The sequence below is a fragment of the Achromobacter sp. Root83 genome (genome assembly GCF_001428845.1).
Taxonomy (GTDB): domain Bacteria; phylum Pseudomonadota; class Gammaproteobacteria; order Burkholderiales; family Burkholderiaceae_B; genus Achromobacter.
Genome location: NZ_LMIU01000025.1, coordinates 1 through 55,340, shown reverse-complemented (window position 1 = coordinate 55,340; position 55,340 = coordinate 1). Strand labels below are relative to the sequence as shown.

Sequence of the window (55,340 nt, the reverse complement as noted above, 5' to 3'; positions counted from 1 at the left end):
CTACGTCAATGACTTCCTGCACGAAGGCGCGGTGCAGCGCGTGTTCATCCAGGCCGAGGCGCAGCAGCGCATGCTGCCGCAGGACATCGCCGCCTTGCAGTTGCCCAACAACCGCGGCGAGATGGTGCCGTTCTCCGCGTTTTCGCGCATGCGCTGGATAGACGGGCCGCAGCAGCTCGAACGCTACAACGGCTTTCCGTCGATCACCATATCGGGCGAGGCCGCCGCGGGGCGCTCCAGCGGGGTGGCGCTTGCTGAAATGGAGGCCATCGCCGAGCGCGTGCTGCCGCAGGGGATCACGTTCGAATGGACCGGCACGGCATTCGAAGAGCAGCAGGCGGGGAACCAGGTCGCCCTGCTTCTCGGCCTGTCGCTGGTCGTGGTGTTCCTGCTGCTGTCCGCGCTTTACGAGAGCTGGTCCGTGCCCGTGTCCGTGCTGCTGATCCTGCCTTTCGGGGTATTGGGCGCGGCCGCGTTCACGCTGGGCCGCGGCATGTCCGCGGACATCTACTTCAACATCGGGCTGGTCACCATCATCGGGCTGGCCGCCAAGAACGGCATCCTGATCGTCGAGTTCGCGCTGAAGGAAGAGCTGGAGGGCAGGGACAGAAAAGAGGCCGTGGTCGACGCCGCCCGGCAACGGCTGCGCCCCATCGTCATGACGAGCGTCACCTTCGTGCTGGGCATGCTGCCGCTGGTGTTCGCCACGGGCGCCGGCGCGGCCAGCCGCCAGGCGGTCGGGACCAGCGTGATGGGCAGCATGCTCACCGCGACACTGTTTGGCGTGTTTTTCACGCCGCTGTTCTACATGGTCGCCAGACGCTGGTCCGGGAAACGTCCGGATGCCGCCAAGGCGCAGGCCAAGGCGCAAGAACAGGGGGACAACCCATGAAGCGGGCCCGAGTCGTCGTTGTGGCCGCTCTGGGCTGGAGCCTTGCCGCCTGCAATCTGGCGCCGGATTACCGCACGCCTGAAGTGGCGTCGCCCGCGTACTTTCCCGGCGAAGTCCCCGTGGACGCGCTGGCCGCGCAGCAGGTTTCGTGGCAGGAGTTCTTTGGGGACGCCCAGCTCAAGCTGCTGATCGCCAAGTCGCTGGAACTGAACCAGGACCTTGCCGCCGCCACGGCCCGGATCGAACAGGCGCGCGCCTTTTACCGAATCGAGCGCGCCAACCTGCTCCCGCATCTGGACGCGGGCGCCGCCGCGTCTCGCAATCAGTCGCCGCTGTCGTCCCTGGACCCGGCCCTGGCGGACAGCCGGCAAACCGTGCAGTTCAACCAGTTCAGCGCGCAGTTGATGGTCTCGTCCTTCGAGCTCGACTTCTGGGGCCGGGTGCGCAACATGACCGAGTCGGCCCTGCAACAGTTCCTGGCGACGGTCGAAGGGCAGCGGGCGTTTCGCCTGTCCTTGATCGCCAACGTGGCCTCCACCTATTACGACGCGCGGGCGGGCGAGGAGGGCATCGCGCTGGCGCGGCGCACCGTGGAGACGCGCAGCTACGCGATGAGCGTGGCCAAGGATAGGCTGGACGCGGGGGCCACGTCGCTGGTCGATTATGAACAGTCGGCCATTCTTCTGACGCAGGCGCAGACCCAGCTTGCCGAATGGCAGCGCACCACGGCCGCGCACTGGAACCGGCTGTGGGTGCTGGTCGGCGAGAACCGCGAAGGCGATGTGCCGGGAATCCTGCCGATCGAGGCGGCGGGGCAGTTCGACGCGCTGAGTCCGGGCTTGCCGTCGTCCCTGCTGACGGTCAGGCCCGACATCCGGCAGGCGGAGAACCGGCTGCGCAGCGCCAACGCGAACATCGGCGCCGCCCGCGCCGCGCTGTTTCCGCGCATCGCGCTGACGGGATCGCTCGGCTACGCATCCACCGAGCTGTCCGACCTGTTCTCGTCACCGAGCAAGATCTGGAGCTTTGGCGGCGGAATAGGACTGCCGATCTTCGACTTCGGGCAGCGGCGCGCGGCCGTGAATCTGGCGCTGGCGCAGCGCGACGAGCTGGTCGCCAATTACAGGAAGACCGTGCAGACCGCGTTCAGCGAGGTGGCGACGGCGCTGGAGAGCCGCAAGCGGTTCCAGGAACAGGTCGCGGCCCAGGAGATGGCCATCCAGGCCCAGCGGCGGCTCGCCGAAACCGCGGACCTGCGGTATCAGAACGGCATATCCATCTATCTGGAGGTCGTGGATGCCCGGCGCGGACTCTTCACCGCGGAACAGCAGATGTTATCGCTACGGGCCGCGCAGCTTCAGAATGGCGTGTCGCTCTACGTGGCGCTGGGCGGGGGCGACGAACAGGACGTCGTGGCCGTGACCGAGGTCTTGTCGGCGGCGGGCGAGGGGGGCGCGCAGTGAACAGAGAAAAGACGGCCGGATCCGCGCCCAGCGTGTCGTGGCGGCGTCTGAAGAAGGCGGCCGTGATTCTGGCCGTGGGCGTGGTGTTGATCGCCGGCACCCTGATGGGTGTCAGGCTCTACGACATCCAGCAAGGCCCGCCGCTGGCGGCCTGGCACACCTATGTGCCGGAGGACATGGATGCGGATCGGCTGGACCGGAGCTCCTGGCAGGATTACCTCGCGCACGAGGAAAAGCTCTTTGCGCTGGTGCGGCAGAACGTGGGCGACACGCTGCAGCCGGAAGACAAGGTGGACAGCAACCGGTATTTTTCGGGCGCGAAAGTGTATCCAGAGCATTTCGCGCATGACTGGAACCGATCGTTCGTGCTGCTGCCGGCCGGCGAGCCCGTGGGCGTGGCCGTGCTGTTGCACGGGCTCACCGATTCTCCTTACAGCCTGAGGCACATCGCCGCGCATTACCAGTCCGTGGGCTACGTGGCCATCGCCATCCGGATGCCGGGCCATGGCACGGTGCCCGGCGGCCTGACGGAGGCCCATTGGGAAGACTGGGCGGCGGCCACGCGGCTTGCCGTGCGCGAAGCCCGCCGCCGCGTGCCCGCCCCCCTGCCGTTGCACCTGGTGGGGTTTTCAAACGGCGGCGCGCTGGCCCTGATGCACGCGCTGGATGCGCTTGATGACCCCAAGCTGGGCGCGCCCGACCGGCTGGTGCTGATCTCGCCGATGGTCGGCATCACGGCCTTCGCGCGCTTCGCGGGGCTGGCCGGCCTGCCCGCCGTGCTGCCGGCCTTCGCCAAGGCCGCCTGGCTGAGCATCGTTCCCGAGTTCAACCCATTCAAGTACAACTCCTTCCCCGTCCACGCGGCCCGCCAGTCGTTCGAGCTGACGCAGACGCTGCAGGACAGGATCGCCGCGCAGCAGCGGTCGGGCAATCTGGAGCGCCTGCCGCCCGTCATCACCTTCCATTCGGTCCTGGACTTCACGGTCAGCACGCGCGCGCTCATCAATGCCCTGTACGCGCGCCTGCCCGCCAATGGCAGCGACCTGGTGCTGTTCGACCTGAACCGCGCCACGAAGCTCGGGCCGCTGTTTCGCCGGGGCGTGGCCTGGTCCCTGGCGGGCACGCTTCCCGGCGAAAAGCGCAACTACCGGCTGACCATCGTGACTAACGCCACCGAGGCGTCCAGCGCGATGGTCGCGCGTGTGATCGAGGCCAACTCCACCGAGATCGTGGAACGCCCCATCGGCTTGGATTATCCGCGCGAGGTCTATTCCTTATCGCACGTGGCGCTGCCCTTTCCGACCAATGACGCCCTGTACGGAATGCACCCGGACAACATCGAGGAGTTTGGAATCAGCCTGGGCGCGATGTCGATGCGGGGCGAGGTAGGCGCCTTCGTCATCGGCATGGACACGCTGACCCGGCTGACCTCGAATCCCTTCTATGCCTATCTGATCAACCGTGTTGACGGGGTGATACCAAGATGACGTCCTTCGCATTGTCCGGAATCTGCGCCATCTTGATACTGGGCCTGCTGTACCTGGCCAGCCCGGTCTTCGTGCCCTTGACGTTCGCGTTGTTCCTGATCTGCCTGGTGGCGCCGTTGCGGCAGTCCCTGGGCCGCAAGATGCCCGCGCCGCTGGCGGCCATCGCGGTCCTGCTGGTCACGCTGGCCGTCTCGCTCGTGTTCCTGTCACTGGCGGGCTGGGGCTTCAGCCTGGTGGCTCAGTGGGTCATGGCCAATGCAGGGCGCTTCCAGCGCCTGTTCACGCTGGAGACCGAGACCCTGCACCCGCATGGGGCGCTGGTGATCCGCATGTTCCAGGACAGCTTCAATGTTTCCTGGCTGGTCCGGGCCATCCAGGAGATCGCTGTACGGATCAACAGCATGCTGGGGCTGATATTCCTGTCCTTCGTCTTCATCGCCCTGGGCCTGTTCGAACTGGACGAAGCCCCCGACCGGATGAACCGCCTGCTGGGCGAGGAGCGTGCCAGGCGATGGATGGAAATCGCCCGCCAGGTGGCCAGCAAGCTGCGCCGGTACATGGTGATCCGCACCGTGGCCAGCGTGTTGACCGGCGTGACGGTCTGGCTGTTCGCGATCTATGCGGGACTTGAATTGGCGACCGCCTGGGGCGGGCTGGCGTTCCTGCTGAACTACATCCCCTTCCTGGGCCCCCTGGTCGCGACGGTCTTCCCCGCGTTCTTTGCCTTTGTCCAGTACGGATCCCTTCAGACCAGCATCGCGGTGCTCGTGGTCCTGAACTGCATACAGATTGTTTACGGCTGCTATCTGGAACCCAGGCTGGCTGGCAGCGCTTTCTCCTTATCGCCGCTGATGGTGATGGTTGCGGTGTTTTTCTGGGGACTGGTGTGGGGCATCCCCGGCACTTTCATCGGCGTGCCGCTGCTTATCACCATGACGACGGTGTATACCGCCACCGCCAATTTCAACCGAGAGGCTTCAAAAAGCTGATTTGCTCAATTTTGGAGGTGCATGATGGAAAGCAGTACTCCCAAGAAGCTAGGATTGCTTGCCTTGACCGGCATGGTGGTGGGTTCGATGATCGGCGCCGGGATCTTCTCCCTGCCCAGAACCTTTGGCGGCGCGACCGGCGTGGTTGGCGCCGTGATCGCGTGGATCATTGCCGGCGCGGGCATGTACACGCTGGCGCGGGTATTCCAGTCGCTGGCCGAACGCAAGCCCGAACTTGACGCGGGCGTGTTCGCCTACGCCAAGGCGGGCTTCGGCGATTATCTGGGCTTTCTGTCGGCGTTCGGCTACTGGATCGGAAGCTGCATCGGCAACGTGTCGTACTGGGTGCTGATCAAGTCCACGCTGGGCGCCTTCTTTCCGATCTTCGGAGACGGCAACACGGTGATCGCGATCGCGACGGCCTCGGTGGGGATCTGGCTGTTCCACTTCATGATCCTGCGCGGCGTGCAGCAGGCGGCGTTCATCAACGCCGTGGTGACGGTGGCCAAGATCATCCCGATCGTGGTCTTCATCATCGTGCTGGCCATCGCCTTCAAGCTCGATCTGTTTCGCGTCAACTTCTGGGGCGACCGCAGCGGCTACAGCCTCTTCGAGCAGGTGCGGCTGACCATGCTGGTGACCGTCTTCGTCTTTCTCGGCATCGAGGGCGCCAGCGTCTATTCCCGGTTCGCCACCAAGCGATCGCACGTGGGGGTGGCCACGCTGATCGGGTTTGTCACCGCGCTGTGCCTGATGGTGCTGGTCACGCTGCTGCCCTACGCGGTCATGGAACAGGGAGACATCGCCGGGCTGCGCCAGCCGTCCATGGCCGGGGTGCTGGAATCGGTGGTGGGGCCCTGGGGCGCCGTGTTCGTCAGCGCGGGGCTCATCATTTCGGTGCTGGGCGCCTATCTGGCCTGGTCGCTGATCTGCGCCGAGGTGATGCATGCGGCCTCGAAGAACGAAGACATGCCGCGCGCGTTCGCCCGCGAGAACAAGAACGGCGTGCCCGTCGTGGCGCTGTGGGTGACCAACATCATCGTGCAGCTCTTCGTCATCAGCACGTATTGGTCGCGCGACGCGTTCGCCCTGATGCTCAGCCTGACCAGCGCGATGTCGCTGATTCCGTACTTCCTGGTCGCCGCGTTCGGATTCATGCTGGCCAAGCGCGGAGAGACCTATATCGACGGCAAGGACCGCAACCGCGATCTGATACTGGCCGCCATCGCGGCCCTGTACACCGCCTTCATGATCTTCGCCGGAGGCCTGAAGTTCGTATTGCTGTCGGCACTGTTGTACGCGCCTGGGACGGTCCTGTATTTCTGGGCTCGGCGCGAGCAAGGCAGATCGCTCTTCAAAGGGTGGGAGTTGATCGTTTTCATCGTGGCGTGCATCGGATGCCTGGCCGCTATCGTCGGCCTGGTCTACGGCTGGATCGCCATTTAACGTCTGGGAGCTAGTCATGGCTGATACCGAAGAATTTGGAGTCCATTCAGAAGTCGGGCAACTGCGCACCGTGATGGTATGCGCGCCGGGCCGGGCCCACGAGAGATTGACCCCATCCAATTGCGACGCGCTGCTGTTTGACGACGTCATGTGGGTGGACAACGCCAAGCGGGACCATTTCGACTTCATCACCAAGATGCGCGACCGCGGCGTCGACGTCATCGAAATGCATAACCTTCTGGCCGAAACGGTCGAGATTCCTGAAGCGCGGAAGTGGATTCTCGACAACCAGGTCGTGGCCAACCAGGTGGGCCTGGGGTTGATCGACGAGATCCGCAGCTACCTGGACGGGCTGCCGGCGCGCAAGCTGGCGGAAACGCTGATCGGGGGACTGTCCACCGAGGAGTTCCCGGAATCCATCGGCGGCGAACAGCTGATGCTCATCAAGGAAGCGGCCGGCGTTACCGAATACCTGCTGCCGCCCGTTCCCAACACGCTGTACACGCGCGACACCACTTGCTGGATCTACGGCGGCGTCACGCTCAATCCGTTGTACTGGCCCGCGCGTCATGAAGAGACGATTCTGACTTCGTCGATCTACAAGTTCCATCCGCGTTTTGCCGGCAAGGTGAACGTGTGGTGGGGCGACCCGACGGCCGACCACGGGCTGGCCACGCTTGAAGGCGGCGACGTCATGCCGATCGGTAACCGCACGGTGATGATAGGCATGAGCGAACGCACCTCGCGCCAGGCCATCAGCCAGCTCGCGGCCGCCCTGTTCGCGAAGAACGCGGTGGACCGGGTGATCGTCGCGGCCATGCCCAAGCTGCGCGCCGCCATGCATCTGGACACGGTGCTGACGTTCGCGGACCGCGACTGCGTGCTGATGTACCCGGACATCGTCAACAACATCCAGGCCTTTTCCTACCGTCCGGGCAAAGGTCCGGGCCAATTGGAGCTGCACAAGGACAAGGGGTCGCTGGTGGAGGTGATCGGCGAGGCCCTGGGGGTCAAGAAGATGCGCGTCGTCGAGACCGGCGGCAATGCCTACCTGCGGGAGCGTACGCAGTGGGATAGCGGCGCCAACCTGGTTGCGATTTCGCCGGGGGTCGTGCTTGCCTATGACCGCAACGTGTACACGAACACGCTGCTGCGCAAGGCGGGCATCGAGGTCATCACCTTCGTCGGCGCGGAACTGGGGCGCGGCCGGGGCGGCGGCCACTGCATGACCTGCCCCATTTCCCGGGACCCCGCCTAGGGCGGACAGGCGTGCCGCGGGCGGAACCCGGCGGGCGGGTTCCCGCTCCGGCCGAAGCATGGGTAAGCGGAGATTGCTCAGGAGGCGATCGTGAGCGTGGAAACTGCCAAACTTTCTCGCATGGCGCTGGCCGCCATGGTGGTGGGTTCGATGGTGGGGGCGGGGATATTCTCCCTGCCCAGCATCTTCGCGCGCAATACCGGGCCCATCGGCGGACTGGTCGCCTGGACCATCGCCGGCACCGGCATGCTGACGCTGGCGATGGTCTTCCAATTCCTGTCGCGCCGGCGTCCTGATCTGGACGCCGGCATTTTCGCCTATGCCAAGGCCGGCTTCGGACGCTACATCGGGTTTCTGGCAGCCCTGGGTTATTGGACGGCCGCCTGCCTGGGAAATGTCAGCTATTTCGTTGTGTTCAAGGCGACGCTGGGCGCCGTGTTTCCCTTCTTTGGCGATGGCGACACGGTTCCGGCCGTGCTGGTGTCGTCCGTCTTGCTATGGTCCACGCATTTCGCGATCTTGCGCGGAATACGCCAGGCCACCGGCATGAACACGGTGGTGACGATCGCCAAGATCGTCCCCATCGTCATTTTCATCATCGTCGCGGGCCTTGCCGTGGACCTGGACGTGCTGCGCCAGAACATCCTGGAAGGGCAGAACGCGCAGGGCATGGGAACGCTGGCGGAGCAGGTCCGCAACACCATGCTGGTCACCGTGTTTGTGTTCCTGGGCGTGGAGGGCGCGAGCGTGTATTCGCGCTATGCCAAGCGCAGGGATGACGTCGCGGTCGCCACGGTGCTCGGCTTTCTGCTGGTGCTGACCTTGCTGGTGCTGGTGACGATGCTCTCCTATGGGGTCCTGCCGCGCGCGGAACTGGCGGCGCTGCGCAACCCGTCGCTGTCCGGCGTGCTGAGATCGATCGTCGGCCCGTGGGGCGGCATACTGGTCAGCGTGGGGCTGATGGTGTCGGTGGCGGGCGCCTACCTGGCCTGGATCCTGCTGGCCGCCGAAGTCTTGCGGGCAGCGGCGCATGCGGCCATCATGCCCGCGTTCCTGGGCCGCGAGAATCGCCACGGCGTGCCGGCGGCCGCCTTGTGGCTCAGCAACGGCATCGTGCAGGGGTTCCTGATCGTCACGCTTTTCACTGAAGATACCTTCGTGCTGATCAAAAACATGGCCAGCTCGATGAGCCTGATTCCGTATTTCTTCGTGGCGGGGTTCGGCCTGATGGTGGCGGTGCGCGGAGACGCCTACAACGGCTGGAGCCGGCGACGGAGCTTCGAACTGGGGCTGGCCGTCGTGGCGACCGTCTATGCGGCCGGACTGGTGTATGCGGGAGGTTTCCGGTACTTCGTGCTCTCGGCGCTGATCTACGCGCCGGGCACGATACTGTTCCTGATTGCGCGGCGCGAACAGCGAGGCAACATCTTCGCGCCGTTCGAATGGCCGATATTGCTGGTCGTGCTGGCGACCAGCGGCGTCGGCGTCTGGGCCGTCAGCACTGGCAACACGGCGTTCTAGGGCGCGGCCATGGTCCCGGGGAATCCGCCACCATGAGCAGCGATCTCGCGATTGTGCTGGCCATTCTGGTCGTGGCCATCGTGCTCTTCGTCGTCGGCCGTCCCCGGTCGGACGCGGTCGCGCTGCTGGTCATGCTGCTGCTGCCCCTGAGCGGCACGATTTCGTACCGCGAGGCGTTGGACGGGTTCTCCAATCCCAACATCATATTGATCGCATGCCTCTTCGTGGTGGGAGAGGGGCTGGTCCGCACCGGCGTCGCGCAGGCCGTGGGCGATCTGCTGCTGCGTCATGGCGGCAAGAGCGAAAACTGGCTGGTCCTGCTGGTGATGGGCGCGGTCGGCCTGATGGGCGCCGTGATGAGCTCCACCGCGGTGGTCGCCATCTTCATACCCATCGTGCTGCGGATCGCCCGGAAGTCCGGCATGGCCAGCCGAAGAATCCTCATGCCCATGGGCGTGGCCGCTTCCATCAGCGGCATGCTGACCCTGGTCGCGACCACGCCCAACCTGGTGCTGAACAGCGCGCTGGGGTACGCCGGCTACACGGGATTCCGGTTCTTCGACTTCACGCCGATAGGCGCGGTCGTGCTGGCCGGCGGCGTCGCCTACATGCTGTTCGCGCGGCGGTTCATCGACGCCGGCCGCAGCCAGACCCGGACCCGCCGGCCCAGCCTGGGAGACTGGGCCGCGAAATACTCGCTGCAAAACAGGGCCTATCGCCTGCGCATCGCCGAACAATCCGACCTGGTCGGGCGCCAGCTTGGAACCTGCGGCGCCGAACTCGGCAAGGCGGCCTGCGTGATTGCGATCGAGCGCAGTTCGCGCTTTGCCCGGGCGGTGATGCGCGCGACCGCGGACGACGTGCTCGAGGCCGGCGACATCCTGCTGCTCGACATGGATGACGAGAGCTTCGACATCGACGATTTCTGCGGCCGGCATCGGCTCAAGCGGCTGCCGGTGGCGGGCCTGTATTTCGCCGATCAGGCCCGGGACGTGGGCATGGTTGAAGTGATCGTTCCGTCGGAATCCCGGCTGGTCGGGGCCAGCGCCCGCGAATCGGTGGTGCTGGAACGGCACGGGCTGTTCGTCGTGGGGCTCTGGCGCGGCAAGAAGGCCGTGCGCAACCTGCCCGAAGCCCGGCTCAGGGTGGGCGACACGCTGCTCGTGGTGGGACCCTGGGCGGGCATTTTTTCGCTGCAGGCGGAGGAGCATGATCTGGTGAGCCTGGCGATGCCGGTCGAGGCCGATTCCCTGGTGCCCGTGCCCAACCGCGCCCTGCATGCGCTGCTGTCCCTGTTCACGGTGATCTTCCTGATGCTGACGGACTGGGTGCCCAATGTGATGGCGGGCCTGATCGGGTGCCTGATGATGGGCCTGTTCGGCTGCGTCACCCTGGATGTGGCGTATCGCTCCATCAACTGGCGCGCCCTGATACTCATTGTGGGGATGCTGCCCTTCGCGCTGGCGCTCGAGCGCAGCGGCGGGGTGGACCTGGCCGCGCAGTTCCTGCTGCATTACTCGGGCGGCTGGGGCATCTATGGCCAGCTCGCGCTGGTGTTCCTGGCCACGGTGAGCCTGGGCATTGTCGTGTCGGGAACGGCCACCGCCGTGCTGATGGGGCCCGTGGCGATCAGCATCGCCGAGAACCTGCATGCCTCGCCGTATGCGTTCGCGATGACGGTCGCCATCGCCTCGTCCGCGGCGTTCATGTCGCCGGTTTCCACGCCGTCGAACGCGCTGGTCAGCGTGGCGGGCGGCTTCGGTTTTTCCGATTACCTGAAACTGGGAACGCCGCTGACCGTCTTTTCCCTGCTTGTCAGCGTGACGCTGATCCCGATTCTGTTTCCGTCCTGAAGCCAGGGCGGGATTTCAACGAAAGGAATGTCCATGTCCATCAGGCCCGGTATCGCATTCGGCGCATGCGCGCTGCTTTTCAGCGCTGCGGCAGCGCTGTCCCATGAACTGCCGGCGGCAGGGCAGGATCCACTTGCCGCGCAGGCCAAGGCCGATCAGGCCAAGGCTGCCGCGGCGTCCAGAATCCTGTTCGAAGACGTGCGCATATTCGACGGCGTGTCGTCAGAGCTGAGTCCGCCGAGCAGCGTGCTCGTGCAGGGCAATATCATCCGCAAAGTCTCGCGCGACAAGATTCCCGCCGACGGCGCAAGAGTCATCAACGGGGGCGGCCGCACCTTGATGCCCGGCCTGATCGACATGCATTGGCACAGCATGTTCGTGGGCGTGCCCGTGGCGGCGGCAATGACCCAGGACGTGGGCTATCTGAACATCGTCGCCGGCACCGAGGCGCGCAAGACGCTGATGCGCGGATTCACCACGGTGCGCGATCTGGGCGGCGCGGTGTTCAGCCTGAAACAGGCGGTGGACCAGGGCGTGATCCCGGGGCCGCGCATCTATCCTTCCGGGGCCATGATCAGCGTGACCAGCGGACATGGCGATTTCCGTTCCATGCAGGACCTGCCTCGCGCGCAGGGCGTGCCGGCATCCAGGCACGATATCGCGGGCGACAGCGCCATCGCCGACAGTCCCGACGAGGTGCGCCTGCGCACACGGGAGCAGCTCATGCATGGCGCCACGCAGATCAAGCTGACCGCGGGCGGGGGCGTGTCGTCGCCCCACAGCCCGCTGGACGTCGTGACCTTCACCGAGCCCGAGGTCAGGGCGGCCGTGGAAGCGGCGACGAACTGGGGCACCTACGTGGCGGTTCACGCCTACACGCCGGCCGCGATCCAGCAGGCGATCAAGGCCGGCGTCCTGTGCATCGAGCACGGTAGCTTGATGGACGAGGAAACCGCGCAGATGATGGGCAAGGCGGGCATCTGGCTCAGCACGCAGCCTTTCCCCGACGCGCTCGCGGATGCATTTCCGAAGGGTTCCGACCAATGGGAGAAAGCCCAGGAGGTCTTCGCCGGCACCGACAGGACATACCAGCTTGCGATCAAATACAAGCTGAAGACCGCGTTCGGCACCGACATCCTGTTTTCGAGCGCGCTGGCCGAACAGCAGGGCAAGATCCTGGCGAGCCTGACCCGGTGGTACACCCCGGCGCAAACGCTGATCATGGCGACCGGCACGAACGCGCAGCTTCTGAAACTGTCCGGCCTGCGCAATCCGTATCGCGGGGAACTGGGCGTGCTGCGGGAAGGCGCGCTTGCCGATCTGCTTCTGGTCGACGGCGATCCGCTGCAGGACATCTCGCTGATTGGCGATCCGGACAAGAACTTCCTGCTGATCATGAAGGACGGGGTCATTTTCAAGGACAAGGCGGCGGCCCCCTGAGGCGCGCCGCGCCCAGCCGTGGCCGGGCGCATCATGTCCTAGTCGTTAACCCGGATCATGGCCCTGTTCGGACGGGACAAGCTGCCGCACCATGGAGGCCGTGAATCAAGCTTATCAAGGAAGCCACATGAACAAGCGTCTCGACTACGCCAAGGCCGCACCTGAAGGATACAAGGCCTTCGGCGGCGTCTACCTGTACCTGAAAAAGTGCAGCCTGCCCGAAGAACTCATCAATCTGGTCTACCTGCGGGTCTCGCAGATCAATGGCTGCGCGTACTGCATCGACATGCACTCGCGCGACCTGCTCAAGCAGGGCTTGACCGTGGACAAGCTCGTCCTTGTGCCCGTCTGGCGCGAAGCGGGGCCGGTATTCGGCGCCCGGGAACGCGCCGCGCTGGCGTGGGCGGAAACGGTCACGCGCGTGGCCGAGACCGGCGTCCCGCAGGACGACTATGCGGCGGCATCGTCCGAATTCAACGAGCTGGAACTCGCCGACCTGACCTACGCGATCGGATTGATGAATGCATTCAATCGCCTGGGCGTCGCGTTCCGTGCGGCGCCCGCCGCGGCGGCGGCGGCCGGGCGGGCGTAATCCGGCAGGCTGCAACGCGGGGGCGTACCGGTCATTTCCCGGGCTCCCGCGCGGGGTCGTCCTGGGCAATACCCGGCACGCCCCGCCTGATGTTGCGCGAGTACTGCGCGCGTTCGTAGGTGGCAAGCGCCCTGTCCGTGTAGCGGCCCAGCCGGCGATATTGTTCCGCGCTGCCCGCGCCCCGCAATGCGTCCAGCTTGTAAAGGTACTCGGGCAGGTAGCCCGACAACAACTGACGGTAATCCAGCGGCAGCCCGGGCACGATGCGCCGCGCCATCTGGAACACGATGGTGGTGCAGTTGGCGGTCAGCGTGTGATAGAAGCGTGGCGCGGCGAGCAGCCGGTTCGCCGTGTCGACATAGGCAAGAAAAAGTTCGCGCGCCGCGCCGGGAGGCATGTGCACGCGATACAGATAGCCGTCTTCTCCGCGTACGTTCGTGCGCACCCGCAGGCTGTCCTCTTCGGTCGAGGCGATCACGCTCAGCTCGTACTGCTTGAAGAAGCCGCCGATCTCCGAAAACCGGTCGCCTTGCTTGCGCCGGATTTCGACCGAGAACACGACGTGGCCGCCGCCGGCGAACCCAAAGGAGACCAGGGCATGCGCGATCGCGGCCCGGCCCCAGTACGAAAGGGCGACATCCACGGAGCGCAGGCCGTCCAGGGCATAGCGGCGGGTTTCCCAGCAAGGCGTGAAGTCGGTGCGGGAGCGCCAATCGAAATTGCGCACATTGTGCAGCGTGACCTCATCGCCGGCGACCTCGCCATGGGTCTGGCGCGAGACCTCGGCGATCCACGGGCGATCGTTCGATGGCCGCACCCGCAGCCACCACGTCACCAGCGCGGCAAGCGCCGCGCCGTGGAGGTACAGGCCCGGCCGCCAGGAATGCCAGACCAGTCCGGCAAGGGCGGCCAACGCGGACAACACCCACGCCAGCACCACCGCGAACTTCCATCCGCGCCCAAGCGGCGCGCGTATCCACAGGGCCAGGGCGCCCCAGGCGGCCACAAGCGTCATCGCAATGCCGGACAGGATGGAAACGGTCATGGCGTTCCTTGCCGAACCGCGACGGCGGCGCCCGCTGCCGTCAGAATGTGCCCACGGTCACAAGCTGGTCCGATTCGTACATGGCGGCCGGAGAGATGATTGGCTCTTCCCAGGGAATGTGCTTGCCGTAGCGTTCCTGCATCTTGGCGCGGACGGCGGGGGATTTCAGGTCGAAGCTCTTGAGCGGGGCCAACGCGCCGACCTTCACGCCCAGGGCGCGCTGGTAGATCTTCCAGACCAGTTCGGAGCAATAGATTTGTTCATCCGACCAGGCAAACACCAGATCGTAGGGCTTGCCCACGTATTCGGCGCCTGTCTGCGCGAGCTGTTCGCGCGCCTGGGGCGTAAGCAGGGAGGTATCGCGCAAACGCTTTGCGACGTAGTGGCCGCGTTCGCCTTGAGCGGCCCACTGGGCGAGCGGCGTGTAGCTGACGCGCGCCGCGGCCTCAAGCACGTAGGGCTGTCCCTGGCGCGTGACGATCATGCCCATGTGACTGTACGGCGAATGCGTGGCCTGCTGGATGGCCAGGCTTTGCGCCGACCGGGACTGCTGGAACACCATGTCGCCCGTCTGGAGGCCGGGCGCCGCGGCCGCGGCCACGGACAGCGAGGACAGCAGCGCCGCGGCGGCGGCGCGTGCCCATGCGGCCAGACTCATGGGCGAACCCGGCTGGCTGCTGGCGTTTCCTTTCTGGCGCGCGGCTTGCGCGCGGGCTTCTTGTCTTCGGGCGGGGCGTCGAACTCTTGTTTGTTGCGCTCACCGCGTGGGGTATTTTCCGGATGGGGTTTGGGAAAAGCCCAGGGCTTCGTTTTCTGATCCATTGCATGTACTCCTTGCACAGGCGGAACAGTAGCATTAGCCGTGGCCGTGGGTAAGTGAGGGTTGACGTCAATATTCATCACATCGTGATATGAAAAGTGAAAAAGCGGCGGTTAGACGCCGCGGCGATCACTATGTTCCCCTTGTTGGTCTACTTGTTGGTCTACTTGTTCAGCCGTTCTCGTGACGGCTGAAATGGTCTGATTTTCACGCGCTGCGCAGCGTCGCTGATCCAGGCATCCGCTCACGCGGCTCGGCATGTTCCGCCCGGTCAGGCCATCGCTCAGGCCATCGGAAAATGCCATCACGCGGCGCGCCGACGGGATTACGATGGAAGGCGTGTGCACACAGGGAGGCAGCCATGGACACTGCCAACGAATGGTATGCCGCCGTCAAGGAATGGCAGCGCGCGCGCGACGAGCTCACCGCAGCGATTGCCGCGATCCAATGGCCCAATCCCACCCTCGGGTGCATGGAAACCTACGACCGGGCGTATGCGCACGAAACTCAGGCGCGCGACCGCATGGACCTGGCGTACAAACGTTCGCGACGATAACGCCTGGGCGGCACGCCGCCGGTGTGTCCTGGTGGCTCTATAAAAGAGAAATCGCATGGCCCTGTTCATGGGGCCACGAGAGCGGTATGTTGTGGTTTTACCCACAAGCTGCTCCCGTCATCATGTATCTGCCGACCGCTTTTCGCGAAGACTCCCTGAAGATTCAGCACGACCTGATCCGCGCCCATCCGCTGGGCGTCGTCATGACCAGCGGGGAGGGCGGGCTGATGGCCAATTACGTCCCCTGTCTGCTCTATCCCGAAGGGCCGCATGGCGTGCTGCGCCTGCACGTGGCCCGCGCCAATCCGCAGCTTGCGGACCTGGCGGCCGGACGCGAATGCCTGGTCGCCTTTCAGGGCGCGCAGGCCTACATCACGCCGTCCTGGTACGCCACCAAGGCGGAAACGCACAAAGTGGTTCCCACCTGGAACTTCGTGGCCGTGCACGTGTGGGGCACGCCCGTGATCCAGGACGATCCCGCCTGGCTGCGGGCCCAGCTCGACGCCTTGACCGAGAGCCAGGAAAAAGCCCGCGCGCAACCCTGGAGCGTGGACGAGGCGCCGGCGGATTTCGTGGCCGCGCAGATGCGCGCCATCGTCGGGGTGGAAATTCCCATCGCCCGCATCGAGGGCAAGTGGAAGGTCAGCCAGAACCGGCCGGCGGCGGACCGGCAGGGCGTGGCCGAAGGCCTGGCCAACGAACGCGGCGACGCGGTCATGGCCAGCCTGGTGGCGCGCCGGGGCGGGCTGGGCTGACACACCGCGCGGCTCAGCCGGCTTCGGCCGCGCGCGGCGAGCGCGCGGCCTGCGCGCCGCGTCCGGCGGCAAAGCAGACGATGGCGGCCGCTTGCAGTGCCGCCGCCACCGCCAGAAACCCCGCCAGCGACATCCCCGATGCCTGCAGCAGCGCCCGCAGAATGCCGAAAAAAGCCGGCGCGAACGCATAGGCGCCCTGCGATAGCGCGACGATCAGCGGCACGACGCGCGCGGCGTCTTCGCGCGCGAATTCCGTTTGTGCGATCAGGGGCGGCAGCGACGTCGCGTTGCCGATGCCCGACCCGAACAGGATCACGCCGGCCCACACGGCCCAGGCGTGATCGGGGCCCAGCATCAACACGAGCGAGCCGCAGATCTGGATGGCATAAGCCAGGCAGGCGACCTTGCGGCGGTCCGCGCCGGCGGGCATCAGCCACCCCACCAGCGTCCGGCCCGCGATGGCGCTGGCCGTTGCCAGGCCCATCGCAAGTCCGGCCGTCTGCGCGCCCAGCAGCGGCGCCAGCAGCGACAGCAAATGCGCGATCAGGCCGATCTGCGCGAACAGCCCCAGCGCCATGCCCGCGGCCAGCGTGACAAACGCGCGGTCGCGCCACAGATTGCCGACTCGCGCGGGTGGCGCGGCGGGTGCGGACACCGGCGCGTCCGCCGTGTCGCCATCGGGCGCCTGGCCCAACTGCTGCGGCGTGACCGAGAACACGTTGCGCGAGAGCACCGCGATCACCGCCACCATGATCAGCCCCACCCACCACGCCGCCTGCGCGAAGCCGGCCTGTGCGATCAGGAACACCCATAGCGGCGAGAACACGATGCCGCCCACGCTGGCGCCGTTGTAGGCCAGCCCCAGGGCGGCCGGCCGCCGCCGCACGAACCACGGCGCGATCAGCGCATTCACGGCCGCCGCGCCCATGGCCACCCAGCCCATGCCGCTGAGCAGGGCCGCGCCATAGAGTTGCCATGGCGCCCGCGCCAAGGCCCAGCCGGCCACGCCCAGCGCCAACAGCACCGCGCCGGCCGTGGTTGCGCGCGGCGCGCCGACGCGCCGGTACAGGCGCGGCAGATTCGCGACGACCACCGTGCCCGCCAGAAAGTGCAGCGTGACGGCGCCGGACACCAGCGCCACGCTCCAGCCGGTTCGCTGCACCACGGCATGCAGGAATACTGGCGGGCCGTAGAAGCCCACGCCCCAGCCAAAGATGGCAAGGACGAAGGTGGCGTAAAGGACTTTCCAGCCAAAGAAGGAGGGGGAGGGCATGAGCGTGCGGCGGAGCCGCTGTCTAGTCTAGGTGACTCGCAGTATGCTTAGAACCTGCATACAACACTTCGGTCATTGTCGAATCATGGAATCCGAGTCCGCCGACGTCAATCTGTCCGCCGTGGCGGGAGCCATCGCCGACCCCGCCCGCGCGCGCATGCTGTGCGTGCTGCTGGATGGGCGCGCCCGCACCGCCACCGAACTGGCCGCGGCCGCCGACATCGGCGCGTCCACGGCCAGCAGCCATTTCCAGCGCCTGCGCGAGCAGGGCCTGGTCGAGATGGCCGTGCAAGGCAAGCACCGCTACTACCGTTTGGCCAACGGCGAGGTCGGACACGCGCTGGAGGCCCTGCTGGTGGTCGCTGGCGCCGAACGCGCGCCCTTCAAGCCCAGTACGCCATCCGCGCTGCGCGAAGCCCGCACCTGCTACGACCATATGGCGGGCACGCTGGCCGTGCGCATTCATGACGCCATGCTGGCCCGCCAGTGGCTCGTGGCCGACGGACGCGACTATGTCCTGACGCCGCTGGGCGAGGCGTCTCTGGCGCAGGCGGGCGTGGATGTCGCGCAAGCCCGCCAGCGCCGGCGCCGATTCGCCTGCGCTTGCCTGGACTGGAGCGAGCGCCGCTCGCACCTGGGCGGCGCGCTGGGCGCGGCGTTGCTGGATGCGCTGGAGCAGCGCGGCTGGATCTGCAGGGACCTGGACTCGCGGGCCCTGAGCGTCACGCGCAAGGGCGAACGGCAGTTTCCCGCCTTCTTCGGCCCCGCCGTCGACGAGGCCGCCGCGCATGAGACGGGCGCGACCCAACAAGGCCGGCATGCCGCGGCCTAGCCTTCCCTTGACCGCTATCCCGCGCGCCCGATTCGCCGTCGGGCGACGGCCATGCACACATTCGTCACTGCCGCGAATGCGGCTTTTTTTTCGTCTTCCGGTCCCTCGCGGACCCTATCTTCAGCCCTGTACAGGAGGTGGCCTTGCCTACGCTGGCCCTGCACGCGTTCCGTCATGTCATGCAGATCGTGACGGAATTGCGCATCGACGTGAATCATTCCCCCCGCGAGGTGGGCAAGGAACTCGATGCCATCCACAACCGTATGAACCGTTCTTTGGACCGCTTGCATGGATTGCCGGAGGTCAAGACCGACATCCCCGGCATCGTGCTTCGATACCGCGAAGCCGACGGCGAGTATTACGTGTATGTGGTGGATGCGCGGCGCGGGCGGCTGGCCGGCTACACCGTGTTCAACCGGCTCATCGAGGTCGGCCGGCGGGCGGATCCCTACGTGCGCGCGCCCCATTCCAAGTACGCGGAGCCTTACCAGGGCATGGGCCTGGCCACCGCGGTGTATCGATGGGGGCTGGACGCCGGGCTGTGCATCATCAGCGGCGCACGCCAGTCGGCCGGGGCGCACCGCTTGTGGATGCGGCTGGCCCGCGACTATGAGCTGGGTTATGTGGGCGTGCGGCGCAAGCAACTGAGCTACCTGGGCACCTCGGTGCGCCCGGGCGTGCTGGAAGACCTGCACACCCGCATGATCCTGCTGGGCAAGGGCTGGTCGCTGGGAGATTACATGCGGGCAACTGGCATGAATCGGTCCGAAGATGCGCTTTCGCAACAGCCCCTAGGGTAATCCCCGTGAAACTGATGATGGGCCGCGTTGCGCGCTGTCCATCATCTGCCCGCAAGCCGCGTCCACCTTGCCTATCCGCCGGATGGTGGATTCCCTTCTCAATATTTGAGAAACGGGGACGCAGGTCCGCCTTGCGCAACAGTGTTTCTATTTTCTGCTTGAGTTACAAAACATATCTGAACTGTCATGGAATGCCGGGTATGCTCGTCAGCAGAAAGAGGACTTCCGAAGTGCATCAGAACAACTTGGTCTACAAGGGATACCGCCTGACGGCAAAGGTGTCCCGGGGCGCCGGCGCTGTTGATGTTCAAGCGCCGCCCAGCGGCCCCGTATTTATCGCGTCGGTGATGGTGGTTCAGGCTGGCGCCGTTCTCGAAGGCGGCGACGAATACCCGGTTCCACAGTTCGCCGGAGGCGGCTTCGTCTACAGTCCGCGCGAAGCGGTGCATGCAGCCATCCTGCATGGCCGCGAGATCGTCGACGGCCTGACGAACATGCCTTCCTGACGCGTTCCTAGACGGAAAAGACTTCTCGCCAGTCGCGGGTCTTGGCCAGCGTCTGCACGGTGGCGGACTGCTCCAGAATCGTCACGGCCTTCTTGAATTCCTCGGCCGATGCGCCGTCTTCCAGGATGACCATGCGCGAGTTGCGCGCGTCCGCCATCTTCACGTCCGACATCTTGCCGTGGGTCTGGTAGACCTGCGTCCAGTCCATTTTCTTGCCGGCTTTCAGGGCGATCGGTTCGATGTAGGTCAATGCGGTGCTGCCCGCCGCGCGCACCGCGAATGCAAAGTCCGCCGTATGGCCGCTGCTGCCCTTCGCGCGGGCGCCCTTGACCATCCGGTTCACGCCCACGCCTTCGGCCAGCGCGCGTCCCACCTGGGCGCGGAACCGGAGCTGGCTGAACCGCGGCATCCATTTGGCGCACTGGAACGACAGCGCCATCGCCAGCTTCACGGCATCCCACAAGGCTTCCTGCAATTGCTCGTTCGGGCCCGACGCGACGATGGCGCCTGCCCGGTCGAAGTGCGCCAGGCTGACGCCCGGCGTTTCATTCAGGATATCGATGCGCTTGGCCGCCAGGTCGATGCCGTAGCTGGACGCGTGCATCGCGGTCTCACAGGCGTCGGTCAGGTAGAACGTCGCGTCGTCCGGGTGCGCGATGAAGAAGGCGGCGTGCTGGCCATCCAGGCCCAGCGTCATGGGCGCCACGGCGCGGATGGCGTGTTCGCCCGCCGGCAGGACGGTCCAGCCGGAGGCTTCCAGGAAATTGCTCATAGGATCAGTTCGATTTGGCGGCCTTTGAGGGGATGCGCGAAACCGCCAGCGAGCGTCAGATTCGCCCGCGGCAGGAAATACTGCATCAGCGCGCCGATAGTGTGCAGGGCGGGCACGACAGGCTCGGCGTAGCCCTCGCCTTCGTCCACCCAGATATGTTCATGACTGCGGTCCGCGAGCGGCTTGCGGAACTGCGGCCGGCCCGCGCCCACCAGGCTGGTATGAAAGGAATCGTCCGTGTCCACGCCGAACACGCGGTGCGGCCCCACGAAGAGGCTGGCGCAAAACGCTTCCGTCAGGAAGATGGTGGCCTGGCCGTGCACGGCGGTGCGCGCGCCGCGGTAGATGGTGCGGAAAATCACGTCTTCGCGGACTTCGCCCTTGACCCGGCAGGCACTGGTGAACTCCATCCATTGGCTGGCGCCCGCGGCGGGCTTCGGAGCCCAGAGGATCGGTTTTACGGTTTCCTTGGGTTCGGCAAGGATCTCTTGCACCTCATCAACGGTGATTAACGGTTCGAACTTGTTGGCCATGGAAACTGATTTAGGGTCTTGGAAGTGCGCGCCAGAAAAACTTGCGCTCTTGCATGCGCTGCGCCGCCCGCTGCCCGGCGGACGGGGCAAGGGCGCGCAACACGGCGAGGGGGCGTAATCTTACAAGATGAAGACGGTCCGGCTCTTTTGGCTGTATGTATATACAGTCAACAAGGCTGGCTGCCGGGGTGCCTGGCAGCGCTTGGCCGCATTACAGCGAACTGGCCGCGAAGGTGTCGCATTGCTTGAGGCTGCCGCCCTCCAGGCCGCGCTTGAACCACCGCACGCGTTGGGCCGAGGTGCCGTGCGTGAATGCATCGGGCACCACATAGCCCTGGCTTTGCTTTTGCAGGCGGTCGTCGCCGATGGCCGTGGCGGCGGCCAGCGCTTCTTCGACGTCGCCGCCCTCGAGGATGTTGCGCGCCGCGTCGGCGCGTTGCGCCCACAGGCCGGCAAAGCAGTCGGCCTGCAGTTCCATGCGCACGGACAGCGCATTCGCCTGCGAGGGATTGCGGCGGCGCAGGCTGTCGACCTGCTCGGAAATGCCCAGCAGATGCTGCACGTGATGACCGACTTCATGGGCGATCACGTAGGCCTGCGCGAAGTCGCCGGGCGCCTTGAAGCGGTTCTGCAGTTCGTCGAAGAAAGCCAGGTCGATATACACCTTGCTGTCGCCGGGGCAGTAGAACGGCCCCATGGCGGCCTGGCCGGTGCCGCAGGCGGTGGGCGTGGCGCCGCGGAACAGCACCAGCTTGGGCGCCACGTACTGGCGGTTCAGCTCTTTCTGGAAAATGGCGGACCAGACGTCTTCGGTTTCGCCCAGCACCTTCGACACGAAGATGGCCTGGGGGTCATTGGCGGGCGGGCGCGTGGCGGGCTCTTCCTGCTGCGTGGCGGGGCCTTCCGCCATCTGCAGGACCACGTTGGGATCGACACCAAAATACATGGCGACCAAGGCAAGTACTATCGTACCGATCCCGATGGTGCCGCGTCCGCCGATCCGCGGGCCCCTGGAGCGGCGGTCTTCAACATTGTCGCTTTCGCGCGAGTCATCGAGGCGCATACTGTTTCTCCGGGCGGTTCGGCGTCACCGCCATTTTGCATCGCCGCTCGCCTGAGCGGCCTTCAAGAATGTTAGGATAATCCCATGGCCTTGTATTTCTCCATTCATCCTGCAAATCCGCAACCCCGCCTGCTGAAGCAGGCCGCCCAATGGCTTAACGACGGGGGGCTGGTCGCTGTGCCCACCGACTCCAGTTATGCCGTGGTCGCCCGCCTCGACGACAAGAACGCCGCCGACGGGCTGCGCCGGTTGCGCGGGCTGGACGAACGCCACCATCTCACGCTGCTGTGCCGCGACCTGGCCGAAATCGGCCACTTCGCGCGCGTCGACAACAAACAGTACCGCTTGCTGAAGGCCGCAACGCCGGGGCCCTGGACCTTCATTCTTGAAGCCACCAAGGAAGTCCCGCGCCGCGTCTCGCATCCTTCCCGCAAGACCATCGGCATCCGCGTGCCGGATCACGCCGTCATGCTGGGCCTGCTGGAGCAGGTGGGGGCGCCGCTGCTCTCCACGACGCTCATTCCCAAGGACGAATCCGAAGCGCTGAACGACGCCGAAGACATCCGCGAACGGTACGACCACGACCTGGCGGCCATCATCGACGCGGGCGCCTGCCCGCAATCGCCGACCACCGTGATCGACCTCACCGGCGACGATCCGGTCGTGGTGCGCGTCGGGCGCGGCGACCCTGCCACGCTAGGACTTGTCTGATCCTGCCCGCCGCCTTGCCTTGCGTGCCGGCGCTTGCCGGCACGCGGCTCATCTACAATCCGGTTCGCCATGAATGACATCATCCAAACCATTGCGGTCTACGCGATACCGGTTATCTTCGCCATCACGCTGCACGAGGCCGCGCACGGTTTCGTCGCGCGCATGCTCGGCGACCCCACCGCCTACCAGGCCGGGCGCGTAAGCCTGAATCCGGCGCGGCACATCGATCCGGTCGGCACGCTGCTGGTGCCGGTCGCGATTCTGCTGGCCTCCAAGCTGCTGGGCAGCCCGGGCATGCTGTTCGGCTGGGCCAAGCCCGTGCCGGTGGACTTCGGCCGCCTGCGCCGTCCCAAGAAGGACATGCTGTGGGTGGCGCTGGCCGGCCCCGCGGCCAACCTGTTCATGGCGATCCTGTGGGCGCTGTCGCTGCGCCTGTTCATGGAAACCGGCCTGCAGGAGAGCTTCTGGTTTGAAATGGCGATGGCCGGCGTGAACGTCAATCTTGTATTGATGGCGCTGAACCTGCTGCCCATCCTGCCCCTGGACGGGGGCCGCATTCTGTTCAGCCTGCTGCCCAACCGGCTGGCCTGGCAGTATTCGAAAATAGAGCCATATGGCCTGGTGATCGTCGTCATCCTGCTGGTCACCGACGTGCTATGGCTTTTGATGCGTCCGGTACTGGGGCTGGGAACGACAATCGTTCAGTGGTTTCTGTAAGATTTCAGCCAATATCCGTTAAACTCAGCGGTTTCATTGATTCTGGCCCTGGGGCATCCCGCCGCGGGGTTTTGGAGCCCTACATTTATGGCATCCCCTGCATCCGCCGCAGGCGTTAATTTCCAGGGCAGCATGGTGGCCCTGGTCACCCCAATGCAGCCCGACGGCAGCCTTGACTACGCTGCCTACCGGTCGTTGATCGACTGGCACGTCCAGGAAGGAACCGACGCACTTGTGGTGGTGGGTACCACCGGGGAGTCGCCCACGGTCTCCATGGAAGAACACGCGGAACTGATCCGCGTCGCGGTCGAGCACGCAGCGGGCCGCATCCCGGTCATCGCCGGCGTGGGCGCCAATTCCACCGACGAAGCCATCCACCTGACGCGCCACGCCAAGGCAGTGGGCGCGCAGGCTGGCCTGTCGGTCGTTCCTTACTACAACAAGCCCTCGCAAGAGGGCTTGTACCGTCACTTCCGCACCATCGCGGAAGCCGTCGATCTGCCCACCATCCTGTACAACGTGCCTGGCCGCACCGTCGCCGACATGAGCAACGAAACGGTCCTGCGCCTGGCGCAGGTGCCGGGCATCGTCGGCATCAAGGACGCCACCGGCGACATCGCTCGCGGCGGCCTGCTGTTGCGTGAAGCGCCCGCCAGCTTTCAGGTCTTCAGCGGCGATGATCCCACCGCCGCCGCCCTGATCCTGCTGGGCGCGCGCGGCAATATTTCCGTCACGGCCAATGTGGCGCCCAAGCTCATGCGCGAGCTCTGTGCGGCCGCCCTGGCTGGCAACGTGCCCAAGGTTCGTGAACTTAACGCGTTCCTGGCGCGTCTGAACAAGGCTTTGTTCGTTGAAGCCAATCCCATCCCCGTCAAGTGGGCTCTGGCCGAAATGGGCCGCAGCGCACTGGGCTACCGGCTCCCGCTGGTCGAACTGGGGGCGCAGCATCATGCAACGGTGCGCGGCGCGCTCCAGGAAACGGGTCTGCTCTAAATATCGTGAGGATACGTATGAACAAGCGTCATGCCGGTTTGTCGGCATTGATGTCCCTGGTGTTGTTGGCGGGCTGCTCCGACCTCAACGAATTCCTGGGCAATGAAGAATCCGTCAACTACAAGAGCGCCGTCACCCAGCGTGGAGAGCCTCTGAGCATCCCGCCGGATCTGACCCAGGCGAACAGCGATCCGCGCTACCGCGCGCCCGCTTCGGGCTCGACGACGTACTCGCAGTTCCAGCAGCAGGGCCAGGCTCAGGCCACCGCTCCGAAGACCAGCAATGTGCTTCCGGGCCGCCAGGACATGCGCGTCGAGCGCGACGGTGATCTGCGCTGGCTGGTCATCGACCGTCCGCCCGAAGACGTGTTCCCGCGCCTGGTCGACTTCTGGACCGAAAACGGCTTTACCGTCGCCAGCAACAATCCCTCGGCTGGCCTGATCGAAACGGACTGGGCCGAAAACCGCGCCAAGATCCCGGAAAGCTGGCTGCGCCAAGCGCTGGGCGCGGTGCTGGAATCGGCGTGGGATAGCGGCGAGCGCGAGAAATTCCGCACCCGCGTCGAACGCGTCAACGGCCACACCGAAGTCTATGTCAGCCATCGTCAGATGCTCGAAAAGCGCGTGGGCGCCGATGGCGGCCAGGTGCAGTGGCAGAACGGCAAGGAAGATCCGGGCCTGAACGCCGCCATGCTGGCCCGCATGATGGTCTATCTGGGTTCCGACGTCGACAACGCCCGCAAGCTGGTGCAGCAGGCTGAAGCCTCGCCGCAAAAGCCTGCCGTGCAGCAGGACGTCCGCGCACAAGGCGCATCGCTCATCGTCAGCGAATCCTTCGACCGCGCATGGCGCCGCGTTGGCGTGGCGCTCGATGGCGGCGGTTTCGCCGTCGAAGACCGCGACCGTTCGGCCGGCGACTACTTCGTGCGCTACGTGGATACCGACACGGGCGAGAAGATCGACCAGCCGGGCTTCTTCAGCCGCATGTTCTCGGGCGACAAGAAGGCTCAGGCGCCGCAATACCGCATCCACCTGGTCGCCAGCGGCGAACAGACCACGGTGACGGTGCTGGACGCCAATGGCGCGCCCGACAGCAGTGCAACCGCCCAGCGCCTGCTGAGCGTGCTGAAGGACAAGATGTAGGCACGAAGGCCCGTTCGCGGGCTTTCTGGCTCCAAACGGAGCCCAATGAAAAAGGCCCTTGCGGGCCTTTTTCGCTGTTGATTCCACCGTGCGTAAAAAAACCCTGGCATGCCAGGGTTTTTTGTCTTCAGAGCGGGGGTTCGTGCCTGAAGATTTACGACGCGGGCGTTGTCGATCCGCCCGGGGTGGTCGAACCGCCGCCAGGGGTAGTGCCCGGCGTGGGCGCCGGCGCGGGGGAGGTGGCCGGGGGCGTGGTGGTCGGTGCAGGCGTGGTGGCGCCCGGGGTGGTCGCGGGCGCCGGGGCATCTTCCTTCTTGTTGCAAGCGCTGAGCGCGACGGCCAGCACCGAGGCAATAATCAAGGTTTTGCTCATCATTATTTGGACTCCTATAGATGACGACTCTTGAAACCCGTTAGGGGAAACCAGAATTCAGGCTACAGGAAGGTCCGGCACGATCGCGTATGAAAGTTATAGAGGTAGCATCCCAACGGCAACAAACCTTTCAGCTTCGTGTTATGTCTTTCTTGATGTGACGAAGCTTACAGACCTGATTTCTTTCTGTGCAACACAGATACGCCAGGGTTTCCAGATACTACGCGGGCAGATAGCGGATCCAGCCTGAATCCAGCCAGTCGGCCAGGCACGAGCGCGCGTCTTCCGAGAGCCGTGCGCAGGAGGCATCCGCACAGTCGAGGCTGCGTGCATCGGCCAGCAGCTTCAGGGCGGCCTCCGCGGGCACCATGGCGGTCTCGCCATTGATGAAAAGCTGCTTGCCGCGATACAGCATCCGGCTGCGGCGATCCAGCACCAGACGGCCGCCCGCGGGCCAGTCTTCTTCCAGGTCCACGTCCATGCCCTCGGGCGCATCGAACACGCTGAGGTTGCTGGGTTCGGTCAGCCAGCAGCCCAGGAAGCGCGCGGCCAGTGCATCGTCGAAGCGCAGTTTCTCGACGGTTTCCAGGGTGGCGGCGACCAGGCCGTCGGGTAACGCCGCTGGGGTGTTCACGGGAGGCTGTGCGGGGTCGCGATAGACCGCGGACAGCTTCGGGCCGGGCAGCGCCGGCTCGCCGTAGGGGCCGCCCAGCAGTCCGACGCGGGCCATGACCTGATCGGCCGCCGCTTCCAGCAGGCCACGCGCCAGCGTGGCCTGGGTCGGCGCGCGAAAACCGATGGAGATCGTCATGCAGCCATCGCCGACCGCGATACCGTCATGGGCGGCCTGCGGCGGCAGGTAGAGCATGTCGCCCGGCGCCAGCACAGCCTTTTCTTCCGGCTGGAAATTGCTCAGGATTTTCAGCGGCAGTCCAGGCTCCAGGGACAGATCCTTCTGGCGGCCGTAGCGCCATTCCCGTTCGCCCGCGGCTTGCAGCAGGAACACATCGTAGCTGTCGAAATGGGGGCCCACGCCGCCGCCATGGCTGGCCACGCTGATCATCACGTCGTCCAGCCGGGCATCGGGGATGAAGCGGAACAGGCCCATCAGTTCAGAGGCGGCGTCGCTATGCAGGTCCACGCTTTGCACCAGCAGGGTCCAGTCGCCTTCGTTGTCCTTGGGCAGGCGCGCGAACGGGCCGTTCTCCATTTGCCATTCGCCGTTCTCGCGCCAGATCAGGCGTGACTCGACGTCGTCGCGGCGCGCCAGCTTCTTGATGGCGGCGATGGTGACCGGCGGCTTGAAGGCCGGGATGGCCTGGCGGATCAGCAGCGGCTTCTTTTGCCAATAGCGGCGCATGAAGTCGTTGGGGCTCTGGTTGCCCAGCAGCGGCAAGGGGTGGTCGAGGTTCATTGGAGGTGCTTCTTCAGGCGGTAGAGGGCGTCCAGCGCTTCGCGCGGAGTGAGGCTGTCGGGGTCGATGCCGGCGAGTTCGTCGCGCAGGGTGTCCAGCGCCTCGAGGGCGTCCGAGCGCTCGGCCTGGGCATAGGCCTGCGCGTCGGCTTCGGCTGCCGCCGAGAACAGGCCGAGCTGAGGCGTGGGCGCGCCCTGGGCTTCCAGGCGTTCCAGTTCGCGCGTGGCCTGGCGAATGACGGCGGCGGGCACGCCGGCGCGCTGCGCTACCTGGATCCCGTAGCTGCGGCTGGCGGGACCTTCGCGCACTTCGTGCAGAAAGACGATGCCGCCCGCCGATTCGGCGGCGGCCAGGTGGACGTTGGCCGCCGCGGGTTGCTCGGCCGGCAGGCGGGTCAGTTCGAAGTAGTGGGTGGCGAACAGCGTCAGCGCGCGGTTGTGCGCCAGCAGCCGGCAGGCGATGGCCCAGGCCAGCGCCAGGCCGTCGTAGGTGGACGTGCCGCGGCCGATTTCGTCCATCAGGACCAGGCTGTTGGGCGTGCTGGCCGACAGGATGGCGGCGGCCTCCGTCATTTCCATCATGAAGGTCGAGCGCCCGCCCGCCAGGTCATCGGCGGCGCCGATGCGGGTGAAGATGCGGTCGATCTTGCCGATGCGCGCACGCGACGCCGGCACGAAGCTGCCGATGCGGGCCAGCAGCACGATCAGCGCCACCTGGCGCATGAAGGTCGATTTACCGCCCATGTTCGGGCCCGTGATCAGCAGCATGCGGCGCGCCGGGTCCAGGCGGCAGCCATTGGGGGTGAAGCGTTCGATCGCGTGTTCAACCACCGGATGGCGGCCGGCCTCGATGTCGATGTCGGCCTGCTCGGACAGCTCGGGCGCGATCCAGTCGTGGCGCCGCGCATGGTCCGCCAGCGCGGCCAGCACATCCAGTTCCGCCAGCGCCGCGGCGCAGTCGGACAAGGGGCGGACATGTTCGGCCAGTACGTCCAGCAACTGCTCGAACAGCCATTTTTCGCGGGCAAGCGAGCGGTCCTGGGCCGACAGCACCTTGTCTTCCCAGGTCTTGAGTTCAGGCGTGATGTAGCGTTCGGCGTTCTTGAGTGTCTGGCGGCGGCGGTAGTCTTCCGGCACCTTGGCGGTCTGGCCCTTGGTGACTTCGATGTAGAAGCCATGCACGCGGTTGAATTCCACGCGCAGATTGCTGATGCCGGTGCGCTCGCGTTCGCGTGCTTCCAGTTGGACCAGGAAATCGCCGCCGTCGGCCGCCAGTCCGCGCAGTTCATCCAGTTCCGCATCGAAGCCCGGCGCCAGCACGCCGCCGTCGCGGATGGCCACGGCGGGCTCCGCCGCGATGGCGCGGACCAGCAGGGCGGCCAGCGCGGGATCCACCGACAGGTGAGAAATCAGCTTGCCCAGCCAGGGCGAATCCGCCATCGGTTCGAGCAGGTCGCGTAGCGCGGGCAGGGATTCCAGCGCGTCGCGCAGGCTGGCCAGTTCGCGCGGGCGCACTGAACGCAGCGCCAGGCGCGCCGCGATGCGTTCGATGTCGGGGAAAGCGTTCAGCGCGGTGCGCAGGGCTTCCAGCAGGCCCGCCGAGCCGAAGGTCTGTTCCACGTCCATGCGGCCCGCCAGCAGCGCCGAGATGGCCTGCTGGCGCCCCAGCGCCTGTTCGTTTTCGCGCAAGGGGTGGTGCAGCCAGCGGCGCAGCAGGCGGCTGCCCATGGGAGTGCGGCAGCCGTCCAGCAGCGAAAACAATGTCGGCGAGTCTTCGCCCGACAGCGTCTGCGTCAATTCCAGGTTGCGGCGGGTCACGGGGTCCAGCAGCACATATTGGCCGGGGCGTTCCGCCGACAGGCTCTGCACGTGGGCCAGGGCCTGCGATTGCGTACGCGCGGCGTAGCGCAGCAGGGCACCGGCCGCGCAGATGCCGGCGGGCATGTCTTCGATATCGAAGCCGGCCAGCGTATCCGTCTTGAAATGCGCCAGCAGGTGCGCGCGCGCGCCGTCGCTTTCGAAGTGCCAGTCTGGTACGCGGGAGCGGGCGCCTTCGAACGGAAAGCCGAATTCCGCGCTGTCGGCGCAGACGATCTCTGCCGGCGCGATGCGGTGCAGTTCGGATTCGAGCTGAGCGGGCGCGCACTCCGTGACATGGAACTCGCCGCTGGCCAGATTCAGCCAGGCCAGCCCGGCGCGCGGGGCGCGTGCGTTGCCCCCGACGAACACCGCGGCCAGGGCGCGGTCCGCCTTGGCGGGCAACAGCGCGTCGTCCGTGAGCGTGCCCGGCGTGACGATGCGCACGATACGGCGTTCGACCGGCCCCTTGGACGCGGCCGGATCGCCGATCTGTTCGCAGATCGCGATGGACTCGCCCATGGCCACCAGGCGCGCCAGGTACTGTTCCATGGCGTGGACAGGCAGGCCCGCCATCGGGATCGGGATGCCGTTGGACGAGCCGCGTTTGGTCAGCGTCAGGTTGAGCAGGCGCGCGCCACGCTCGGCGTCTTCGTAGAACATCTCATAGAAGTCGCCCATGCGGTAAAAGAGCAGCAAGGGGCCGGCCTCCGCCTTCAGGCGGAGGTATTGCTGCATCATGGGGGTGTGGCCCGCAAGGGCGTCGGCGGCGGTGTTTTGTATTGCTGAATTCATGCCCGTGATTGTATCGGGGCGGAATGGGGACTGCGGCGCCGGGGCGGATGGATTTCGCGCTTGTTTGTTTTTTTTGCGATCCGCGCCAGAAAAACGCGCGCGACGGGGGCGTTACGTGGGGCCAAAGAACAAACCCGCCGGGTAGGCGGGTTGTTTTGGCAAGACTAGATAACGGCGTCCGGCGCTTCGACGATATCCGGGTAATGCCCATCTTTGCGCGGAGTTCGCGCGGCGGATTCCATCTGTGCCCACATCTTGGCATCGACCGGGCGGGAATCTTTGAGCGACAACTTGAAGACGCGACCAGACGCCGCTTTTTCCGAAGACGGGGCGTGCTTGTGGGGGGGGCGTTTTGGGGGTGTAAGAATCTTGCTCATGAAAGTCTCCCGGAAGAGAGTTTTCTACGCATGTAGCGTAACAGTTTCCCCCATGATGCGCTGTGGGCGGTCAGGTCGAAGGTCATCAGGCGTTGGCTACCCAGACCCTCCCACCAGGCGACGTCGACGGCGAGAATGTCCTGAACACGGCCGCAATGCGCGAGGTGAGGAGCGTCGGCGATTTCGCCGGGATCCACAGGCGCATCGAAGCCCAGTTTCGGCCAGACCTTGTAACCAATGTAGCGGTTGCCGTGTCCGCGCCCGCCCGCTGCCACCAGCGATACCTGGGACAGGCCCGCCAGGTGGGCCGTTATCGCGCACAGAGAGAAGGCTATCGCACCAAGCGAGGCCGGCGTTTGATGCTTGTTCAAGAAGTAGTGATCCACATGAAGGGCGTCGATGAAAGGGCCGGAGTCGCCGCGCTGGTTTGTGTAGATGCCGAGCCGGTTCTTATGCGGACTCTGGATGACGTGATTGTTGATCACGGTGAAATACAGTCCGGGCGGTGCGTCCTGCACGGCATTCTTGACAGGTTGTTGATGGACACGGCTTCGGTCGAACACCGAGAACAGGTGTGCGAACTCGATTGTGGAGAGGGTGCCGAACGGCAGTTCAAAATGGTCGTTGGGAAGCAGTTCTATGCCATCGAAGCGGATGGCGGCGCCGTTGAAATAGGTACGAGCGATCGGGTGGGCAAGCAATTCCCGATGCATGGCCGCCAGGTGTGTCCGATAGAAGTCTGAAGGCTTGAGCGGCATGGTGGATGTCCATTCGCACACGGCATGACCGCGCGCTGAATTCGTGCCGATGATTGTATTGGGCGAGGTGGGAACTGCGGCGTGTGGGTGGATGGATGTAGCACTTGCCTTTTTTCCGCGCTCCCCGGCCCGCCGCCGAACTTGCAGTAGGCGCGCGCGGACGGGCACAATCGCACGTCGCGGCACCTTCGATGCCGCAGGAGCCTTGGAACCATGCCGGATATTGCCGTTCCCGCCGTGCTGGACGCCAGCGAGCGCGTTTGTATCGCCAGCGGCGCGCACCGGGCCGAGTTCGCGCCGGGCGGCGGCGGGCGGCTGACGCGGCTGTCCTCGGGCGCGCACGACTGGATCGTGCCGCTGACCGCCACCGAATGGCCGGCAGGCAAATGGCCGCGCGCCGGGTCCTATCCGCTGGCTCCGTATTCCAACCGCATCCGCGATGGCGTGTTCAGCTTCAACGGCGCCCGGCATGTCCTGCAGTCCGTGCCGGGCCGGCCGCAGGCGATCCATGGCGCGGGGCTGTTTCAGGCCTGGCAGGTGCGCAACCGGACCGAAGACAGCATCGACCTGGTGCTGAACCAGCCCGCGGGCGTGCTAGGCTGGCCCTGGCCGTTCGAATGCGTGCAGCGCTGGCGGCTGGACGGGCGGGGGCTGAGCCTGACGCTGGCCATCGCCAACCAGGGCGACACGCCCATGCCGTTCGGAATGGGCATCCATCCTTACTTCACGGCCCAGCGGGTGACGTTGCACGCGCGGCGCATCTGGCCGTCCGATGCCGCAGGCTTGCCCTCGGGCAGCCAGGTCGCGCACGTGCGCGAACTGCGCCAGTCCGCCGCGGGTTGCGACACCTACCTGTCGCAATGGGGAGGTCGCGCGGCCCTGCATTGGCCGGATGGCCACGAATTGGCGCTGCACGCGGATCCCGCGTTCGCGCACCTGGTCGTGTATACGGCGCCGGGCGCCGATTTTCTTTGCGTGGAGCCGGTCACCAACGTGGCGGATGCCTTCAATCTGGCGGCTGACGGCGATAGCCGGACCGGCATGCGGGTGTTGGCGCCCGGCGAGCGTTTCAGCGCAACCGCGTTGTTCGGGCTGATGCCGCCGCGCGGCGCGTGACGCGCTGGCGTGGCGCTGCATGCAGGGCTTGGTGCGCGCCGCGCGCTCCGGTGATAATCCGGTCAAACCAAGACTAGGAGTCCTTACGTGAAAAAGCTCAGCACCGAACAATTGCAGGCCGCGGCCGAGACGCTGCGCCGGGTGCAAGCGAAGCTGGCCCGCTCCGGCAACCTGCCGCTGGAGCCGACCATCTACGCCAGCGCGAAAGGGTTCCGCCGAAACGTGCCCGACTACCTGTGGTCATGGATGTCCGGCCTGCTGGCGCCGCACAAGAGCCTGTCGTCGTGGATGGACACGCATCAGCCGGGCTGGCGCGAAGGCAAGACGCCGGCCGCCGTGGTGTATGCCCGCACCGAGAATGGCTGGTTCGAGTGGCTGATCGCCGAACTGGAATCCGAGATCGGCGACCCGCACGCGCGCGCCAGGCGCGACGCGCGCGGCTGACGCCAGCCGCGCGTATTGCCTGATCCCTAGAACCCTTCCAGGACGATCTTGCCCCGCGCCTTGCCGCTTTCCAGGAACGCGTGGGCGCGGCGCAGGTTGTCGGCATTGATCTTGCCGTAGTGCTCTCCCAGCGTGGTGCGCAAGGTGCCGTTGTCGATGAGACGGGCCGCCTCGGTCAGGAGTTCGTGCTGGGCGATCAGGTCCGGCGTGCCGTGCAGCGGCCGCGCGAACATGAATTCCCAATGCAGCGAGGCCGACTTGCCCTTGAGCAGGCGCACGTCGATGGCGGCGGGGTCGTCGATGAGCGCGATCTTGCCTTGCGGGGCGATGGCTTCGGCCATCTGCGGGAAGTGCTTGTCGGTCTGGTTCAGGCCGGCGATGTAGCTGACCTGGCCGAAGCCGATGCGCTTGAGCTCATCGGTCAGCGGCTTGCCGTGGTCGATGACGTGATGCGCGCCCAGGTCGCGCACCCAGGCCTGCGTCTCGGGCCGCGAGGCCGTGCCGATCACGGTAAGTCCGGTCAGTTGGCGGGCCAGTTGCACCAGGATCGAGCCCACCCCGCCGGCCGCGCCGATGACCAGCAGGCTGCGCTGGCTGGGCGCGGCGTTGTCCAATACCCGCAGGCGGTCAAAGAGCAATTCCCATGCGGTGATGGTGGTGAGCGGCAGGGCGGCCGCCTGCGCGAAATCCAGGCTCTTGGGCATGTGGCCGACGATGCGCTCGTCCACGACGTGGCGTTCGCTGTTGGCCCCGGGGCGCGTCAGGGCGCCGGCATACCAGACGCGGTCGCCGGGCTTGAAGAGGCTGGTCCTGGGGCCGACGGCGCGCACGATGCCGGCGGCGTCCCAACCGATGATCTCGGGCTGCCCGTCCTTGGGCTTGCGGTTGGCGCGGATCTTGACGTCCACCGGGTTGACCGAGATGGCGTGCACGTCCACCAGCAGGTCATGGTCGCCCGGCGTGGGGTCGGCGACGGTGATGTCCTGCAGGGCTTCGGCGTTGTCGGCGGGCAGGTTCTTGAAGTAGGCGATGGCTTTCATGGAGGGACTCGGGTGCGGTTCAGATGATGGAGCGGACAACGCCGCCGTCCACGCGCAGCGCGGCGCCGTTGGTGGCGGAGGCTTGCGCGGAGCAGGTGTAGACCACCATGTTGGCCACTTCCTCGACTGTGGCCAGGCGGCGCAGCAGCGACGTGGGGCGGTGCTGGGCGATGAAGTCGCGCTCCATCTGCGCCTGGCTGACGCCCTGTTCCCTGGCCATTTCGGCGAAGAAGTCCGCTACGCCCTCCGAACGGGTAGGGCCGGGCAGCACGGCGTTCACCGTGACGCCGGTGCCGGCGGTCAACTCGGCCAGACCGCGCGACACGCCCAGCAGGGCTGTCTTGCTGACGCCGTAGTGGATCATTTCGGCGGGGATCTGCACGCCGGATTCGCTGGAGATGAAGACGATGCGGCCCCAGTTGGCGGCCATCATCCGCGGCAGGTAGTAGCGCGACAGGCGGATGCCGCTCATGACGTTGGTGTCCATCATGGTCTGCCAGTCGTCGTCCGTGATTTCCGTGAAGGACTTGGGTGCGAAATAGCCGGCGTTGTTGACCAGGATGTCGACGTCGGGATGCGCGGCGCATATCGAGGCGGCGCCATCCGCCGTTGCCACGTCGGCCTGCACGGTGCTGACCTGGGCGCCGGGCGCTTGCTGGGCGAGTGTCTGGGCGGCCTGAGCCAGCTTGTCCGCGTTGCGCCCGTGCAGCACCACCTGCGCGCCGGCCTCGGCCAAGCCGATGGCGATGGCCAGGCCGATGCCGCCGGACGACCCGGTGACCAACGCCTTCTTGCCCTTGAGTTCGATTTTCATGCGATGACTCCATGCGTGTCGGGGGAATAGCTGCATGATTACCTAGTCCGCGTCTGCGAAAAACGGGCTAGCATCGCAGGCAGTTTCAATATTTTTTTGAAAATGAGGCGGGAATGGTCCGATTCGAGGACTTGAGGATTTTCGTCGCGGCGGCGGATCTGGGCAGTTTTTCGGCGGCCGCGCGTGAACTGGACCTGACGCCGGCGGTGGCCAGCGCCGCGCTCAAGCGTCTGGAACTCGCGCTGGAGACGCGGCTGTTCGTCAGGTCCACGTGCAGCCTGCGCATGACCAGCGACGGCGAACGCTATCTGGAATATGCGCGGTCGGCCCTGTCCTCGCTGGAAGCCGGCAAGAACGCGATGGCGCGCGACAAGACGGATATTTCCGGCACCTTGTCCGTGTCCGTTCCGTCTGACCTGGGCCGGCATGTCCTGCTGCCCTGGCTGGATGAATTCCAGCAGCAGCATCCGCGCGTCAGCTTCCAGTTGCGCATCAGCGACCGCCTGGCCGACCTGTACCGCCAGCCCGTCGACATCGCCGTGCGCTACGGCACGCCGAACGATTCGGGACTGGTGGCGCTGCCGCTCGCCGAACACAACCGCCGCGTGGTCTGCGCGTCGCCCGCCTACCTGGCCCGTCATGGCGTGCCGCAGACGCCCGCGGACCTCCGCCGCCACAACTGCCTGTCCTTCGTGCTGGGCGAGACGCTGCACGACCGCTGGACGTTCGAGCGCGATGGCACGAGCCTTACCGTGCCCGTCAAGGGCGACCGTGTCGGTGACGACGGCGACCTGGTGCGCCGCTGGGCGCTGGCGGGGCATGGGGTGGCGTACAAGTCACGCTACGACGTGTTGACGGATCTGCGGGCTGGGCGGCTTGTCGAGGTGCTGGCGGGCTACGTCAGCGAGCCATCGCCGCTGTATCTGCTGTGCGTCCACCGCATGCTGCTGTCGCCGGCCGTCAGACGCCTGCGGGAGTTCCTGCAAGAGCGCTTCAAGGTCTTCGACGCCGGATAGCCGCAAGCGCCGTTACCCCCAGGCGCGTCCGCTCAATGCGCGGCGTGATGCTGACCGCCCGCCCGCTTGTTCGCCGCGCGCGTGCGCGCCGCCTTCTTGGCGGCTGCCGACCGGCCCGCCGCGCCCTTGGTGGCCGCGGCCTTCTTGGCGGCGGCCGAACGGTCGGCCGCCGAGCGCTTGCTGGCGGTCTTGCTGGCGTTGCGGGACAGTGCCGCGCCCGATACGGGCTTGGCGCTTTCTTTCTTCAAGGCCTTGGTGGCGGCCTTGGCGCGCGTGGCCGACTTGGCGTGGCCGTCATGGGCAGCGTGGCTGTCCTGCGCGGCTTTGCGCTTGGTGGCGGCGCTGGCCTTCTTGGGGGTGGCCAGCTTGACGCCGGCGCGGCGGGCCTTCGACAGGCCGATGGCGATCGCTTGCTTGGTGGACCGCACGCCGTGCTTGCCTTCGCGCACACGGTCGATCTCCTCGTGCACGAATTCTCCTGCCTGCGTGGATGCGGACTTGCCTTGGCGCTTGTCGCGCGCGGCGCGTTCCAGGGTTTTTCGTTCAGGCATGGTGGCCTCCTTTGCCATGCGTTGCAAAGCGCATTCCGCCACCGGATCCCGGGCGAGACCGTGGGACGGAACTCGTAACACCACTCTAGCGCCGTGAGGGTATCCTGTGTGTTCGAATGGATTGCCGGTCGTAAGCGCCGGAACAAGGCCAGCGCACCGACGGTTCACGACTCACCCCCTTAGCGGAGACGAGCTATGTCGAATCATGTCTACAAGCAAATCGAACTGGTGGGCTCTTCCACCAAGTCCACCGATGATGCAATCTCCCAAGCCATTGCGCGCGCGTCCGAAACCCTGCGCAACCTGGATTGGTTCGAGGTCACCGAGGTGCGTGGCCACATCAAGGACGGCAAGGTGGCGTACTGGCAGGTCGGAATGAAGATCGGCATGCGGCTGGAAGGGGACGAGTGATTCACGGTGCTGGTCATTTCGTGAGCGCCCCTTCCAAGTGATTGTCGGATAAGGCTTTTATCGACTTGTTGTCCGACTGTTCATAGGCTTGTCCACATTCCATGGGGACAAGCCTGTCCGATCTTTTCCAACGCCATGCGGGCCGGCTGGGCGCCGCGGCGTCGACGCGCCCCTGAGCGTTCCTTGAGCGCAGGCTCCAAGTCCTTGGCGCAGCAGGGTTTTTCGAGACTGCCCGCAGGCTGTCCTCAGGCTTATCCACATTTGGCGGGGACAACCTCGACCCCCGCGCAGGGTGTTTGAGCGTTTCTTGACCACCCCTTGCAGCGTGTTGATATGGAAGGGGATTTTGGACCTGCCCTCATGCTGTCCTCATGCTTTTCCACAGAAGGCGGGGACAAATCCACAGAAGGCGTCAATTCCCGGACTGGATTGGCCGAACGGGCCGGGGCCGGGCGGATAACTCCGCCAAAACTCATCCAAAAGCACGATTGCGCATTTTTTGACCGGGCCATGCAAGTGCTTGGCGGGTAAGGGGATTTTGGGGCTGCCCCAAAGCTGTCCTCACCTTTCTCCACAGTTGAAGGGGATAAGTTCCCGCGCCGCGAAAAAAAAGCCCCCCGACGTATCGGGGGGCTTGATCGCCCGGAGGTAGAGCGGGCGATCGGCGCCGGTCCGGGGTGGCGCCCCGAACCGGCGTCGGCGGCAATCAGGCATTCATTTTCTTGACCCAGGCCACATAGCGGTCGACCCATCCTTGCAGGAACTTGCGGGTGCCTTCGTTGGTGATGTTGAACTGATCATCGACCAGGCCTTCGGTGTATTGCAGGAACACTTCCGGCGTGCTGAGCGTATTGGCGCCCTCGGCGGCCAGGATATTGCGCAGGTGCTGCTGCATCATCGCCGTGCCCGCGGCACTGGGCGAGGCGCCGACGATGCCCACGGCCTTGTCCGGCCACGAGTTCTGGCCCCACGGACGCGAACCCCAGTCGATGGCGTTCTTGATCGCGGCCGGCAACGAACGGTTGTGCTCGGGCGACACGAACAGGATGCCTTGCGCATCGGCGATCTGCTGCTTGAGCTTGGCGGCCGGCGCGGGCAGGTTGTTCTCGTTGTCCTGGTTGTAGAGGGGGATGTCGCCCAGGCTCACATAGTCGAACTTGAAGTCGGCCGGAACCAGCTTTTCCAGCGCACGGGCCAAGCGCAAATTGACCGAGGCAGCGCGCAGGCTTCCGACAAAAACCGCAATCTTGTATGTGCTCATGGGCGATGGCTCCAACGGGAAAAGGAACGGCCAGTGTAGACCCGGTCGGTGGCGGGCTCAATGCGCGATTGCGCATATTGTCATGTCCGGGCCGGGTGGTGAGTGTGGCGCGGACCGATGACAGTCTCATGTCATCAGGCTGACGTGGGCGGACACGACGCGCCAGCCTTCGGGGGTGCGCATCCAGGTCTGGCTCTGGCGGCCGATGCGTGCGCTGCCGTCCCGCTGGAATTCCAGATTGGCGGTGGCGAAGTCGCGGCCATAGGTGGTGATGGCGGTGCGCAGCACGCGGCGGGCCAAGCCCTGGGGCGAGCGGCCGGCGCGGAATTCGCGTATCGCGTCATAGCCGTACAGGTTCTCGCTGGCGCCATAGCGCAGGGTGTGCGGGCTGTTCCAGAACAGGGTGTCCAGCACGCTCACGTCGTTGGCGACCAGCGCCGCTTCGTAGCGCTCGAACGCCTCGGTCACTTCAGCCACGACTTCGGGCAGATTGATGTCCATTGCTTCATCTCCGTTCATGCACCAGGATGGTGCTTTTGTTGGGGTAATCACCGATATGGTGTGTGCAGCGGTGCGCGAATTGTCCGCCACGGTGGACTTGACGCGGCGATCGCCCGGGAAACGCCGCGTCGCGAAGCTGGCATGCGGCTTGCTAGGGTAAACACTGCATAACAAGCTGCACGCTGCCCAGGAGTTCCACCATGTCCAGTTCCGCTGTTTCGGCCCCGGTCACCATGCTGGTGACGCGGCACATCGCGCCCGAGCGCTATAGCGATTTTCTGTCCTGGATGCGCCAGGGTGAAATCCTGGCGGCGGGCTTTCCCGGCTTTCTCGGGTCCGGGGTGCTGCAACCGCCCGAAGGCGGCGACCAGTACCAGATCGTGCTGCGCTTTACCGACGCGGCCAGCCTGAACCGCTGGGAAAAATCCCTGCCGCGCCGCATGTGGCTGGAACGCGGAGCCAGCCTGGTGCGCGCCAGCCACGAACATCGGGTAAGCGGCACCGAGGGCTGGTTCGCGCCCAAAGCCAGTGCCGCGCCCAATGCCCCGCCGCGCTGGAAGCAGGCCGTCAGCATCTGGCTGGCCTATTTTCCGGTGCTGCTGGTGTTCTCTATCCTGGTCAGCGAGCACTTGAGCATCCTGCCGGTGTTCTGGCGCGTCCTGATCACCAGCGTGATCCTGACGCCCATCATGGTATTTGTCTGCATTCCCGTCATCTCGCGCGTGCTTCACCGCTGGCTGCGCGCGGGTTGAGGGTTCACGCCCGGGTCCAGGCCCGGCGCAGGACGCGGGCTGCTCTCACGCGGCTTTTGCGCGGCGTGTGGAATACAGCCGGTGCAGCGTGATCTTGCGCACCGCGTTCTGGCTGTCCTGGATATGGGTCCGCAGCAGCCCGGCCGCACGCGCGGCGTCGCGCGCGAGCACGGCGGTCAGGATCGCGCCATGCTCTTCATAGGTCTTGCCGATACGCTCCGGCTGCGTGAAATCCAGCCGGCGCACGATGCGGATGCGTTCCGTGGCGGCGCGATGCACGCGGGCGATCTCGGGGTTGCCCGCGGACGCCACCAGCTCGATATGAAAGCGCTCGTCCAGGTCGGCCAGCCACTCGCAATCGGTCGATTGTTCGCTTTCCTCCACCAGCCAGATATCCGCCAGATGCTGCAGCGCGCGCATCGGGTCGGGCCCCGCTTCGGGGGCGCATAGCGCATGCACGGCGGCCGTTTCCAGCACGCTGCGCAGCTCATAGAAATGATCCAGCGTGTTGAAGTCCAGCGGCTTGACCAGCCATCCGTTACGCTGCCGGACTTCCAGGTAGCCTTCGCGTTCCAGGCGGAATAGCGCCTCGCGAACGGGCGTCCGGCTGACCTGCAAGCGCTCGGCGATCTCGGTTTCGGTGAACCGGTCACCCGGCGCCAGCCGGAAATCCAGGATGTCGCGCTTCAACGCGCTGTACGCGCTGTCGGCCAGCGTGCGCGGCATATCGATGGCGGCGAAAGCGGTGTCCATGTCGTGGCCTTATGACGTTGCGGTACAGACGTGGCGCTACGGACCTGGCGGTCCGAGCGCGGCGGTTCAGATCGGGCGGGAATGCGCCGCGCCGGCCAGCTCCAGCACATGCGCGGCGCGCAGGCAGTCGGCTTCGCGCCAGGGCGCGCCGATCAACTGCACGCCCAGCGGCAGATGGCCGTCCTGCTCCAGTCCGGGCCAGGTCGGCGCCGTGCAGACGGGCAGGCCGATGGCGGAGACCGGCTGCGTCAGCAGTCCCATGCTGGCGCGCGCCGGCAGTTCCTTGCCGGCCAGCGTCAGCCAGTCGGCGCCGACCGGCGTGGCGGAGACGGGCGTGGCGGGGGCGATCAGCACGTCGTATCGTTCAAACAGCGCCAGCGCCTGGAGATACACGCGATGGCGGATGCGCTGCGCCTGCTGCACCCACGCCGCGGGCACCAGGCTGCCGGCCACGAGCCGGTCGCGCGAATGGGGTTCGTAGTAGTCGTAGTGGGTGACCAGCTTGCGGCGATGCAGCGCGCCGCCTTCGGCCGCGGTGATGATGAACGCGGCCGCCCGGGCCTGCGCTGCGCCCGGCAGTTCGACGATATCGGTGGCGTCCAGGGCACGCGCCGCGATTTCCACGGCGCGGCGGGCCTGGGGACCGGCCCATTCCGAAAAGTAGCCGCCCAGCACCGCCACGCGCAATGCGCCGGCGCCGTCGGAGAGCGTGGGCAGCACCGGCGCGCACGCCCGCTGCGCGCAGGCAACGTCGTCGGCATCGGGGCCCTGAAGCGCGTCGTAGGCGGCGGCCAGGTCGCTGGCGCTGGCCGCGAACGGACCCAGGTGATCCAGACTGCCGACGAAGGGAAAGGACCCGGTGCGCGGCAGCCGCCCGTAGGTGGGCTTCAGGCCGAACACGCCGCACAGCGAGGCCGGCACGCGGATCGATCCGTTGGTGTCCGAACCCAGCGTCAGCGGCACCATGCCGGCGGCCACGGCGGCGGCGCTGCCGCCGGACGAACCGCCTGCGATACGGCTGATGTCGTGCGGATTGCGGCACGCGCCGTAATGCGTGTTCTCGGTGGTGAAGCCGTAGGCGTGTTCGTCCATGTTCAGCGCGCCGATCAGCACCGCGCCCGCTGCCCGCATGCGCTCGACCAACGCCGCATCGCGGCGCGCGGGCGGATTGGACGCATTGACCCGCCCGCCGGCCAGCGTGACTTCGTCGGCGATATCGAACAGGTTTTTCACGGCGTAAGGGACGCCCGCCAGCGGCGGCAGCGCTTCGCCGCGAGCTCGACGCGCATCGATCGCGGCAGCCTCCAGCCGCGCCCGGCTTTCGGTGACGGCGGTGAAACAGTTGTAGCGCGGGTCGCGTTCGCGCACGCGCGCCAGGGTGGCGTCGAGCACCGCCGTCGCGGTGCGTTCGCCGCTGCGGATCTGGCGCGCGATGTCGTGGGCGGGGCCGCTCACGGGCGGAACACCGAGGCGGATTCCAGTTCGACGGGCAACGGCTCGTCCACGAAGTTCGCGGCAATGTCGTGGATGCGGGAGAACTGGCGCACGACTTCCGCCGTGGTGGCCTCGCGCAGGGCGTACCCCGACAGCGCCAGCGCGCTGCGCACGTATTGATCGATGGTTTCCTGGGTCATGGGACTCTCCCGGTGCACTCAAAGGGTTACTTGCGCACTTCGCGCTGGAAGATTTCCAGGCTCAGTTTCTTCATCTGGATGAAGCTGGGTTCGGACAGCGTGTCCACCGTGCGCGGGCGAATGTCGCCGTAGTCCAGGATCTCCGCGACACGGGTGGGCCGCTTGGTCAGCAGCAGCACCTGGTCGGCCAGGTAGACGGCCTCTTCCAGATCGTGCGAGACCAGCAGCATGGTGGTGCCGGTCTGCATGAAGACCTCTTGCAGCTTTTCGCGGATGAACAGCGTCATCTCGAAGTCCAGGGCGGAAAACGGCTCGTCCAGGAACAGCACCTCGGGTCCGGGCGCCAGCGCGCGCATGATGGACGCTGTCTGCTGCTGCCCGCCGGACAGCTCGTAGGGATAGCGGTTCAGGTCGAACTTGACGTCGAACGACGCGACCAGTTCTTCGACCCGCGCATCCACCTCGGCCTTGCCGCGGCCTTCCAGGCGCAGCGGGTAGGCGATGTTGTCGATGGTGCGCAGCCACGGGAACATGGCTTCGCGGTAGTTCTGGAAGACATAGCCGATCTTGGTCTGCGCCAGCGATTTTCCGTCGAACAGGATCTCGCCGGCGTCGATCGGGATGAGTCCGGCGATCATGTTGATCAGCGTGGACTTGCCGCAGCCGTTGGGCCCGAACACCGAGACGATCTTGCCCTTGGGGATGTCCAGATTGAAGTCTTCGTACAGCGGCCAGCCCGCGAAGTACTTGGTCAGCCCGCGGATCGTGATGTGCGTGCCCAGCGGACCAGGCGCGAAGGGCGCGCTGGCGGGGCCGGGCGCGATGACGGGATTGATGACGGTGGGCATTATCGGCCGCTCCAATGGACCACGCGCTTTTCCAGCACAAGAAAGAGAATGTTCAGCACATAGCCCAGCGCGCCGGCCGCCAGAATGGCGGCGTACATCTCGCGCACGTTCAAGACCTGCTGCGCATTGATGATGCGATTGCCCAGCCCGCTGTCCGAGCCGATGAACATTTCGGCCACGATCACGATGACCAGCGCCATCGACACGCCGCTGCGCAGGCCCACGAAGGTGGGCTGCATGCTTTCCCAGATCAGCACGTCCTTGAAGATCTGCCAGCGCGAGGCGCCCATGACGCGGGCCGCCATGACACGCTGCTTGCGCGCGTTGATCACGCCATAGGCGCTGTTGAACAGGATCACCAGCACGGCCGCGAACGCGGCGATGGCGATCTTGTTCATGTCGGTCACGCCGAAGATCATCAGGAACAGCGGGATCAGCGCGGAAGAGGGCGTCGACCGGAAGAAATCGATCAGGAACTCCACGCTGCGATAGGCTTTTTCGTTGCTGCCGAGCAGCACGCCCAGCGGCACGCCGATCACGCCCGCGATCAGAAAGGCCTGCAAGGTGCGGTTCAACGAGGACAGGAAGTCGCCCAGCAGCGGACCGCCCGCCATGCCCTTCATCAGCGCGACGACGGTGGCGCTGGGCGTGGGCAGCAGCACGGGGCTGACCAGTTGCAGGCGCACGACCAGGTCCCACACCACGAACAGGGCCAGCGGGCCGATCAGCGGCAGCAGGCGCGAGGCGTCGAACCGGCGGGGCGGTTTCGACGCGGGGGCGCCGGCGGCCGAGGCGATGGTGCTTGCGGTGGTTGCGCTCATGGCTCAGCCCTTGTAAAGCATGGCCGGCACGTCGACCTTCTGCGCGAAAATGCCCTTCTCGGTGAAGAGGTCGAAGAATTTCTGAAAGTACTGGATGTCGCTGGGCGTGAACTCGTTATAGAGCGTGTACGCGGCCAGCGGCACTTCCTCGGTCATCGGGCCTTCGATGGCGGTATAGCCCTTCATGAAGGGTCGCGCCTCTTGCGGCTTCGTGCGGATCAGTTCAATGCCGCGCGCGTAGGCGGCAATGAATTTCCGGCTTTCTTCCGGATGCTTTTTCAGGAAGGCGGTGGTCAGCGACGCCGATCCGCCGAACCACGGCGCCATGGGATCGCCCAGCACGTACTTGGCGATCACGCCGGTTTCCAGCACGCGGGTGGTGCCGTTCAGGCGGCCCACCGTGCCCGTGGGCTCCAGCGTGTAGCACGCATCCAACTGGCCGGCGGCAACCGCGGCGACGTGCTGGCTGATCGCCAGCTCGACCACGGTTGCTCCGGTTGCGCCGGCGCGCTCCAGTACTGCCTTGGCCAGCGTGGAATTCTGGATGCCGGGTCCAGATCCGACCTTTTTCCCCTTGAGGTCTGCTATGGATTTGATGGGACTGTCTTTCGCGACGATGAACTCGTCCAGCACGTTCTTGGCGTTGCTGGGATTGGACGCAAAAATCTTGAACAGCCCGGGCGAGGCGATTTCGCCGATGGCCAGGTTGGCCGAGCCCGTGCCGTTGGCGCTGCCGTCCGCGCGGCCGGCCAGCATGGCTTCCATGACCTGCTGCGCGCCGGCGAACTTCAGCGGCTCGACGTTCAGGCCGGCTTCCTTGAAATAGCCCTTTTCGATCGCCGCGTAAAAGGGCAGGCCGGCCGCGACGGGCCAGAAGCCGATGCGGATGACCGGACCGGATTGCGCGCGGGCCAGTGCCGGCGCCGCCAGCGTCGCGGCGCCCATCGCTGCCCCCTGGATCAGCCGGCGGCGGGTGGCGTTGAAGGCATAGGACGCGTTGCGGTTGATCATGGGGAACTCCTGGTCTGCGAGATGAGTGGCGCTTGTGGACAAGCTTGCATACCAGTCATCAAGCAAAACCCGTGCCAACTTCTGCACGACCGCGTCTTCCTATGACACGCCAGGCCGCCGCGCGTCAGCCCGGTGCCTCGATGATCCACTTTGGTGCATGGCGCACCAATCAAGGGGACATAACCCCGGGGCGCCCGCCGTGACGAAGGCGTGGGGCGCATGAATGGCGAAGTCCCCGCTGCGTTGCCGCTGCGGGGACTGGTTTGGACGGATGCGCCTCAGTGGGCCTGGGGATCGAACTGCTTCACCAGCACTGCCCACTTGTCATGTTCGCGCTTGATGAAGGCGGCGAATTGCCCGGGCGTGCCGCCGACCGGCTCGGCGCCCTCTCGCAGCATCTGTTCATTGAGCGCGGGCAGGGTGGCGTTGACCTCGCGGTTCACGGTGTCCACGATCTGTTGCGGCGTGCCCTTGGGGGCGAAGAAGCCGAACCATGACCCCGCGTCGAAGCCCGGATAACCGGATTCGGCAATGGTGGGCAGGTCCGGCAGGGTGGCGGAGCGCTGCGACGTGCTGACCGCCAGGGCCCGCAGTTTGCCTGAACGGATGTGGCCGATCACCGACGGGATGGTGGCGAACATGAAGTCGATGCGGCCGGCGAGCAGATCGTTGACCGCGTCCGCGCCCTTGTACGGCACATGCGTGGCGTTCACGTTCAGCTCGTCCATCAGCATGTAGCTGGACAGGTGCGAGGACGTGCCCACGCCCGTGGAGCTGTAGTTGAGCTGGCGCGCGGTCTTCACATATTTGAGGAAGCCCTGGATGTCCTTGGCGGGCGAGGACGGGGGCACCACCAGCACATTGGGCACGGTGGCGATCTGCACCATCGGAACCAGATCGGTCAGAGGGTCGTACGGCAGCTTGTTCAAGGTGGGGTTGACGGCGATCGGGCCGACCGAGTTGACGATCAGCGTGTGGCCGTCGGGCGCGGCGCGCACCACGAATTCGGTGCCTATGTTGCCGCCCGCGCCGGGCTTGTTTTCCACGACGAAGGGCTGGCCCAGCTTCTGCGTCAGCGTGTGGGTGACGCTGCGGGTCAGCGTGTCGGTGGTGCCGCCGGGCGAGAACGCCACGATGACCTTCACCGGCCGGTCCGGATAGTCCGCGGCCAGGGCCGGCGGGGCCGCACAGGCGCCAGCCAGCGCCGCGGATACGAGCAAGGCTCGGGCAGTGTTCATGTTGTCTCCTCGCGTGGTTATCGTCGTGTCATCGATGGCGCCGTGCCGCCACGCCGGCCGGCGCCTGGAAATGCGGAAGGGGTCAGTCTCGGTATCCCGGATCCAGCCGGTCCAGCTTGCGCAGCAGCGCGGGCCACTCCATCACGCCGTAGGGCCGGCGCGTTCCGGGCTGATAGTTGTTCCAGGTTTCCTCGAGCACCGGCGCGGCCACGGCCTGCAGGGGTGCGCCCGTCGCCATCGCCGCCAGCTGTGACCGGCACGCCAGTTCCAGCCGGTGCATCCAGTTGAACGCTTCGCCCACGGTGCGCCCCACGGTCAGCGCGCCATGGTTGCGCAGGATGAGGGCCTCGCCTTTGCCCAGGTCCTGCAGCAGCGAGGCCTGCTCGTCCGTGCCGAGCACCACGCCCTGATAGTCGTGGTAGCCGATCTTCAGGAAGCGCATCGCGGTTTGCGTCAGGGGCAGCAGCCCGCATTCCAGCGACGACACGGCCATCGACGCCCAGCTATGCGTATGGATGACGCAATCCACTTCGTGCCGGTGGGCATGCACCGCGCTGTGGATCACATAGCCGGCCTTGTTGATGCCGTAATCGAGCTCGCCGAAATCGGGTTTGGCGAGGATGGTGCCGTCCACGTCGACCTTGATCAGGCTGGATGCCGTGATTTCCTCGTACATCATTCCGTAGGGGTTGATCAGGAAGGCGTTGTCCTCGCCCGGCACGCGGGCCGAGATATGGTTGGCCATCATGTCGGCCATGCCGTAGATCTCGACCAGCCGGTAACAGGCAGCGAGGTCCACGCGGGCCTGCCATTCCTGGTCGGAGCAATGCGGCCGCATGGAGGAAATGCCCAGATGCCCGGGGCGTGGCGTAGGAATAGTCATCGGAATTCGTGAAGGTCGGTCGCCACCGCACAGCGCCATGGCTTGATGCAGATCAATTTATCCGTAGATAAAGCGGCCAGCTAGGCATGCCCGGGGCATGGGGGCATCACGAATCCAGAAGGGTTGCGCCGGGCCAGCCGCCGTGGCGGACGAGGGCGCGCATGACGTCCAGCAGCACGACGCGCGCCGCCAGGGCGGCGGGCGACAGTTCGTCGTCGCTGATGCAATAGATCTGGTTGCGGCGAAAGAGGAAGGGGTCGTCGATCGGGTGCATGCTGAGCACGCCGGACTCCACGCGGGCCACGGCGGCGCCGGGCTGGATCGTTGCGATCGGGTTGGACTGCACCAGGTCCATCAACGTGGTCAGCCCGTCCACCTCGACGCCGATCCACGGTTCGATGCCGGCGCGTTCGAACGCGGCTTCGACCCAGGCGCGCAGTCCGTGCGCCTTGCTGGTGACGGCCAGCGGCAATCCCGCCAGTTGCTCCATGCGCGCGGGTTCGCCGTCGGGCAGCGCAAGCATGCCCCGCGGGGCCAGCAGGAACAGCCTTTCGTCCAGCACGGGCACCACGCTGCGGCCCTGCGCGCTGTCGTTCTGAAACAGCACGGCCAGATCCAGGCGCCGGGCATTGAGCAGGTCGCCCAGGTTGCCGGACAGCCCCTCGACCAGATGCAGGCGCACATTCGGATAACGCTCGGCCATCGCGGCGTAGAACGGGCGGGCCAGGAGCGACGCGGTGGTCGGGGCGAACCCGATGCTCACGGTGCCGGCCAGACGCGCCTCGCGCGCGGCCGCCATCGCGTTTTCCGCGTGCCGCAGCGTCAATTGCGCCTGGCGCAGGAAGGCCGTGCCGGCCGGCGTGGGCGTCACGCCGGTGGGGCTGCGTGTCAGCAGCCGTGTCGCCAGCTCGCTTTCCAGCCGGCTGATCTGCTGGCTGAGCGCCGAGGCGACCACGCCCAGGTCGCGCGCGGCGCGGCCGATGCTGCCCAGTTCGGCGACGCGGACAAAATAGCGGAGTTGACGGAGTTCCATGGCGGGCGGCGGGAAAGGGGAAAGGAGGCCTGCAGGGCCGATTTCTGCTTCGCCGCAGCATACTTTTCTATTCAAAAAAATGTCAGCTATCTGAATTCCTCCTGAATATCAAACGAAAATTGTTTACACTCGCATCCACAAAATTTGTAGTCGGGAAGGTCCGCCGCGGGGGCGGATCCGTTCCAATCACAGGAGAAAGTCGATGCGCAAGTTGCTATTGGGTGCGGTGCTGGCCGCCACGGTGTACGGCGGAACGGCGCATGCCGCCGTCGAGCCGCGCGCCGTGGTCGCCACTTATTCGGACCTGGCGCTGGCGGGCTACGAAGATTCGCTGGCCGCCGCCAAGAAGCTGCGTGACGCCATCGACGCCCTGGTCGCCAAGCCCAGCGCCGAGACGCTGAAGGCCGCGCGCGAAGCGTGGATCGTGGCTCGCGTGCCCTATCAGCAGACCGAGGCCTACCGCTTCGGCAACCCCATCGTCGACGACTGGGAAGGCCGCGTGAACGCCTGGCCGCTGGATGAGGGCCTGATCGACTATGTCGACGCGTCCTACGGCACCGACAATGATCAGAATGCCTATTACGCCGTCAACGTCATCGCCAACTCCAAGATTTCGGTGGGCGGGAAGACGGTCGACGTCAGCAAGATCACGCCCAAGCTGCTGTCCGAAGTGCTGCACGAGGCCGACGGCAACGAAGCCAACGTGGCCACGGGCTACCACGCCATCGAATTCCTGCTGTGGGGCCAGGACCTGAACGGCACTGGCGCGGCGCCCGCCGACCGCAAGGGCACGCCGCAGGAGCGGCATTCGGGCAACCGTCCGCACACGGACTTCGATCCCAAGCAATGCACGGGCGGCCACTGCGAGCGCCGTATTGAATTCCTGAAGGCGGTGACCGATTTGCTGGTGAATGATCTGGAAGAAATGGCGGGCAACTGGAAGAAGGAAGGCGCCGCGCGCAAGGCCGTCGAGGAAGATCCCAAGGCGGGCCTGATCGCCATGCTGACCGGGCTGGGCAGCCTGTCGTACGGCGAACTGGCGGGCGAGCGCATGAAACTGGGCCTGATGCTGCACGATCCCGAGGAAGAGCACGATTGCTTCTCGGACAACACGCACAACTCGCACTATTACGACCAGATCGGCATACGCAACGTGTACCTGGGTACGTACACCCGCATCGACGGCAAGAAGGTCTCGGGCGCGAGCCTGTCCGAGCTGGTGAAGGCCAAGGACGCCAAGCTGGACGCCGAAGTGCGCGCCAAGCTGGACGCCACGGTCGCGGCCATGCAAGCCATGAAGACGCGCGCCGAAACCGTCGAGACCTACGACCAGATGATCGCGGACGGCAACAAGGAAGGCAATGCGGTGGTGCAGGCCGCCATCGACCGCCTGGTCGACCAGACCCGCAGCCTGGAGCGGGTGATCACGCTGCTGGAATTGGGCAAGGTCGCCATCGAAGGTTCCGACAGCCTGGATAAACCCGACGCCGTATTCAAGTGAAACTCGTATTAGCCGCCGTACTGGCGGCGTCGGCCCACGCCGGCGCCGCTGCTTCACCCGCAGGGACTGCCGGGCGTGACGACCTGACGCCCGAAGATCGTAAGCGCGTCACCGCCATCACCGCGCCCACGCGGGATTTCTCCAAGGTGGAAACCTTCGAGACCATGCAGGCAGGCGCCGCCACCACCAACAAGTTCATCAACGCCGATATCTTTTCGCAGCCGTCGGCCAACATGAGCTTTGAAGGACGCCAGGAGTTCCAGGTCGGCAACGGCCTGTTCCGCAAGGACTGGGTGTCCGCCCCTGCGTCCACGCAGGCGTCCGATGGGCTGGGGCCGCTGTTCAACGCGCGCTCCTGCCAGGCCTGCCATACCAAGGACGGCCGCGGCACGGTGCCCGGGTTCGACCCCTTGGAGCGCACGGACGCGGTGGCGCTGCTGCTGCGCCTGGCGGTGCCGCCCGGCGCCGACCGGGGCCACCCCAAACTGGGAGCCGCGGAAATCGCGTCCCTGCCAGAACCCGTCTATGGCGTGCAGCTACAGAATTTCGCGGTGGCCGGCCTGCCCGTCGAAGGCCGCATGGAGATCGAGTACGAACCCGTGCCGGTAGCCTTGAATGGTGGCGAAACCGCGACGCTGATGGCGCCCACGTACCGCATCGAGAACCTGGGCTACGGCCCCATGCGCGCCGACACGCAGATATCTCCGCGGCTGGCGCCGCCCATGATAGGGCTGGGCCTTCTGGAATCGATCCACGAGGCCGACATCCTGGCCAACGTGGGCGCGGACAAGCGCGATGGGATCGTGGGCAAGGCCAACTGGGTCACCGACGCGCGCACCGGCGCCCGCGTGCTGGGCCGTTTCAACCTGAAGGCTGGCCAGCCCACGGTAGAGCAGCAGAGCGCCGCCGCCTTCTCCAATGACATGGGGCTGTCCACGCCCCTGTTCCCCAAGCATTCCGGCGACTGCACCCCCGCGCAGAAGCAGTGCCTGGACATGCCGAACGGCGCGCAGCCGCGCTTCGGCCCGGAGGAAGTGCCGGCGAAACTGATGGACTTCGTCACCATCTATTCCACCAATCTGGCGGTGCCGCAGCGGCGTGACGCCGACGACGCGCGCGTGCTGGCCGGCAAGAAGCTGTTCTACGAAGCGAATTGCGTCGCCTGCCACGTGCCCAAGTACGTGACCAGCCGCGACGCCAAACAGCCCGAGCATCGCTTCCAGCTCATCTGGCCTTACACCGACATGCTGGTGCACGACATGGGCGATGGTCTGGCCGACGGCGTGACCGACGGGCTGGCCAACGGCCGCGAATGGCGCACCCCGCCGCTGTGGGGCATCGGCCTGACCAAGACCGTGAATCCCAATGCCACCTGGTTGCATGACGGGCGCGCCCGCAGCCTGCTGGAAGCCGTGCTGTGGCACGGCGGCGCGGCCCAGCCGGCGCGCGACCGCGTCGTGGCCATGACGCCCGAAGAGCGCGCGGACCTGATCCGCTTCCTGGAGTCCTTGTAATGGTCCGACAAGCCAAGCGTGTGTTCATGAAGGCCGCGCTCGCGGCGCTGATGGTGGCGGTTCCGCTAGCCGCGCGGGCCGAACTGCCCGCCGACCTGGGCGAGCGTCTGGCGCGCGACTACGCACGGCCCGCGGTGGCGAAGATGACGGATGCCGCCGCGGCCCTGGACGCGGCCCTGGGCGGCTGGTGCGCCAAGCCCGACGCGGCGGGCGCCGCGCGCGTCGGCGAGGCGTTCGCGACGCTGGCGCAAGCCTGGTCCGGCGTGGAGATCCTGCGCTTCGGACCGTTGGTGCAAGCCAATCGCTTCGAGCGCCTGGCCTTCTGGCCCGACACGCGCGGCGTCATGCCCAAGCAGGTGCAGGCGCTGATCGCGGCCAAGGACGACGCGCTGCTCAAGCCCGGTGCCTTGGCCGGACGCAGCGTGGCGGTGCAAGGGCTGCCGGCCCTGGAGTACGTGCTGTACGGCGACTCGGGCCTGCTCAAGCAGAGCAGCGGACCCGGATTCGCCTACGCTTGCGGCTATGCCCGCGCCGTCTCCGCCAACGTCGCGGCGATCTCTCGCGACCTGGGCGAGGCCTGGAGCAGCCAAGGGGACTTTGGCCGGCAATTCGCCAAACCCCAGTCCGGCAATGACCTGTATCGCAACCCACAGGAAGTGGCGGCCGAGGCCATGAAAGCCTTGTCCACCGGATTGCAGTTCGCGCGCGACGTGAAGATCGTGCCGGTGCTGGGCGACACGCCCGGAGCCGCGCGGCCCAAGCGGGCGGCGTTCTGGCGCAGCAATTTGTCCACGGGCTTGCTCGCGGCCAACCTGGACGGCCTGCGGGCCTTCTATGAGGCGGGGGGCTATCCCTTGCCGGCGGGCGGCGAATGGATGGACGCATCCGTGCGCGGCGAACTGAACGCCGCCGCGCAAACGCTGCGCGCCGTGCCGGTCCCGCTGGACCAGGCACTGGCGGGCGAAGAAGGGCGCCGCCTGTTGCTTCTGGCCTCGCTGACGATCAAGAACGCCAAGGCCATCGTCGATCAGGACCTGGCGCCGGCCCTGGGCGTCACCATCGGATTCAATGCGCTCGATGGAGATTGACCGCCGCCGCTTCCTGGCTTTGGCGGCCGCGCTGGGGCTGACGCCCGGCGCGGCGCGGGCCGCCTTGGCCACCGGGGACGGGCCGCTGTACCTGAGCGCGCGCAAGCGCGGCGGACGCGATGAGGCGGTGCTGCTGGACGGGACGGGCCGCGACCGGCTGGCGATCCCCATGCCGTCGCGGGGCCACAGCTTTGCGATCGATCCCGTCGCGCGCCGCGCCGTGGTGTTCGGCCGCCAGCCGGGTTTCTTCGCCCTGGGGTTTTCCTTTCACGGCGGCGAGCCCGTGGCGCTGCCGCTGCACGAAGAACGGCATTTCTTCGGCCACGGCGCCTTTGTGGACGGCGGCCGCCTGCTGGCCGCCACCGAAAACGATTTCGAGGCGGGGCGCGGCGTGCTCGGCCTGTACGACGCCACGCCCGGCGGCGCGTACCGGCGTGTGGGCGAATTCGACACCGGCGGCATTGGGCCGCACGAGGTCATATTGATGCCGGACGGCAAGACGCTGTGCGTCGCCAATGGCGGCATCCTGACCCATCCCGATTACGGCAAGCTGGAACTGAACCTGGACACGATGCGTCCGTCCCTGGCCTATATCGACGCGGCCAGCGGCGAACTGCTGGAAAGAGCCGAATTGGCGCCGGCGCTGCATCGCCTGTCGATCCGGCACCTGGCGCTGGCGGGCGATGGCGCGGTATGGTTCGGCTGCCAGTACATGGGGCCGGCAGCCGATCGTCCGGCCCTGGTGGGCAGGCACAGGCGCGGCGCCCGGCTGGAACTGTTCGAAGGTCCGCCCGAGACGCTGCGCAACATGCGCAACTACGTCGGGTCGGTGAGCGTAGACGCCTCGGGCGGCATCGTCGCCACCTCCAGCCCCGTGGGCGGACAGGTGATCTACTGGGACGCCGGCAGCGGACGCTGCCTGGGCACCACCGCGCTGGCCGACGGCTGTGGCGTGGCGCCAGCCGCGCAAGGGGGCTTCCTGGTCAGCAGCGGACTGGGGGCGATGCTGCGCACGGACGCCGAGGGGCAGGAATCGCCGGTGCTGGCGCCGTCGCGCGAGATGTCCTGGGACAACCACTTCCGCGTGGTTCCCGCCCAGGCCGCCTGACGCGCCAGGGAGGGGCTTTACAAAGCCTGACACAACGGGGCCGCTGCGCGGCCCTTCGTGCGTTCTTCATCTGCTAAAGTTTTCGGTTGTTTTTTGCTGGAGGTTCCATGGAAGAAGCCTTGAAAGAAATTAACGTCTGGGCCCCCAGACTGATGGATATGGGCGTCAACCTGCTCGTCGCCCTGCTGATCCTGGTCATCGGCTGGTGGGTCTCGTCCATGCTCGGCAACTGGGTGCGCCGTGCCGCGACGCGCTCCAGCAAGGTCGATCCCACCATCGTGCCCATGTTCTACAGCACGGTGGTCTGGGCGGTGCGGATCTTCACGGTGATCGCGGTGCTGGCGCGCTTCGGCGTGCAGACGGCCAGCCTGATCGCGGTGCTGGGCGCCGCCGGCCTGGCCGTGGGTCTGGCCTTGCAGGGTACGCTGCAGAACATCGCGGCGGGCATCATGCTGCTGATGCTGCGCCCCATCCGGGCGGGCGAATACATCGCGCTGAGCTCCGGCGCGGACGGCACGGTGGAAGAGGTCGGCCTGTTCCTGACGCGCCTGATCCAGGGCGATGGCATTCATCTGACGCTGCCCAACAGCACCGTCTGGAACGCCACCATCACCAACTACAGCCGCAACAAGACGCGCCGCCTGGATATCCCCGTGCCTGTCCGCTATGGCGATGACCTGGATGCGGTAGTGGCCAAGCTGCAGCAGATCGTGGATTCGCGTCCCGATGCGTTGATGGATCCGGCGCCGCAGGTGAAGGTGTTCGACTACAAGGAAAACGGCGTCATCGTGAACGTGCGCGTCTGGGCCGAATCCAGCAAGTACTGGGACTTGCGCTGGGGCCTGTACCAGCAGATCCGCAGTTCGCTGGAAGAAGCGGGTTTTCAGCCCCCGATTCCCTTGCGCGAAATCCAGAATCCCAAAACTGGAGCGGCGGCGACCTGATATCGGGACTGCCCCGTCGGGAATTTGCAATGAGGCGCCCAGCGGCGCCTCATTTTTTTTGCGGGCGTAGACCAGCCGGCACGCGCACCGAACGGAGGGTTGTGTGCTGGCTGCGCAGCGGCCCGTGGTGTCGAGTATGCGATCAATCTATACCGTCATTCCGTATTCGACTTAGGGGGAACAGATAACTCCTGAATAAACTTGCGTCGGCAATCGGCGGTAGCGGTGGCACACAAACATTGATCAATCCGGGTCGGTCGCCGCAGAAGAAGGTGGGTAGGGTCCAGGAAAAGCGCAATGATCCGTGCAGTCGCCGGCAAGGCTGCTTCATACGGAGTGCGAAGGTCGTTGAAAACTTGATTCGACCTGCGCCCTTGACTCCCACTTTCGAATAAATCTTAAGGTCGAAAGCGCTGGCTTTGGCAGATACTTGCCGCCGAGAAACGTCATTCGCCGTGGCCGCTTGTTTTTCCCATGCAGCCGAAACGCCTTCTTCCGTTGTTCCGGTTGTTCAGGATGTGGATATGCCCCGTTTATCCGATGTGCGGTTTACCTTTGTGCCGTCCGCCGCGGGCGCGGACTTCGAGGTGCTNTTCCGTTGTTCCGGTTGTTCAGGATGTGGATATGCCCCGTTTATCCGATGTGCGGTTTACCTTTGTGCCGTCCGCCGCGGGCGCGGACTTCGAGGTGCTCGAATTCACGCTCGATGAAGCCTTGTCCGAGACCTTCGTACTGCGCGTGGAATTATCGAGCTTCGATCCGGCGGTGGACTTTGGCGCGATGCTGGATCAACCGGCGCTGTTCACGATCTGGCGCGGCGAAGCACCGGTGCGACACGTCCATGGCGTGGTTTCCAGCTTCGAGCAGGGCGACACCGGCTTTAGAAGGACGCGTTACCGCGCCGTGGTGGAACCGGCGTTGGCGCGTGCCGGCCTGTGTTCCGATTGGCGCATCTTCCAGCAGCGGTCGGTGCCCGAGATCCTTGAGCAGATCATCAAGTCGCACGGCATCACGGACTACGAACAGGTCACGACCAACCCGCACCTGCCGCGCGAGTATTGCGTGCAGGCTGGAGAAACCGATCTGGCGTTTCTGGCCCGCCTGGCCTACGAACAGGTCACGACCAACCCGCACCTGCCGCGCGAGTATTGCGTGCAGGCTGGAGAAACCGATCTGGCGTTTCTGGCCCGCCTGGCGGCCGAAGAGGGGTTCTTCTACCGCTATGCGCACACGGACAAGGGCCATCGGCTGATCCACGGCGACCGGATCTATGTCCACGGCGCGATCGAAGGCGGGCCGGTTGAATACAACCCGTCGCCCGGCGGCGACCAGCCGGCGCCCGTGCTGCGGCGGTTCACCTACGCCGAGCAGGTCCGCACGGCGCGCCAGACGCAGCGCGACTACACCTACACGCATCCCCAGTACGACCAGGAGCATACGCCGGTCGCTACCGACCTGGATCATCAGGACCCGCGATACGAGCGCTATGACTACCCCGGCCGCTACAAGCGCGACGAGGCGGGCAAACCATTCACGCGGAGCCGTTTGCTGGGACTGCGCCGCGACGCCCGCATGGCGCGAGTGGAAGGCGACGACGCGCGCCTCGTTCCCGGCGTGGCCTTCGACCTGACCGGTCACCCCCGCGAGGACTGGAACCACGGCTGGCGCCCTGTGCGCATGCGGCACCATGGCGTGCAGCACACGAGTCAGCAAGAGGAAGCGGCCGATGCCTCGCAGGCACGCAATACCGCTACACCGCCGACATCGTGCCCGACCGCGTGGACTGGAAGCCCGAACCCGCCGCCAAGCCGCGCATCGACGGCCCGCAGATCGCTTCAGTGGTGGGCCCGGCCAATGAAGAGATCTATTGCGACGAGTTCGGGCGCGTAAAGGTCCAGTTCCCCTGGGATAGGTTAGGCAAGCACGACGAACACAGCTCGTGCTGGATCCGCGTGTCGCAGAACTGGGCGGGCGCGGCCTGGGGCCACATGGCGATCCCGCGCATCGGGCAGGAAGTGATCGTCAA

Annotated in this window: 57 protein-coding genes (1 of these 57 running past the window's edge); 31 read left to right on the top strand and 26 right to left on the bottom strand. The window is 66.0% G+C overall.

Features of this window, described 5'->3' with window-relative positions; translation table 11 throughout:
• From ASE30_RS23410 to ASE30_RS23365, 10 genes are all read left to right on the top strand, one after another.
• Window positions 1-892, top strand: partial view of a multidrug efflux RND transporter permease subunit gene (locus tag ASE30_RS23410; RefSeq protein WP_057286685.1) — the 3' portion only. The gene continues 2,273 nt to the left of window position 1, outside the view; only the last 892 of its 3,165 coding nucleotides appear in the window; the start codon falls outside the window, past its left edge; it ends in the stop codon at window positions 890-892.
• On the top strand, window positions 889-2,355 hold the full coding sequence (locus ASE30_RS23405; RefSeq protein ID WP_057286684.1) for an efflux transporter outer membrane subunit: 1,467 nt from the start codon (window positions 889-891) through the stop codon (window positions 2,353-2,355). Before ASE30_RS23410 ends, ASE30_RS23405 begins: the two co-directional genes overlap by 4 nt.
• On the top strand, window positions 2,352-3,842 hold the full coding sequence (locus ASE30_RS23400; protein ID WP_200964470.1) for a carboxylesterase: 1,491 nt from the start codon (window positions 2,352-2,354) through the stop codon (window positions 3,840-3,842). Before ASE30_RS23405 ends, ASE30_RS23400 begins: the two co-directional genes overlap by 4 nt.
• The gene (locus tag ASE30_RS23395; RefSeq protein WP_057286683.1) at window positions 3,839-4,831 is read left to right on the top strand and encodes an AI-2E family transporter; all 993 of its coding nucleotides are present in this window, start codon (window positions 3,839-3,841) and stop codon (window positions 4,829-4,831) included. Before ASE30_RS23400 ends, ASE30_RS23395 begins: the two co-directional genes overlap by 4 nt.
• Before the next feature lie 24 nt (window positions 4,832-4,855).
• On the top strand, window positions 4,856-6,277 hold the full coding sequence (locus tag ASE30_RS23390) for a basic amino acid/polyamine antiporter (RefSeq protein WP_057286682.1): 1,422 nt from the start codon (window positions 4,856-4,858) through the stop codon (window positions 6,275-6,277).
• A gap of 16 nt (window positions 6,278-6,293) precedes the next feature.
• Entirely contained in the window at window positions 6,294-7,535 is a 1,242-nt protein-coding gene (gene arcA, locus ASE30_RS23385; protein ID WP_057286681.1) for an arginine deiminase, read from the top strand.
• Between the two features lie 96 nt (window positions 7,536-7,631).
• A complete protein-coding gene (locus ASE30_RS23380; RefSeq protein ID WP_082601726.1) occupies window positions 7,632-9,056 on the top strand; it encodes a basic amino acid/polyamine antiporter in 1,425 nt (474 codons plus the stop codon).
• A 32-nt stretch (window positions 9,057-9,088) separates the two neighbouring features.
• Entirely contained in the window at window positions 9,089-10,909 is a 1,821-nt protein-coding gene (locus ASE30_RS23375) for an SLC13 family permease (protein WP_057286679.1), read from the top strand.
• A 33-nt stretch (window positions 10,910-10,942) separates the two neighbouring features.
• Window positions 10,943-12,349, top strand: a complete 1,407-nt coding sequence (locus ASE30_RS23370; protein ID WP_082601702.1) for an amidohydrolase family protein — start codon at window positions 10,943-10,945, stop codon at window positions 12,347-12,349.
• 127 nt (window positions 12,350-12,476) lie between these two features.
• Entirely contained in the window at window positions 12,477-12,941 is a 465-nt protein-coding gene (locus ASE30_RS23365; RefSeq protein ID WP_057286678.1) for a carboxymuconolactone decarboxylase family protein, read from the top strand.
• Between the two features lie 31 nt (window positions 12,942-12,972).
• Here ASE30_RS23365 and ASE30_RS23360 read toward each other — a convergent pair whose 3' ends face one another.
• Genes ASE30_RS23360 through ASE30_RS29295 form a run of 3 tightly spaced genes read right to left on the bottom strand, consistent with a single transcriptional unit; the run spans window position 12,973 to window position 14,808 of the window.
• Window positions 12,973-13,986 carry a DUF4105 domain-containing protein gene (locus tag ASE30_RS23360; RefSeq protein ID WP_057286677.1) on the bottom strand — a complete coding sequence of 338 codons (1,014 nt, stop codon included), beginning with the start codon at window positions 13,984-13,986 and terminating at the stop codon, window positions 12,973-12,975.
• A 40-nt stretch (window positions 13,987-14,026) separates the two neighbouring features.
• Window positions 14,027-14,644 carry a YiiX family permuted papain-like enzyme gene (locus tag ASE30_RS23355; RefSeq protein ID WP_057286676.1) on the bottom strand — a complete coding sequence of 206 codons (618 nt, stop codon included), beginning with the start codon at window positions 14,642-14,644 and terminating at the stop codon, window positions 14,027-14,029.
• Window positions 14,641-14,808, bottom strand: coding sequence for a hypothetical protein (locus tag ASE30_RS29295; RefSeq protein WP_200964469.1), 168 nt, complete (start codon window positions 14,806-14,808; stop codon window positions 14,641-14,643). The genes ASE30_RS23355 and ASE30_RS29295 overlap by 4 nt, the downstream gene beginning before the upstream one ends.
• 359 nt (window positions 14,809-15,167) lie before the next feature.
• Here ASE30_RS29295 and ASE30_RS23350 point away from each other — a divergent pair, with 359 nt between their 5' ends.
• Window positions 15,168-15,362 (top strand): hypothetical protein, encoded by a 195-nt coding sequence (locus ASE30_RS23350; RefSeq protein WP_057286675.1) that lies wholly within the window; start codon window positions 15,168-15,170, stop codon window positions 15,360-15,362.
• Window positions 15,363-15,484: 122 nt separating this feature from the next.
• Complete coding sequence (locus tag ASE30_RS23345; protein WP_057286674.1) at window positions 15,485-16,117, top strand: FMN-binding negative transcriptional regulator; 633 nt, start codon at window positions 15,485-15,487, stop codon at window positions 16,115-16,117.
• 13 nt (window positions 16,118-16,130) lie between these two features.
• On the opposite strand, the gene ASE30_RS23340 is transcribed toward ASE30_RS23345, so the two are convergent.
• Entirely contained in the window at window positions 16,131-17,390 is a 1,260-nt protein-coding gene (locus tag ASE30_RS23340; protein ID WP_057286673.1) for an MFS transporter, read from the bottom strand.
• A gap of 85 nt (window positions 17,391-17,475) precedes the next feature.
• Here ASE30_RS23340 and ASE30_RS23335 point away from each other — a divergent pair, with 85 nt between their 5' ends.
• From ASE30_RS23335 to ASE30_RS23325, 3 genes are all read left to right on the top strand, one after another.
• Window positions 17,476-18,222 (top strand): helix-turn-helix transcriptional regulator, encoded by a 747-nt coding sequence (locus tag ASE30_RS23335; RefSeq protein WP_057286672.1) that lies wholly within the window; start codon window positions 17,476-17,478, stop codon window positions 18,220-18,222.
• Window positions 18,223-18,365: 143 nt separating this feature from the next.
• Entirely contained in the window at window positions 18,366-19,022 is a 657-nt protein-coding gene (locus ASE30_RS23330) for a hypothetical protein (RefSeq protein ID WP_057286671.1), read from the top strand.
• 230 nt (window positions 19,023-19,252) lie between these two features.
• The gene (locus tag ASE30_RS23325) at window positions 19,253-19,528 is read left to right on the top strand and encodes a hypothetical protein (protein WP_082601725.1); all 276 of its coding nucleotides are present in this window, start codon (window positions 19,253-19,255) and stop codon (window positions 19,526-19,528) included.
• 7 nt (window positions 19,529-19,535) lie between these two features.
• Here ASE30_RS23325 and ASE30_RS23320 read toward each other — a convergent pair whose 3' ends face one another.
• From ASE30_RS23320 to ASE30_RS23310, 3 genes are all read right to left on the bottom strand, one after another.
• Window positions 19,536-20,300 (bottom strand): DUF1828 domain-containing protein, encoded by a 765-nt coding sequence (locus tag ASE30_RS23320; protein ID WP_057286669.1) that lies wholly within the window; start codon window positions 20,298-20,300, stop codon window positions 19,536-19,538.
• On the bottom strand, window positions 20,297-20,833 hold the full coding sequence (locus ASE30_RS23315) for a hypothetical protein (protein WP_057286668.1): 537 nt from the start codon (window positions 20,831-20,833) through the stop codon (window positions 20,297-20,299). Before ASE30_RS23315 ends, ASE30_RS23320 begins: the two co-directional genes overlap by 4 nt.
• A gap of 211 nt (window positions 20,834-21,044) precedes the next feature.
• Window positions 21,045-21,896, bottom strand: coding sequence for a neutral zinc metallopeptidase (locus ASE30_RS23310; RefSeq protein ID WP_057286667.1), 852 nt, complete (start codon window positions 21,894-21,896; stop codon window positions 21,045-21,047).
• Between the two features lie 84 nt (window positions 21,897-21,980).
• Here ASE30_RS23310 and ASE30_RS23305 point away from each other — a divergent pair, with 84 nt between their 5' ends.
• The 4 genes from ASE30_RS23305 to bamC all read left to right on the top strand — a co-directional run bounded on the left by ASE30_RS23305 (window position 21,981) and on the right by bamC (window position 25,459).
• Complete coding sequence (locus tag ASE30_RS23305) at window positions 21,981-22,607, top strand: L-threonylcarbamoyladenylate synthase (protein ID WP_057286666.1); 627 nt, start codon at window positions 21,981-21,983, stop codon at window positions 22,605-22,607.
• A gap of 69 nt (window positions 22,608-22,676) precedes the next feature.
• On the top strand, window positions 22,677-23,324 hold the full coding sequence (locus ASE30_RS23300) for a site-2 protease family protein (protein WP_057286665.1): 648 nt from the start codon (window positions 22,677-22,679) through the stop codon (window positions 23,322-23,324).
• 87 nt (window positions 23,325-23,411) lie between these two features.
• Entirely contained in the window at window positions 23,412-24,317 is a 906-nt protein-coding gene (gene dapA, locus ASE30_RS23295; RefSeq protein ID WP_057286664.1) for a 4-hydroxy-tetrahydrodipicolinate synthase, read from the top strand.
• A 17-nt stretch (window positions 24,318-24,334) separates the two neighbouring features.
• A complete protein-coding gene (bamC, locus tag ASE30_RS23290; protein WP_057286663.1) occupies window positions 24,335-25,459 on the top strand; it encodes an outer membrane protein assembly factor BamC in 1,125 nt (374 codons plus the stop codon).
• A gap of 154 nt (window positions 25,460-25,613) precedes the next feature.
• On the opposite strand, the gene ASE30_RS28665 is transcribed toward bamC, so the two are convergent.
• The 5 genes from ASE30_RS28665 to ASE30_RS23270 form a co-directional block, all read right to left on the bottom strand.
• A complete protein-coding gene (locus ASE30_RS28665; protein ID WP_082601701.1) occupies window positions 25,614-25,835 on the bottom strand; it encodes an endopeptidase in 222 nt (73 codons plus the stop codon).
• Window positions 25,836-26,052: 217 nt separating this feature from the next.
• Window positions 26,053-27,246, bottom strand: coding sequence for a cupin domain-containing protein (locus ASE30_RS23280; RefSeq protein ID WP_057286662.1), 1,194 nt, complete (start codon window positions 27,244-27,246; stop codon window positions 26,053-26,055).
• Window positions 27,243-29,897: a DNA mismatch repair protein MutS gene (gene mutS / locus ASE30_RS23275; RefSeq protein ID WP_082601700.1), complete on the bottom strand. Its 2,655-nt coding sequence runs from the start codon at window positions 29,895-29,897 to the stop codon at window positions 27,243-27,245. The genes ASE30_RS23280 and mutS overlap by 4 nt, the downstream gene beginning before the upstream one ends.
• Before the next feature lie 164 nt (window positions 29,898-30,061).
• Window positions 30,062-30,274, bottom strand: a complete 213-nt coding sequence (locus tag ASE30_RS29060; RefSeq protein ID WP_156407746.1) for a hypothetical protein — start codon at window positions 30,272-30,274, stop codon at window positions 30,062-30,064.
• Complete coding sequence (locus ASE30_RS23270) at window positions 30,271-31,032, bottom strand: hypothetical protein (protein ID WP_057286661.1); 762 nt, start codon at window positions 31,030-31,032, stop codon at window positions 30,271-30,273. Before ASE30_RS23270 ends, ASE30_RS29060 begins: the two co-directional genes overlap by 4 nt.
• A 213-nt stretch (window positions 31,033-31,245) precedes the next feature.
• Between ASE30_RS23270 and ASE30_RS23265 the strand changes: the two genes are divergently transcribed.
• Together ASE30_RS23265 and ASE30_RS23260 are read left to right on the top strand one after the other, a co-directional pair.
• A complete protein-coding gene (locus ASE30_RS23265) occupies window positions 31,246-32,148 on the top strand; it encodes an aldose epimerase (protein ID WP_057286660.1) in 903 nt (300 codons plus the stop codon).
• Window positions 32,149-32,235: 87 nt separating this feature from the next.
• Window positions 32,236-32,592 (top strand): hypothetical protein, encoded by a 357-nt coding sequence (locus ASE30_RS23260; RefSeq protein ID WP_057286659.1) that lies wholly within the window; start codon window positions 32,236-32,238, stop codon window positions 32,590-32,592.
• 26 nt (window positions 32,593-32,618) lie between these two features.
• Here ASE30_RS23260 and ASE30_RS23255 read toward each other — a convergent pair whose 3' ends face one another.
• Both ASE30_RS23255 and ASE30_RS23250 read right to left on the bottom strand, forming a co-directional pair.
• A complete protein-coding gene (locus ASE30_RS23255) occupies window positions 32,619-33,632 on the bottom strand; it encodes a zinc-binding alcohol dehydrogenase family protein (protein ID WP_057286658.1) in 1,014 nt (337 codons plus the stop codon).
• A 19-nt stretch (window positions 33,633-33,651) separates the two neighbouring features.
• A complete protein-coding gene (locus tag ASE30_RS23250) occupies window positions 33,652-34,446 on the bottom strand; it encodes an SDR family NAD(P)-dependent oxidoreductase (protein ID WP_057286657.1) in 795 nt (264 codons plus the stop codon).
• A gap of 113 nt (window positions 34,447-34,559) precedes the next feature.
• Between ASE30_RS23250 and ASE30_RS23245 the strand changes: the two genes are divergently transcribed.
• A complete protein-coding gene (locus ASE30_RS23245; RefSeq protein ID WP_057286656.1) occupies window positions 34,560-35,462 on the top strand; it encodes a LysR family transcriptional regulator in 903 nt (300 codons plus the stop codon).
• Window positions 35,463-35,494: 32 nt separating this feature from the next.
• Here the strand turns inward: ASE30_RS23245 and ASE30_RS23240 are convergent, their stop codons facing one another.
• Window positions 35,495-36,013 (bottom strand): DUF6496 domain-containing protein, encoded by a 519-nt coding sequence (locus ASE30_RS23240; RefSeq protein ID WP_057287035.1) that lies wholly within the window; start codon window positions 36,011-36,013, stop codon window positions 35,495-35,497.
• Window positions 36,014-36,208: 195 nt separating this feature from the next.
• On the opposite strand from ASE30_RS23240, the gene ASE30_RS23235 reads away from it, so the two are divergent.
• Window positions 36,209-36,424 (top strand): dodecin, encoded by a 216-nt coding sequence (locus tag ASE30_RS23235; RefSeq protein WP_057286655.1) that lies wholly within the window; start codon window positions 36,209-36,211, stop codon window positions 36,422-36,424.
• A 706-nt stretch (window positions 36,425-37,130) separates the two neighbouring features.
• Here ASE30_RS23235 and ASE30_RS23230 read toward each other — a convergent pair.
• Complete coding sequence (locus ASE30_RS23230) at window positions 37,131-37,685, bottom strand: NADPH-dependent FMN reductase (RefSeq protein ID WP_057286654.1); 555 nt, start codon at window positions 37,683-37,685, stop codon at window positions 37,131-37,133.
• A 126-nt stretch (window positions 37,686-37,811) separates the two neighbouring features.
• Window positions 37,812-38,186 (bottom strand): oxalurate catabolism protein HpxZ, encoded by a 375-nt coding sequence (gene hpxZ / locus ASE30_RS23225; RefSeq protein WP_057286653.1) that lies wholly within the window; start codon window positions 38,184-38,186, stop codon window positions 37,812-37,814.
• A gap of 200 nt (window positions 38,187-38,386) precedes the next feature.
• On the opposite strand from hpxZ, the gene ASE30_RS23220 reads away from it, so the two are divergent.
• Window positions 38,387-38,938, top strand: coding sequence for an antibiotic biosynthesis monooxygenase (locus tag ASE30_RS23220; RefSeq protein WP_057286652.1), 552 nt, complete (start codon window positions 38,387-38,389; stop codon window positions 38,936-38,938).
• A 45-nt stretch (window positions 38,939-38,983) separates the two neighbouring features.
• Here ASE30_RS23220 and ASE30_RS23215 read toward each other — a convergent pair whose 3' ends face one another.
• From ASE30_RS23215 to ASE30_RS23175, 9 genes are all read right to left on the bottom strand, one after another.
• Window positions 38,984-39,691: a GntR family transcriptional regulator gene (locus ASE30_RS23215; RefSeq protein ID WP_057286651.1), complete on the bottom strand. Its 708-nt coding sequence runs from the start codon at window positions 39,689-39,691 to the stop codon at window positions 38,984-38,986.
• Window positions 39,692-39,757: 66 nt separating this feature from the next.
• Window positions 39,758-41,146 carry an AtzE family amidohydrolase gene (locus tag ASE30_RS23210; protein ID WP_057286650.1) on the bottom strand — a complete coding sequence of 463 codons (1,389 nt, stop codon included), beginning with the start codon at window positions 41,144-41,146 and terminating at the stop codon, window positions 39,758-39,760.
• Window positions 41,143-41,325, bottom strand: coding sequence for a DUF4089 domain-containing protein (locus tag ASE30_RS23205; protein ID WP_057286649.1), 183 nt, complete (start codon window positions 41,323-41,325; stop codon window positions 41,143-41,145). The genes ASE30_RS23210 and ASE30_RS23205 overlap by 4 nt, the downstream gene beginning before the upstream one ends.
• Before the next feature lie 26 nt (window positions 41,326-41,351).
• Window positions 41,352-42,173 carry an ABC transporter ATP-binding protein gene (locus ASE30_RS23200; RefSeq protein ID WP_057286648.1) on the bottom strand — a complete coding sequence of 274 codons (822 nt, stop codon included), beginning with the start codon at window positions 42,171-42,173 and terminating at the stop codon, window positions 41,352-41,354.
• Entirely contained in the window at window positions 42,173-42,994 is an 822-nt protein-coding gene (locus ASE30_RS23195; RefSeq protein ID WP_057286647.1) for an ABC transporter permease, read from the bottom strand. The genes ASE30_RS23200 and ASE30_RS23195 overlap by 1 nt, the downstream gene beginning before the upstream one ends.
• 3 nt (window positions 42,995-42,997) lie before the next feature.
• Window positions 42,998-44,005, bottom strand: coding sequence for an ABC transporter substrate-binding protein (locus ASE30_RS23190; RefSeq protein WP_057286646.1), 1,008 nt, complete (start codon window positions 44,003-44,005; stop codon window positions 42,998-43,000).
• A 278-nt stretch (window positions 44,006-44,283) separates the two neighbouring features.
• On the bottom strand, window positions 44,284-45,243 hold the full coding sequence (locus ASE30_RS23185) for a tripartite tricarboxylate transporter substrate binding protein (RefSeq protein WP_057286645.1): 960 nt from the start codon (window positions 45,241-45,243) through the stop codon (window positions 44,284-44,286).
• Between the two features lie 82 nt (window positions 45,244-45,325).
• A complete protein-coding gene (locus tag ASE30_RS23180; protein ID WP_057286644.1) occupies window positions 45,326-46,126 on the bottom strand; it encodes a class II aldolase/adducin family protein in 801 nt (266 codons plus the stop codon).
• A 106-nt stretch (window positions 46,127-46,232) separates the two neighbouring features.
• The gene (locus ASE30_RS23175) at window positions 46,233-47,159 is read right to left on the bottom strand and encodes a LysR family transcriptional regulator (protein ID WP_057286643.1); all 927 of its coding nucleotides are present in this window, start codon (window positions 47,157-47,159) and stop codon (window positions 46,233-46,235) included.
• Between the two features lie 202 nt (window positions 47,160-47,361).
• Here ASE30_RS23175 and ASE30_RS23170 point away from each other — a divergent pair, with 202 nt between their 5' ends.
• The 7 genes from ASE30_RS23170 to vgrG all read left to right on the top strand — a co-directional run.
• Window positions 47,362-48,660 (top strand): imelysin family protein, encoded by a 1,299-nt coding sequence (locus tag ASE30_RS23170; protein ID WP_057286642.1) that lies wholly within the window; start codon window positions 47,362-47,364, stop codon window positions 48,658-48,660.
• The gene (locus ASE30_RS23165; RefSeq protein WP_057286641.1) at window positions 48,657-50,174 is read left to right on the top strand and encodes a di-heme oxidoredictase family protein; all 1,518 of its coding nucleotides are present in this window, start codon (window positions 48,657-48,659) and stop codon (window positions 50,172-50,174) included. The genes ASE30_RS23170 and ASE30_RS23165 overlap by 4 nt, the downstream gene beginning before the upstream one ends.
• Window positions 50,174-51,262 (top strand): imelysin family protein, encoded by a 1,089-nt coding sequence (locus tag ASE30_RS23160; RefSeq protein ID WP_082601699.1) that lies wholly within the window; start codon window positions 50,174-50,176, stop codon window positions 51,260-51,262. Before ASE30_RS23165 ends, ASE30_RS23160 begins: the two co-directional genes overlap by 1 nt.
• Window positions 51,252-52,370, top strand: a complete 1,119-nt coding sequence (locus ASE30_RS23155) for a DUF1513 domain-containing protein (protein ID WP_057286640.1) — start codon at window positions 51,252-51,254, stop codon at window positions 52,368-52,370. Before ASE30_RS23160 ends, ASE30_RS23155 begins: the two co-directional genes overlap by 11 nt.
• 107 nt (window positions 52,371-52,477) lie before the next feature.
• Complete coding sequence (locus ASE30_RS23150; RefSeq protein WP_057286639.1) at window positions 52,478-53,314, top strand: mechanosensitive ion channel family protein; 837 nt, start codon at window positions 52,478-52,480, stop codon at window positions 53,312-53,314.
• 624 nt (window positions 53,315-53,938) lie between these two features.
• The gene (locus ASE30_RS23145; RefSeq protein ID WP_057286638.1) at window positions 53,939-55,204 is read left to right on the top strand and encodes a contractile injection system protein, VgrG/Pvc8 family; all 1,266 of its coding nucleotides are present in this window, start codon (window positions 53,939-53,941) and stop codon (window positions 55,202-55,204) included.
• Window positions 55,093-55,340 (top strand): type VI secretion system tip protein VgrG (gene vgrG / locus ASE30_RS29660; protein WP_235515329.1); only part of this gene is annotated, 248 nt, incomplete at its 3' end. The genes ASE30_RS23145 and vgrG, both read left to right, overlap by 112 nt.

Bases quoted from the DNA above. Each gene is read 5' to 3' on its own strand.
- ASE30_RS23405 (WP_057286684.1), top strand. From the start codon at position 889: ATGAAGCGGGCCCGAGTCGTCGTTGTGGCCGCTCTGGGCTGGAGCCTT.
- ASE30_RS23395 (WP_057286683.1), top strand. From the start codon at position 3,839: ATGACGTCCTTCGCATTGTCCGGAATCTGCGCCATCTTGATACTGGGC.
- ASE30_RS23390 (WP_057286682.1), top strand. From the start codon at position 4,856: ATGGAAAGCAGTACTCCCAAGAAGCTAGGATTGCTTGCCTTGACCGGC.
- arcA (WP_057286681.1), top strand. From the start codon at position 6,294: ATGGCTGATACCGAAGAATTTGGAGTCCATTCAGAAGTCGGGCAACTG.
- ASE30_RS23375 (WP_057286679.1), top strand. From the start codon at position 9,089: ATGAGCAGCGATCTCGCGATTGTGCTGGCCATTCTGGTCGTGGCCATC.
- ASE30_RS23370 (WP_082601702.1), top strand. From the start codon at position 10,943: ATGTCCATCAGGCCCGGTATCGCATTCGGCGCATGCGCGCTGCTTTTC.
- ASE30_RS23365 (WP_057286678.1), top strand. From the start codon at position 12,477: ATGAACAAGCGTCTCGACTACGCCAAGGCCGCACCTGAAGGATACAAG.
- ASE30_RS23360 (WP_057286677.1), bottom strand. From the start codon at position 13,986: ATGACCGTTTCCATCCTGTCCGGCATTGCGATGACGCTTGTGGCCGCC.
- ASE30_RS23355 (WP_057286676.1), bottom strand. From the start codon at position 14,644: ATGAGTCTGGCCGCATGGGCACGCGCCGCCGCCGCGGCGCTGCTGTCC.
- ASE30_RS29295 (WP_200964469.1), bottom strand. From the start codon at position 14,808: ATGGATCAGAAAACGAAGCCCTGGGCTTTTCCCAAACCCCATCCGGAA.
- ASE30_RS23350 (WP_057286675.1), top strand. From the start codon at position 15,168: ATGGACACTGCCAACGAATGGTATGCCGCCGTCAAGGAATGGCAGCGC.
- ASE30_RS23345 (WP_057286674.1), top strand. From the start codon at position 15,485: ATGTATCTGCCGACCGCTTTTCGCGAAGACTCCCTGAAGATTCAGCAC.
- ASE30_RS23340 (WP_057286673.1), bottom strand. From the start codon at position 17,390: ATGCCCTCCCCCTCCTTCTTTGGCTGGAAAGTCCTTTACGCCACCTTC.
- ASE30_RS23335 (WP_057286672.1), top strand. From the start codon at position 17,476: ATGGAATCCGAGTCCGCCGACGTCAATCTGTCCGCCGTGGCGGGAGCC.
- ASE30_RS23320 (WP_057286669.1), bottom strand. From the start codon at position 20,300: ATGAGCAATTTCCTGGAAGCCTCCGGCTGGACCGTCCTGCCGGCGGGC.
- ASE30_RS23315 (WP_057286668.1), bottom strand. From the start codon at position 20,833: ATGGCCAACAAGTTCGAACCGTTAATCACCGTTGATGAGGTGCAAGAG.
- ASE30_RS23310 (WP_057286667.1), bottom strand. From the start codon at position 21,896: ATGCGCCTCGATGACTCGCGCGAAAGCGACAATGTTGAAGACCGCCGC.
- ASE30_RS23305 (WP_057286666.1), top strand. From the start codon at position 21,981: ATGGCCTTGTATTTCTCCATTCATCCTGCAAATCCGCAACCCCGCCTG.
- ASE30_RS23300 (WP_057286665.1), top strand. From the start codon at position 22,677: ATGAATGACATCATCCAAACCATTGCGGTCTACGCGATACCGGTTATC.
- dapA (WP_057286664.1), top strand. From the start codon at position 23,412: ATGGCATCCCCTGCATCCGCCGCAGGCGTTAATTTCCAGGGCAGCATG.
- bamC (WP_057286663.1), top strand. From the start codon at position 24,335: ATGAACAAGCGTCATGCCGGTTTGTCGGCATTGATGTCCCTGGTGTTG.
- ASE30_RS28665 (WP_082601701.1), bottom strand. From the start codon at position 25,835: ATGATGAGCAAAACCTTGATTATTGCCTCGGTGCTGGCCGTCGCGCTC.
- ASE30_RS23280 (WP_057286662.1), bottom strand. From the start codon at position 27,246: ATGAACCTCGACCACCCCTTGCCGCTGCTGGGCAACCAGAGCCCCAAC.
- mutS (WP_082601700.1), bottom strand. From the start codon at position 29,897: ATGAATTCAGCAATACAAAACACCGCCGCCGACGCCCTTGCGGGCCAC.
- ASE30_RS29060 (WP_156407746.1), bottom strand. From the start codon at position 30,274: ATGAGCAAGATTCTTACACCCCCAAAACGCCCCCCCCACAAGCACGCC.
- ASE30_RS23270 (WP_057286661.1), bottom strand. From the start codon at position 31,032: ATGCCGCTCAAGCCTTCAGACTTCTATCGGACACACCTGGCGGCCATG.
- ASE30_RS23265 (WP_057286660.1), top strand. From the start codon at position 31,246: ATGCCGGATATTGCCGTTCCCGCCGTGCTGGACGCCAGCGAGCGCGTT.
- ASE30_RS23255 (WP_057286658.1), bottom strand. From the start codon at position 33,632: ATGAAAGCCATCGCCTACTTCAAGAACCTGCCCGCCGACAACGCCGAA.
- ASE30_RS23250 (WP_057286657.1), bottom strand. From the start codon at position 34,446: ATGAAAATCGAACTCAAGGGCAAGAAGGCGTTGGTCACCGGGTCGTCC.
- ASE30_RS23245 (WP_057286656.1), top strand. From the start codon at position 34,560: ATGGTCCGATTCGAGGACTTGAGGATTTTCGTCGCGGCGGCGGATCTG.
- ASE30_RS23240 (WP_057287035.1), bottom strand. From the start codon at position 36,013: ATGCCTGAACGAAAAACCCTGGAACGCGCCGCGCGCGACAAGCGCCAA.
- ASE30_RS23235 (WP_057286655.1), top strand. From the start codon at position 36,209: ATGTCGAATCATGTCTACAAGCAAATCGAACTGGTGGGCTCTTCCACC.
- ASE30_RS23230 (WP_057286654.1), bottom strand. From the start codon at position 37,685: ATGAGCACATACAAGATTGCGGTTTTTGTCGGAAGCCTGCGCGCTGCC.
- hpxZ (WP_057286653.1), bottom strand. From the start codon at position 38,186: ATGGACATCAATCTGCCCGAAGTCGTGGCTGAAGTGACCGAGGCGTTC.
- ASE30_RS23220 (WP_057286652.1), top strand. From the start codon at position 38,387: ATGTCCAGTTCCGCTGTTTCGGCCCCGGTCACCATGCTGGTGACGCGG.
- ASE30_RS23215 (WP_057286651.1), bottom strand. From the start codon at position 39,691: ATGGACACCGCTTTCGCCGCCATCGATATGCCGCGCACGCTGGCCGAC.
- ASE30_RS23205 (WP_057286649.1), bottom strand. From the start codon at position 41,325: ATGACCCAGGAAACCATCGATCAATACGTGCGCAGCGCGCTGGCGCTG.
- ASE30_RS23200 (WP_057286648.1), bottom strand. From the start codon at position 42,173: ATGCCCACCGTCATCAATCCCGTCATCGCGCCCGGCCCCGCCAGCGCG.
- ASE30_RS23195 (WP_057286647.1), bottom strand. From the start codon at position 42,994: ATGAGCGCAACCACCGCAAGCACCATCGCCTCGGCCGCCGGCGCCCCC.
- ASE30_RS23190 (WP_057286646.1), bottom strand. From the start codon at position 44,005: ATGATCAACCGCAACGCGTCCTATGCCTTCAACGCCACCCGCCGCCGG.
- ASE30_RS23185 (WP_057286645.1), bottom strand. From the start codon at position 45,243: ATGAACACTGCCCGAGCCTTGCTCGTATCCGCGGCGCTGGCTGGCGCC.
- ASE30_RS23180 (WP_057286644.1), bottom strand. From the start codon at position 46,126: ATGACTATTCCTACGCCACGCCCCGGGCATCTGGGCATTTCCTCCATG.
- ASE30_RS23175 (WP_057286643.1), bottom strand. From the start codon at position 47,159: ATGGAACTCCGTCAACTCCGCTATTTTGTCCGCGTCGCCGAACTGGGC.
- ASE30_RS23170 (WP_057286642.1), top strand. From the start codon at position 47,362: ATGCGCAAGTTGCTATTGGGTGCGGTGCTGGCCGCCACGGTGTACGGC.
- ASE30_RS23160 (WP_082601699.1), top strand. From the start codon at position 50,174: ATGGTCCGACAAGCCAAGCGTGTGTTCATGAAGGCCGCGCTCGCGGCG.
- ASE30_RS23155 (WP_057286640.1), top strand. From the start codon at position 51,252: ATGGAGATTGACCGCCGCCGCTTCCTGGCTTTGGCGGCCGCGCTGGGG.
- ASE30_RS23150 (WP_057286639.1), top strand. From the start codon at position 52,478: ATGGAAGAAGCCTTGAAAGAAATTAACGTCTGGGCCCCCAGACTGATG.
- ASE30_RS23145 (WP_057286638.1), top strand. From the start codon at position 53,939: ATGCCCCGTTTATCCGATGTGCGGTTTACCTTTGTGCCGTCCGCCGCG.